This window comes from Williamsia limnetica (genome assembly GCF_003217475.1).
Taxonomy (GTDB): Bacteria; Actinomycetota; Actinomycetes; order Mycobacteriales; family Mycobacteriaceae; genus Williamsia; species Williamsia limnetica.
In genome coordinates this window covers 115,343-171,275 of record NZ_QJSP01000007.1, presented here as the reverse complement: position 1 = coordinate 171,275, position 55,933 = coordinate 115,343, and the positions used below count along the sequence as shown (strand labels likewise).

The 55,933-nt window shown below is 66.3% G+C and carries 54 protein-coding genes, 2 tRNA genes and 1 pseudogene (2 of these 57 cut by a window edge); 35 read left to right on the top strand and 22 right to left on the bottom strand.

The window, feature by feature from the left end:
- Nucleotides 1-710, bottom strand: the 5' portion of a protein-coding gene (locus tag DFR67_RS13310) for a sensor histidine kinase (protein ID WP_110470012.1). 541 nt of this gene lie to the left of the window's left edge; the window shows 710 of its 1,251 coding nt (coding positions 1-710); the start codon lies at nt 708-710; the stop codon falls past the left edge of the window.
- A gap of 109 nt (nt 711-819) precedes the next feature.
- Here DFR67_RS13310 and DFR67_RS13305 point away from each other — a divergent pair, with 109 nt between their 5' ends.
- Nucleotides 820-1,590: an ABC transporter ATP-binding protein gene (locus DFR67_RS13305; protein ID WP_110470011.1), complete on the top strand. Its 771-nt coding sequence runs from the start codon at nt 820-822 to the stop codon at nt 1,588-1,590.
- A 5-nt stretch (nt 1,591-1,595) separates the two neighbouring features.
- Nucleotides 1,596-4,100, top strand: a complete 2,505-nt coding sequence (locus tag DFR67_RS13300; RefSeq protein WP_110470124.1) for an ABC transporter permease — start codon at nt 1,596-1,598, stop codon at nt 4,098-4,100.
- 127 nt (nt 4,101-4,227) lie between these two features.
- Here DFR67_RS13300 and DFR67_RS13295 read toward each other — a convergent pair.
- Nucleotides 4,228-4,301: transfer RNA gene (locus DFR67_RS13295), tRNA-Pro, on the bottom strand.
- A gap of 66 nt (nt 4,302-4,367) precedes the next feature.
- Nucleotides 4,368-5,363: a metallophosphoesterase gene (locus DFR67_RS13290; RefSeq protein ID WP_110470010.1), complete on the bottom strand. Its 996-nt coding sequence runs from the start codon at nt 5,361-5,363 to the stop codon at nt 4,368-4,370.
- A 70-nt stretch (nt 5,364-5,433) separates the two neighbouring features.
- On the opposite strand from DFR67_RS13290, the gene DFR67_RS13285 reads away from it, so the two are divergent.
- Nucleotides 5,434-5,904 (top strand): GatB/YqeY domain-containing protein, encoded by a 471-nt coding sequence (locus tag DFR67_RS13285; RefSeq protein WP_110470009.1) that lies wholly within the window; start codon nt 5,434-5,436, stop codon nt 5,902-5,904.
- A gap of 67 nt (nt 5,905-5,971) precedes the next feature.
- On the opposite strand, the gene DFR67_RS13280 is transcribed toward DFR67_RS13285, so the two are convergent.
- Entirely contained in the window at nt 5,972-8,404 is a 2,433-nt protein-coding gene (locus DFR67_RS13280) for a penicillin-binding protein (RefSeq protein WP_110470008.1), read from the bottom strand.
- A gap of 248 nt (nt 8,405-8,652) precedes the next feature.
- Here DFR67_RS13280 and DFR67_RS13275 point away from each other — a divergent pair, with 248 nt between their 5' ends.
- The gene (locus DFR67_RS13275) at nt 8,653-8,970 is read left to right on the top strand and encodes a WhiB family transcriptional regulator (RefSeq protein WP_084839115.1); all 318 of its coding nucleotides are present in this window, start codon (nt 8,653-8,655) and stop codon (nt 8,968-8,970) included.
- Nucleotides 8,971-9,037: 67 nt separating this feature from the next.
- On the opposite strand, the gene bagB is transcribed toward DFR67_RS13275, so the two are convergent.
- Both bagB and bagA read right to left on the bottom strand, forming a co-directional pair.
- Complete coding sequence (gene bagB, locus DFR67_RS13270) at nt 9,038-10,132, bottom strand: ArsA family ATPase (RefSeq protein ID WP_110470007.1); 1,095 nt, start codon at nt 10,130-10,132, stop codon at nt 9,038-9,040.
- Nucleotides 10,132-11,154, bottom strand: a complete 1,023-nt coding sequence (gene bagA / locus DFR67_RS13265) for an ATPase BagA (protein ID WP_245937940.1) — start codon at nt 11,152-11,154, stop codon at nt 10,132-10,134. Before bagA ends, bagB begins: the two co-directional genes overlap by 1 nt.
- A gap of 88 nt (nt 11,155-11,242) precedes the next feature.
- Between bagA and sp36 the strand changes: the two genes are divergently transcribed.
- Nucleotides 11,243-11,407 carry a Sp36 family protein gene (gene sp36, locus DFR67_RS13260; RefSeq protein WP_094647762.1) on the top strand — a complete coding sequence of 55 codons (165 nt, stop codon included), beginning with the start codon at nt 11,243-11,245 and terminating at the stop codon, nt 11,405-11,407.
- Between the two features lie 7 nt (nt 11,408-11,414).
- Nucleotides 11,415-11,879, top strand: a complete 465-nt coding sequence (locus DFR67_RS13255) for a RidA family protein (RefSeq protein WP_110470005.1) — start codon at nt 11,415-11,417, stop codon at nt 11,877-11,879.
- A gap of 9 nt (nt 11,880-11,888) precedes the next feature.
- On the opposite strand, the gene hypB is transcribed toward DFR67_RS13255, so the two are convergent.
- Complete coding sequence (gene hypB / locus DFR67_RS13250; protein WP_110470004.1) at nt 11,889-12,653, bottom strand: hydrogenase nickel incorporation protein HypB; 765 nt, start codon at nt 12,651-12,653, stop codon at nt 11,889-11,891.
- Between the two features lie 89 nt (nt 12,654-12,742).
- Between hypB and DFR67_RS13245 the strand changes: the two genes are divergently transcribed.
- Together DFR67_RS13245 and DFR67_RS13240 are read left to right on the top strand one after the other, a co-directional pair.
- Nucleotides 12,743-13,915: a CoA transferase gene (locus DFR67_RS13245; protein ID WP_110470003.1), complete on the top strand. Its 1,173-nt coding sequence runs from the start codon at nt 12,743-12,745 to the stop codon at nt 13,913-13,915.
- Complete coding sequence (locus DFR67_RS13240) at nt 13,873-15,246, top strand: amidohydrolase family protein (protein ID WP_245937923.1); 1,374 nt, start codon at nt 13,873-13,875, stop codon at nt 15,244-15,246. Before DFR67_RS13245 ends, DFR67_RS13240 begins: the two co-directional genes overlap by 43 nt.
- A gap of 20 nt (nt 15,247-15,266) precedes the next feature.
- On the opposite strand, the gene DFR67_RS13235 is transcribed toward DFR67_RS13240, so the two are convergent.
- Nucleotides 15,267-16,238 carry an enoyl-CoA hydratase/isomerase family protein gene (locus tag DFR67_RS13235; protein ID WP_110470002.1) on the bottom strand — a complete coding sequence of 324 codons (972 nt, stop codon included), beginning with the start codon at nt 16,236-16,238 and terminating at the stop codon, nt 15,267-15,269.
- 24 nt (nt 16,239-16,262) lie between these two features.
- On the opposite strand from DFR67_RS13235, the gene DFR67_RS13230 reads away from it, so the two are divergent.
- Complete coding sequence (locus DFR67_RS13230; RefSeq protein WP_110470001.1) at nt 16,263-17,069, top strand: MBL fold metallo-hydrolase; 807 nt, start codon at nt 16,263-16,265, stop codon at nt 17,067-17,069.
- A gap of 88 nt (nt 17,070-17,157) precedes the next feature.
- Here DFR67_RS13230 and DFR67_RS13225 read toward each other — a convergent pair whose 3' ends face one another.
- Both DFR67_RS13225 and DFR67_RS13220 read right to left on the bottom strand, forming a co-directional pair.
- Nucleotides 17,158-17,832 carry a Crp/Fnr family transcriptional regulator gene (locus DFR67_RS13225; protein ID WP_110470000.1) on the bottom strand — a complete coding sequence of 225 codons (675 nt, stop codon included), beginning with the start codon at nt 17,830-17,832 and terminating at the stop codon, nt 17,158-17,160.
- A gap of 193 nt (nt 17,833-18,025) precedes the next feature.
- Entirely contained in the window at nt 18,026-18,274 is a 249-nt protein-coding gene (locus DFR67_RS13220; RefSeq protein WP_110469999.1) for a hypothetical protein, read from the bottom strand.
- Between the two features lie 223 nt (nt 18,275-18,497).
- Between DFR67_RS13220 and nth the strand changes: the two genes are divergently transcribed.
- Genes nth through DFR67_RS13200 form a run of 4 tightly spaced genes read left to right on the top strand, consistent with a single transcriptional unit; the run spans nt 18,498 to nt 21,843 of the window.
- A complete protein-coding gene (gene nth / locus DFR67_RS13215) occupies nt 18,498-19,178 on the top strand; it encodes an endonuclease III (protein WP_245937939.1) in 681 nt (226 codons plus the stop codon).
- 3 nt (nt 19,179-19,181) lie between these two features.
- Complete coding sequence (locus tag DFR67_RS13210; RefSeq protein WP_245937922.1) at nt 19,182-19,916, top strand: TlpA family protein disulfide reductase; 735 nt, start codon at nt 19,182-19,184, stop codon at nt 19,914-19,916.
- On the top strand, nt 19,913-20,650 hold the full coding sequence (locus tag DFR67_RS13205; RefSeq protein ID WP_110469998.1) for an NUDIX hydrolase: 738 nt from the start codon (nt 19,913-19,915) through the stop codon (nt 20,648-20,650). The genes DFR67_RS13210 and DFR67_RS13205 overlap by 4 nt, the downstream gene beginning before the upstream one ends.
- Nucleotides 20,647-21,843 (top strand): MarP family serine protease, encoded by a 1,197-nt coding sequence (locus DFR67_RS13200; RefSeq protein WP_110469997.1) that lies wholly within the window; start codon nt 20,647-20,649, stop codon nt 21,841-21,843. The genes DFR67_RS13205 and DFR67_RS13200 overlap by 4 nt, the downstream gene beginning before the upstream one ends.
- Nucleotides 21,844-21,915: 72 nt before the next feature.
- Here the strand turns inward: DFR67_RS13200 and DFR67_RS13195 are convergent, their stop codons facing one another.
- Nucleotides 21,916-22,848, bottom strand: coding sequence for an alpha/beta fold hydrolase (locus tag DFR67_RS13195; RefSeq protein ID WP_110469996.1), 933 nt, complete (start codon nt 22,846-22,848; stop codon nt 21,916-21,918).
- Nucleotides 22,849-22,852: 4 nt separating this feature from the next.
- A complete protein-coding gene (locus DFR67_RS13190; protein WP_110469995.1) occupies nt 22,853-23,371 on the bottom strand; it encodes a phage holin family protein in 519 nt (172 codons plus the stop codon).
- A gap of 190 nt (nt 23,372-23,561) precedes the next feature.
- Here DFR67_RS13190 and DFR67_RS13185 point away from each other — a divergent pair, with 190 nt between their 5' ends.
- Entirely contained in the window at nt 23,562-24,068 is a 507-nt protein-coding gene (locus DFR67_RS13185; RefSeq protein ID WP_110469994.1) for an SRPBCC family protein, read from the top strand.
- A 106-nt stretch (nt 24,069-24,174) separates the two neighbouring features.
- Here the strand turns inward: DFR67_RS13185 and acs are convergent, their stop codons facing one another.
- Nucleotides 24,175-26,118, bottom strand: a complete 1,944-nt coding sequence (acs, locus tag DFR67_RS13180) for an acetate--CoA ligase (RefSeq protein WP_110469993.1) — start codon at nt 26,116-26,118, stop codon at nt 24,175-24,177.
- A gap of 142 nt (nt 26,119-26,260) precedes the next feature.
- On the opposite strand from acs, the gene DFR67_RS13175 reads away from it, so the two are divergent.
- On the top strand, nt 26,261-27,097 hold the full coding sequence (locus DFR67_RS13175) for a helix-turn-helix transcriptional regulator (protein WP_146240439.1): 837 nt from the start codon (nt 26,261-26,263) through the stop codon (nt 27,095-27,097).
- 69 nt (nt 27,098-27,166) lie between these two features.
- The gene (locus DFR67_RS13170) at nt 27,167-27,889 is read left to right on the top strand and encodes a Fic family protein (RefSeq protein WP_110470120.1); all 723 of its coding nucleotides are present in this window, start codon (nt 27,167-27,169) and stop codon (nt 27,887-27,889) included.
- Between the two features lie 512 nt (nt 27,890-28,401).
- Here DFR67_RS13170 and DFR67_RS13165 read toward each other — a convergent pair.
- Complete coding sequence (locus tag DFR67_RS13165; protein WP_110470119.1) at nt 28,402-29,205, bottom strand: HAD-IB family hydrolase; 804 nt, start codon at nt 29,203-29,205, stop codon at nt 28,402-28,404.
- A gap of 489 nt (nt 29,206-29,694) precedes the next feature.
- On the opposite strand from DFR67_RS13165, the gene ssd reads away from it, so the two are divergent.
- The 8 genes and pseudogenes from ssd (at nt 29,695) to DFR67_RS13130 (ending at nt 34,378) form a co-directional block, all read left to right on the top strand.
- Nucleotides 29,695-30,762, top strand: coding sequence for a septum site-determining protein Ssd (gene ssd, locus DFR67_RS13160; protein ID WP_110469991.1), 1,068 nt, complete (start codon nt 29,695-29,697; stop codon nt 30,760-30,762).
- Nucleotides 30,759-31,958, top strand: coding sequence for a TadA family conjugal transfer-associated ATPase (locus DFR67_RS13155; RefSeq protein WP_110469990.1), 1,200 nt, complete (start codon nt 30,759-30,761; stop codon nt 31,956-31,958). The genes ssd and DFR67_RS13155 overlap by 4 nt, the downstream gene beginning before the upstream one ends.
- Nucleotides 31,955-32,797, top strand: a complete 843-nt coding sequence (locus DFR67_RS13150; protein WP_110469989.1) for a type II secretion system F family protein — start codon at nt 31,955-31,957, stop codon at nt 32,795-32,797. The genes DFR67_RS13155 and DFR67_RS13150 overlap by 4 nt, the downstream gene beginning before the upstream one ends.
- Nucleotides 32,794-33,396 (top strand): type II secretion system F family protein, encoded by a 603-nt coding sequence (locus DFR67_RS13145; protein WP_110469988.1) that lies wholly within the window; start codon nt 32,794-32,796, stop codon nt 33,394-33,396. Before DFR67_RS13150 ends, DFR67_RS13145 begins: the two co-directional genes overlap by 4 nt.
- A gap of 41 nt (nt 33,397-33,437) precedes the next feature.
- Entirely contained in the window at nt 33,438-33,644 is a 207-nt protein-coding gene (locus tag DFR67_RS13140; RefSeq protein WP_110469987.1) for a DUF4244 domain-containing protein, read from the top strand.
- Nucleotides 33,644-33,820, top strand: a pseudogene (locus tag DFR67_RS31600) (TadE family type IV pilus minor pilin); the annotation flags it as partial. The gene DFR67_RS13140 and the pseudogene DFR67_RS31600, both read left to right, overlap by 1 nt.
- A gap of 61 nt (nt 33,821-33,881) precedes the next feature.
- Entirely contained in the window at nt 33,882-34,004 is a 123-nt protein-coding gene (locus DFR67_RS31595) for a hypothetical protein (RefSeq protein ID WP_425451280.1), read from the top strand.
- Nucleotides 34,005-34,024: 20 nt separating this feature from the next.
- Nucleotides 34,025-34,378, top strand: coding sequence for an Rv3654c family TadE-like protein (locus tag DFR67_RS13130; RefSeq protein WP_110470118.1), 354 nt, complete (start codon nt 34,025-34,027; stop codon nt 34,376-34,378).
- A 20-nt stretch (nt 34,379-34,398) separates the two neighbouring features.
- Here the strand turns inward: DFR67_RS13130 and DFR67_RS13125 are convergent, their stop codons facing one another.
- Nucleotides 34,399-34,836, bottom strand: coding sequence for a hypothetical protein (locus tag DFR67_RS13125; RefSeq protein WP_146240438.1), 438 nt, complete (start codon nt 34,834-34,836; stop codon nt 34,399-34,401).
- Nucleotides 34,837-35,177: 341 nt separating this feature from the next.
- On the opposite strand from DFR67_RS13125, the gene DFR67_RS13120 reads away from it, so the two are divergent.
- Complete coding sequence (locus tag DFR67_RS13120) at nt 35,178-35,897, top strand: S1 family peptidase (protein ID WP_110469985.1); 720 nt, start codon at nt 35,178-35,180, stop codon at nt 35,895-35,897.
- A 24-nt stretch (nt 35,898-35,921) separates the two neighbouring features.
- Here the strand turns inward: DFR67_RS13120 and DFR67_RS30245 are convergent, their stop codons facing one another.
- Nucleotides 35,922-36,875 (bottom strand): SUR7/PalI family protein, encoded by a 954-nt coding sequence (locus DFR67_RS30245; RefSeq protein WP_146240437.1) that lies wholly within the window; start codon nt 36,873-36,875, stop codon nt 35,922-35,924.
- Between the two features lie 243 nt (nt 36,876-37,118).
- Nucleotides 37,119-39,452 carry a DEAD/DEAH box helicase gene (locus tag DFR67_RS13110; protein ID WP_110469984.1) on the bottom strand — a complete coding sequence of 778 codons (2,334 nt, stop codon included), beginning with the start codon at nt 39,450-39,452 and terminating at the stop codon, nt 37,119-37,121.
- A gap of 339 nt (nt 39,453-39,791) precedes the next feature.
- On the opposite strand from DFR67_RS13110, the gene DFR67_RS13105 reads away from it, so the two are divergent.
- From DFR67_RS13105 to topA, 3 genes are all read left to right on the top strand, one after another.
- The gene (locus DFR67_RS13105; protein ID WP_084839153.1) at nt 39,792-39,995 is read left to right on the top strand and encodes a cold-shock protein; all 204 of its coding nucleotides are present in this window, start codon (nt 39,792-39,794) and stop codon (nt 39,993-39,995) included.
- 105 nt (nt 39,996-40,100) lie between these two features.
- Nucleotides 40,101-40,679, top strand: coding sequence for a hypothetical protein (locus DFR67_RS13100; RefSeq protein WP_110469983.1), 579 nt, complete (start codon nt 40,101-40,103; stop codon nt 40,677-40,679).
- Nucleotides 40,680-40,850: 171 nt separating this feature from the next.
- The gene (topA, locus tag DFR67_RS13095; RefSeq protein WP_110470117.1) at nt 40,851-43,841 is read left to right on the top strand and encodes a type I DNA topoisomerase; all 2,991 of its coding nucleotides are present in this window, start codon (nt 40,851-40,853) and stop codon (nt 43,839-43,841) included.
- Nucleotides 43,842-43,940: 99 nt separating this feature from the next.
- Here the strand turns inward: topA and DFR67_RS13090 are convergent, their stop codons facing one another.
- Nucleotides 43,941-45,395 carry an adenylate/guanylate cyclase domain-containing protein gene (locus DFR67_RS13090; protein ID WP_425451278.1) on the bottom strand — a complete coding sequence of 485 codons (1,455 nt, stop codon included), beginning with the start codon at nt 45,393-45,395 and terminating at the stop codon, nt 43,941-43,943.
- Nucleotides 45,396-45,551: 156 nt separating this feature from the next.
- Between DFR67_RS13090 and DFR67_RS13085 the strand changes: the two genes are divergently transcribed.
- Nucleotides 45,552-46,796: a DNA polymerase III subunit delta' gene (locus tag DFR67_RS13085; RefSeq protein WP_110469982.1), complete on the top strand. Its 1,245-nt coding sequence runs from the start codon at nt 45,552-45,554 to the stop codon at nt 46,794-46,796.
- Between the two features lie 89 nt (nt 46,797-46,885).
- Here the strand turns inward: DFR67_RS13085 and DFR67_RS13080 are convergent, their stop codons facing one another.
- Together DFR67_RS13080 and DFR67_RS13075 are read right to left on the bottom strand one after the other, a co-directional pair.
- Nucleotides 46,886-47,776 (bottom strand): hypothetical protein, encoded by an 891-nt coding sequence (locus DFR67_RS13080; protein ID WP_110469981.1) that lies wholly within the window; start codon nt 47,774-47,776, stop codon nt 46,886-46,888.
- Between the two features lie 20 nt (nt 47,777-47,796).
- Nucleotides 47,797-48,225, bottom strand: a complete 429-nt coding sequence (locus DFR67_RS13075; protein ID WP_110469980.1) for a MarR family winged helix-turn-helix transcriptional regulator — start codon at nt 48,223-48,225, stop codon at nt 47,797-47,799.
- Between the two features lie 56 nt (nt 48,226-48,281).
- Between DFR67_RS13075 and DFR67_RS13070 the strand changes: the two genes are divergently transcribed.
- Entirely contained in the window at nt 48,282-49,361 is a 1,080-nt protein-coding gene (locus tag DFR67_RS13070; protein ID WP_110469979.1) for a hypothetical protein, read from the top strand.
- 59 nt (nt 49,362-49,420) lie between these two features.
- Nucleotides 49,421-49,496, top strand: a tRNA-Thr gene (locus tag DFR67_RS13065).
- Nucleotides 49,497-49,606: 110 nt separating this feature from the next.
- Here the strand turns inward: DFR67_RS13065 and DFR67_RS13060 are convergent.
- Nucleotides 49,607-50,116 carry a winged helix-turn-helix transcriptional regulator gene (locus DFR67_RS13060; protein WP_110469978.1) on the bottom strand — a complete coding sequence of 170 codons (510 nt, stop codon included), beginning with the start codon at nt 50,114-50,116 and terminating at the stop codon, nt 49,607-49,609.
- Between the two features lie 86 nt (nt 50,117-50,202).
- On the opposite strand from DFR67_RS13060, the gene DFR67_RS13055 reads away from it, so the two are divergent.
- Entirely contained in the window at nt 50,203-51,633 is a 1,431-nt protein-coding gene (locus tag DFR67_RS13055; protein WP_110469977.1) for an MFS transporter, read from the top strand.
- Nucleotides 51,634-51,685: 52 nt separating this feature from the next.
- Nucleotides 51,686-52,459 carry a PIG-L family deacetylase gene (locus tag DFR67_RS13050; RefSeq protein ID WP_110469976.1) on the top strand — a complete coding sequence of 258 codons (774 nt, stop codon included), beginning with the start codon at nt 51,686-51,688 and terminating at the stop codon, nt 52,457-52,459.
- 5 nt (nt 52,460-52,464) lie between these two features.
- Here the strand turns inward: DFR67_RS13050 and DFR67_RS13045 are convergent, their stop codons facing one another.
- Nucleotides 52,465-53,010 (bottom strand): GNAT family N-acetyltransferase, encoded by a 546-nt coding sequence (locus DFR67_RS13045; RefSeq protein WP_110469975.1) that lies wholly within the window; start codon nt 53,008-53,010, stop codon nt 52,465-52,467.
- Between the two features lie 72 nt (nt 53,011-53,082).
- On the opposite strand from DFR67_RS13045, the gene DFR67_RS13040 reads away from it, so the two are divergent.
- Nucleotides 53,083-55,110: a DUF6541 family protein gene (locus DFR67_RS13040; protein ID WP_110469974.1), complete on the top strand. Its 2,028-nt coding sequence runs from the start codon at nt 53,083-53,085 to the stop codon at nt 55,108-55,110.
- Nucleotides 55,110-55,933, top strand: partial view of an NAD-dependent epimerase/dehydratase family protein gene (locus DFR67_RS13035; protein ID WP_110469973.1) — the 5' portion only. 109 nt of this gene lie beyond the right edge of the window; only the first 824 of its 933 coding nucleotides appear in the window; it begins with the start codon at nt 55,110-55,112; its stop codon lies beyond the right edge, outside the window. The genes DFR67_RS13040 and DFR67_RS13035 overlap by 1 nt, the downstream gene beginning before the upstream one ends.

The following is a 55,933-nucleotide window of genomic DNA, read 5'->3' as shown; positions in this document are numbered from 1 at the left end:
CGGTTCTGGGCACCGTCATGCAGATCGCGCTCGATTCGCCGCAACTCCGCCGAGTGGGCATCGAGCGCGGCGGCCCGGCTCGCGGTCAGCGCCGAAACCCGCTGCGACAACTCCGTTTCACGTGTCGGAGCCAACAGCGAAGTCGCCAGGGCGGCGATGGCGCGGGCCATCGCGGGGATCAACCACCACGCGATGCCTGCGTACGCCGCAGCGATCAGCGGCATCGTCGCGGCCAGCGGCCACGACGTGACGAGGTAGATGTTGCCGACCGGCTCGTCCTCCGGCATGGCCCACCAATATGCCGGGATCAGCAACGAATTGACTGCGGCGAGCGGAAGGACGACTGCCACGAACCCCGCAACGAGGGCCGCGAATCCGTGAATGGCCACCCAGCCGAAGTCGCGGCGGACAGACCGAGACGCCAGTAACGTTCGCACGTCGGCGAATCCTGGCTGGTCGGCCATCGGCGGATAGCGGTCAGCGATCACCGCACCCGTATAGGTCCCGGTGCGTCGGCGTGCCTCGCCGGCCCAGAACCGCAGCATGCGCACATAGGGCGGGACCAGCAACCACCCGACGACCAGGATGAGCAGCGCAGCAATGATCAGCCCGGCGAAGACGAAAGCCAACGACACGAAGGCGGCTGCACCTTCGACCATCAAGAAACGGCAAGCCCGCCACCATGTCGCGACCCGCGCGCTGCGTTTCATCACACCAGGATGCCGCAACGTTGCCGCTTTGACGGTATAGCTGGCTACACCTTTGGTCCGGTGGTCAGCGGGATGGTCCGCACGGCCGGCAGTTCATAGCGTTGCTGTCATGACTTCTTTCGCTCCAGTGCATCCTCAACAAGTCCCGGTGTCGCAACCGGCGCTCCGTCTCGACAACGTCACGAAGTCCTATGGGTCGGGGAGTGCCCGGGTCACCGCGCTCGACGCCGTCAGTCTCGCCCTTCCCGCGCAGGGATTCACCGCGATCATGGGTCCCTCCGGCTCGGGAAAGAGCACCTTCCTGCACTGTGCTGCCGGGCTCGACCAGCCCACGAGCGGTTCGGTGTGGATGGGCGACACGCAGGTCAGCGCACTCAAGCCGAAGGCGCGGACGATGTTTCGGCGCGACCACGTGGGGTTTGTCTTCCAGGCCTACAACCTGATGTCGTCACTGACGGTCGAGCAGAACGTGACGTTGCCCCTGCTGCTGGCCGGGCGCACAGCCGATCGCGGTCACGTCGAGCAGATCCTCGAGTCGGTGGGCCTCTCGCGCATGAACCGGCGCCGACCCGCGGAACTCTCTGGCGGACAGCAACAACGCGTCGCCATCGCTCGGGCACTCGTCACCCGCCCCGGTGTCATCTTCGCCGATGAGCCAACCGGTGCGCTCGACAGCCGGACCGGCCAGCAGATCCTCCTTCTCCTGCGCGACGCCTCGAGGGAGCTCGGGCAAACCGTCGTGATGGTGACGCACGATCCGATCGCTGCCGCCCGGGCCGACCGCGTCTTGTTCCTCGCAAGCGGACGTTTTGCCGGTCATCTGGACGCACCCACCGCCGGGGCCATCGAGAAGTCGCTGACCGACCTCGGGCAGTGGTGAGCGCCATGAGATCTGCAATGAGCGGCATCGCTGTCGCAAACCTCCGCAGCCATCGCAACGGCTTCACAGCAGTGTTCATCACCGTGTTCTCGGCCGCTCTGCTTGTCTGCGCGCTGGGAGTGCTCTTCGAATCGGGCATCCGCGGCGGTGCCACACCCCATCGCCTCGCCGGCGCCGATGTCGTGGTCGGTGGGCCGCAGTCGCTCGCAGTACCCGAAGATCTGGATCAGCCGTACGGCGAACGAGTGCGTCTGCCCGCGTCCGCGGTCGGCGAGTTGGCTGCACTCCCGGATGTGGAGTCGGCCGTCGGCGACATCAACGTCCTGCTCAGCGACGACAGCGGACGCGTGTTCGATGCTCACGGCTGGTCGTCTGCCGCACTTGCGCCCTACCGCATCGTCGGGGGCAACGCGCCCACAAGGGCAGATGAGGTGGTGACGACCGACCCTAGGATGCTCGGTGAGCAGGTGACACTTCGGCACGGAGGCGGGGGGAGCTCGTACACCGTGGTCGGTCTGGCCTCCACCTCGTCGGCAGAGCCCATCGGGCGTCCGACCACCATCTTCATGACCGATGGACGCGCGCAAGAACTCTGGCCGCATTCGGGCACCGTGGCAGCCATCGGACTCATCGCCCGCGAGGGCGTGGACCCTGCAGCGCTGGCCTCGCAGGTCGGGACTCAGTTGCGCGACCTCGACGTCGACACCTACACGGGCGCCGCCCGCGCCGACGCCGAGTACGTGGACATCGGGGCCGCACGCGGCGAACTGGCTGCGCTGTCTGCCGCGGTCGCAGGCGTCGCCCTGATGATCGCTGTGTTCGTGGTGTCGAGCACGCTGTCGTCGTCCATCCAGCAGCGACGCCGAGATTTTGCGCTCCTGCGATCCATGGGCGCGACACCGAGGCAGGTGCACCGGCTGATCGGCGCCGAAGTGTGGGTGGTCTCGGGGATGGCCGCGCTGCTCGGGGTCGCGCCGGGCTATGCGCTGGCGTCCGTCCTGCGCCACCAATTCGCCGAAGCCGGGATATTACCCCCGGACTTCTCTCTCGCAATGGGGCCTGTTCCCGCCCTCGTCGCTGTCATCGCGGCAGTCGTGACGGCCAGGATGGCCGCTGCCATCTCCGCCCGCCGACCAGCGCGGCTCGATCCGGTCGACGCGTTGCGTGAAGCCGCAGTCGAGGCGGCGGCACTCGGCCGGACACGCATCGTGGTGGGCGTGCTCACCGGGATCGGCGGGTTGATCGCCTCCCTGCTGCCGGCTTTCGTCCCCGGACCGGCCGCCATCGCAGGGGCAGGCAGTTCGGCCATCCTGTTGATCGTCGCGGCAGCGCTTCTCGGGCCCGTCCTGGTGTCCGGTGCGATGCGCGCGTTCTCCGGGCGGATGACCCGCAGTGGTTCCGCGAGTGCGGTGCTCGCGGCAGCCAACCTCAGCGCCCACAGGCGCCGCCTGGCATCGGCGATCATGCCGTTGGCGTTGGCGATCGCCTTCGGATCGGTGCAGTTGTTCAGCCAGAGCACCCTGCTCGCTGCGGCCGAAGATCAAACGGAGCGGGGAACTCTGGCTGATCTCGTGGTGACCGGACCTGCCGGTGTCGACCCGCAACTGGCCGCCACCATCGCCTCGATGGATTCGGTGAGCGCAGCCAACCCGATCACCCGCAGCCAGGCCTTGTTCACCCGGGACATGGCCGACGCTCCCGTCACCGAGGTCTACTCGGTACAGGGCATCGAGCCCGAGACTGCGGCTTCCACCCTGGACCTCGATGTGCGCGAAGGCGATCTGGGTGAGCTCGCCGCCGGGTCGGTGGCGCTGAGCCGCGACGCCGCAGCAGCGATGAGCGCCGGCCTGGGCGACACCATCACTGTGCGACTGGGCGACGGTGCGGTGGTGTCGGCCACCGTGATCGCCACCTACAACCGCGGATTCGGATTCGGGGACATCACGCTGCCCGGCACCCAGGTACGCGAACACACCACCGCCGGACTCGTAGACCACGTACTGGTGTCGGCGGCGCCGGGACGCATGGACGACGCCCGGCGCGCCATCGAAGCGTCAGGTGGCGTAACAGCCCTGAGCAGCAACGAGTTTGCCGCTGCCGTCGATCAGGAGCAGCGAAAGCAGGATTCGGTCACCCTCGTCGTGCTGGCGGTGTTGCTCGGGTTCCTCGGTATCGCGGTGGTCAACACCATGGTGTTGATGACCACCGACCGTCGTCGCGAGTTCGCGTTGTTGCAGCTGGTCGGAGCGAGTACCCGACAGGTGCGCGCGATGATGCGCAGAGAGTCGTTGGCGGCGGTGGCCGTGGCTGCGACGATCGGCACCCTGGTCGCCTATCCGCCCTTGGCCGGAATCGCGATCGCCGTGTCGGGTGCACCCTTCCCGACCGTCTCTGTCTGGACGTACGCCGTGCTCGTCGGCGCCGCCACGCTGCTGGGGTTCGTCGCGATCACCGGCACGGCGCGACGGGTGGCCCACCGCGATCGCGATGCCCTCGGCATCGGTGCCTGACCAACGAGTCAGCGCCCGCGAGGCACAGACGAGGAGACCCCGATCCGGTAACCCGGATCGGGGTCTCACTGCTTGTGTCTCAACCAACACATCTTTGTCGGACCCGGGCTATTGCCCTTCACCGTTGTCGGGGTGGCGGGATTCGAACCCACGACCTCTTCGTCCCGAACGAAGCACGCTACCAAGCTGCGCCACACCCCGTGATCTATCAGCCTGCAGAAGCTTACCGCAGTCCGCGAAAGGTATTAAATCGCCTGGTCAGGCGGCTCAATTGGCCTCCGCATTGACCGGCGGCAACGAGTCCTCGTGGTCGTAGTCGGCGTCGCCGTTCGACACCGGAGTCAGCGTCAGCAGCGTCGCCTCGGGCCGGCAGCAGAACCGGGCTGGAGCGTACGGCGAGGTGCCCAATCCGGCGCTCACGTGCAGCTTCATCGACGCACCCCATGCCGACGGACCCTTGACCCGCGATCGGTCGAGTTGGCAGTTGGTCACCAGCGCCCCGAAGAACGGCAGACAGAGCTGCCCACCATGGGTGTGGCCGGCCATGACGAGGTCGTAGCCGTCGTCGGCGAACTTGTCGAGCACGCGCGGCTCGGGGGAGTGGGTCAGGCCGAGGCGCAGGTGGGCGAGGGGATTGGGTCGTCCCTCGATGGTCTCGTAGCGGTCGCGGCCGATGTGCGGATCGTCGACGCCTGCAGCGGCCACCCGGACCCCTGCGACCTCGAGCTCACGCACCGAATGCGTGGCGTCGAGCCAGCCGCGTTCGGTGAATGCCGCGCGCAGATCCTGCCAGGGCAGGGGCTCGCCGTGGGTGCGCTTGTGGTCCTTCTTGAAGTACTTCATCGGGTTCTTCGGCTTCGGGCCGAAGTAGTCGTTGGACCCGAACACGAACAGCCCCGGCACCGACAGCAGCCCGCCCAACGCCTGGATCACCGACGGCACGGCCTGCGGGTGGGCCAGGTTGTCCCCGGTGTTGATGACCAGATCCGGTTGCAGTCCCTCGAGTTCCTGCACCCAGGCCTGCTTGAGTCTCTGCCCCGGCATCATGTGCAGGTCGCTGATGTGCAGGACGCGCAGCGGGGTGGCGCCGGGTTCGAGGATCGACAGCGTCTGATGTCGCAGTGCAAAGGCGTTGCGCTCCACCAGGGTCGCGTACGCGATGCCGGCCACACCGGCCGCTACGACACCGGCGATCGCCTGCGACGGGGTCGGCGCCGCGATCTGATGGGTGCGCCGAGAAGCGGTTTTCCGTGCCTGAGCCATTGCAACAGAATACGCTCGCGGCAAATAAACGGGTGCGGAGTATGCCGGGGACGGGCGTAACTTTGTCTGCATGTCAACAATCAAGGAGCAGATCCGCGCCGATCTGACGACGTCCATGAAAGCCCGGGACACCGCCGTCACCGGGACCCTGCGGATGATCTTGGCCGCGATTCAGGCCGAGGAGGTCTCCGGCAAGGAGGCCCGTGAGCTCACCGACGACGACGTGATGAAAGTCCTTGCCCGCGAGACCAAGAAACGTGCGGAGGCGGCTACTGTCTTCGCCGAGAACGACCGTGAGGAACTGGCGGTCAAGGAACGATCCGAAGCAGAGATCATCGCGCGTTACCTGCCCAGCCAGCTCAGCGACGACGAACTCACCGCACTCGTCGACAAGGCCTACAAGGCGGTCGAGGAACACACCGGTGAGGCGCCGACCATGAAGCAGATGGGCCAGATCATGAATCAGGCCACCGCGTTGGCTGCCGGCCGCGCGGACGGTAAGCGCCTGTCGTCAGCCGTACGGGCCAAGCTCCAGGCGTAGCCCGGTAGTGGTGGGTTGTGGCGAGCCCCACCTGGGAAAATGCTCGCCAGAACCCACCAACATCGGGTCAGGGGACGGGGATCACGATCGGCCCGACCCCGGGCACGGTGATGGTCGTCGGCGGTGACGGGGCTCTGGTCCTGCTCGGGAGCTGGGTCTGGCCGGTACTGACGTAGATGGTGACCGTGCTGCCCGGGATGGCGGTCTCCTCGGGCGCGGTGAAGACCACCGTGCCCGCGGACTGCCCGCTGTCGGTGTCGAGCCTGGCGACCTTGAAGCCCTCGGCTTCGAGTCGATTCGTCGCCTCGTCGGCGCTCAGCCCCGAGACACTCGGCACGGATTTACCGCCGACGCCGCTGACATACGTCGGATCGTTCGGTGGCAGCGCTGTCGGCCCGAAGTTGTTGGCCACCGGCAAGATCGCGTTGAACCAGGTCCGGGCTGGTTCGTTGCCGCCGTAGAGGTTGCCGTAGCCACACTGTGTGAGCGGGCTGGAGCACAATTCCGACGGCGTTGGGGAGTCGTTGTAGACGTAGGTCGCCGCGGCCAGGTTGTTGGTGAACCCCAGGAACGCGGACGAACGGTGCGCCTCGGTGGTTCCCGTCTTGCTGGCGAGCGGCAGGCTCCATCCGGTCGAGCTGGCCGCGCCTGCGGCAGTGCCCGATCCGCGATCGTCCTGGCTCAGGGCGTTCGCGAGGGTGTCGGCGAGCCCGGGCTCCACGGCCTTCTCGCACTTGGGCCGCTCGAACGCGACCTCCTGTACGGCGGGTTTGCCGTCCGGTGCGAGGACCTGGTTGCCGTAGCTGTCGCGCTTGGGCTGGGTGATCGACGCGATCGGGTTGGGCGGGCACCAGACGCCGTGCGAGGCGAGGGTGGCCGAGACGTTGGAGAGTTCCAGCGCATTGACCGCCGTGGGCCCAAGTGTGAACGACCCCAGATTGTTCTGCTTGAAGTAGTCCGCCAGGCTGAGATCGCCCTCGCCCGACGTGCCCGGATTGGTGTACGAGCGCAGCCCGAGGCGGACCGCGATGTCCACGGCCGACGAGACGCCGACATCCTGGAGCAACTTCACGAACGCGGTGTTGGGGGACTGCGCCAGTGCTGCCGTCACCGACATCTGAGCCGGGTACTTGCCGTCGTTCTTCACGCAGTAGGTGTTGGCGGGGCAACCGTTGACGCCGCCGCTGCTACCCATGCCCTGGGCCTGGAACGTGGCCGGGACCTGCAACGACGATCCGGCGCCGAGGCCCTTCTCCATGGCTGCGGCCACGGTGAAGATCTTGAAGACCGAGCCGGCACCGTCGCCGACCATCGAGAACGGCTGGGGCTGGACGGTTTGATTCGCGTTCTGATCGAGACCGTAGACGCGGCTCGACGCCATCGACATGATGTCGTGCGACTCGGTACCGGGTTTGATGACGCTCATGACCGTGGCGACACCCTCGAGGTTGGGGTCGGTGATGTTCTGGACGCCGGTCATCGTCGCCTGCTGAACGGTGGGATCGAGCGTGGTGCGGATGGTGTACCCACCGCGCGCGATGGTGTCGCGGCTCAGCCCGTTCTCGGCAAGGAATTGCAGCGCGTAGTCACAGAAGAACCCGGCGTCATTGGCTGAGATGCAGCCGTTGGACAGCGATCCCGGCGTCGGCAGCACCCCGAGCGGGGTGTTCGCCGCTGCCTGGTACTCGGCTGCCCTGTTGGGGAAGTTGTCGACCATGGTCTCGAGCACCAGGTTGCGACGTTCGGTGACACCTTCGGGATTCGTGTACGGGTCGAGTGCCGAGCTGGACTGCACCATGCCGGCGAGCATCGCCGACTCCGGGATGGTGAGGTCTTTGGCCGACTTGTTGAAGTAGGTCCGCGCCGCCGCCTCGATGCCGTACGCGCCGTTACCGAACGGCACCACATTGAGGTAGCGGGTGATGATCTCCTTCTTCGCCTCCTGCTTGGCCTGCTCGTCGGTGAGGTTCTTGTCCCGCTTGGCCTGCTCGGTCAGGGTCTCCTCGAGCGTGAGCGCCATCCGGACCTCTTTGAGCTTGCGCGCAGGAGTGGTCTCGGTGGCGGCGCGGCGATCAGCGTCGGTGCGGGCCAGGACGAGCAGCTGGTAGTTCTTCACATACTGCTGGTCGATGGTCGAAGCGCCCTGCTGGACCTCACCGGACGACGAGTTCTTCAGGAAAGCACGGATGGTGCCCTTCCAGTCGACTCCATCGTGGTCGAGATAGCGCTTGTCCTCGATCGAGATGATCGCCCGGATCATCTCGGGGGAGATGTCGTTGTAGCCGACCTGCGTGCGCCGCTGGTCGTAGAGGAACGCGATGGGCTTCCCGTTGACGTCCGTCATGGTCGTCACCTCGGGAACGGTGCCCTCGAGCAGTTCGGAGGAGACGTTCTGCACGGTGTCGGCGGCGCGGTTGGAGACCAGCCCCAACCCGCCGGCAACCGGGAACAGCAATCCTGCGACCAGCACACCGGCGAGAATGCAGCAGCCGGCGAGCATGGACAGCGATTTCGACTTTGGCACGACCGCAAGGATACGTGCCGGACGCAAGTCGGCTGCGTATCGAGCTGCTCGCGTGATCAGTTTGAAATGGGGGTTTGCACGTAAGTGCCACTTTTTTCGGTCCAGGTCTTGACGATGGCTGACCGGGGTCCATAGATTGGGTTCTAATCGAATGTGACTCACGTAACATTCGGCCTCAAATGTGGCGGCAGACGTCAGTATTGTGCTTCAGACAGGGGATCGTAATGGCAAAAGCGGCAGCTGCGACCGTAGAGAACGAAGCAAGACTGGCTTGGGTGGCCAGGGCCAGGTGCCGGGAAGTGGATCCGGATCAGCTGTTCGTACGAGGCGCAGCGCAGCGCAAGGCGGCAACCATCTGCCGTCATTGCCCTGTTCAGCTCGAGTGCGGTGCGGATGCGCTCGACAATCGTGTGGAGTTCGGGGTCTGGGGAGGCATGACCGAACGCCAGCGTCGAGCGCTGTTGCGCCAGCATCCGGAAGTCACCTCGTGGAGTGACTTCTTCGAGACCCAACGCCGGCGGCAGACCATCAGCGTCGGCTAGACAACCAAACACAGAGAACCGCCCCCGATCTCTCGGGGGCGGTTCTCTGTGTTCGTACTGCTCTGTCTCAGCCCTTGCTGGTGATCTGCTCGGCGACGGCGCGCAGGGCCGTCATGTCGGCCACCTCGAAAGGCAGTGACGGTACGCCGACGATCGGGACCGTCGGATGCGACGAGGTGAAGCTCTGCAGCAGATGTAGCTCACGCTTGCCGGTGGTTGCCCGCTCGGAATGGATCGTCAGCACCGCCTTCGTCAGCGGATCATCGACCGCGTTGGCGGCGGCTTCGGCGGCGCTGCCGCTGATCGACGTCAGATTGGGATGCGTGCGGTTGAGGATCAGACCCGCGAGCGGCATCTTCTCCTCGGACAGGCGGTCGACGAAGAACGCGGCTTCGCGCAGTGCGTCGGGTTCGGCTGCCGACACCACGGCGAACTGGGTCCCCGGCTGCTTGAGCAACAGGTAGGTCTTGTTGGCGCGTTCGCGGAAGCTGCCGAACATCGAATCGAGTGACTGGACGAACACCGACACGTCCCGCAGCGTCTCGCCGCCGATGATGGTCGAGATGCCCTTCATCGCCAGGCCCACCACGCCGGTGACGACGCGGCCCACGCCGCGACCGCCGCCGACCAGCATCTTCATCAGCCGGCCTTCGAGGAACGACCCCAGTCGTTGCGGGGCATCCAAGAAGTCCAGGGCATTGCGCGAGGGCGGGGTGTCGACGACTACGAGATCCCAATCATCCTGTGCCAGAAGTTGGCCCAGCTTCTCCATGGCCATGTACTCCTGAGTTCCGGAGAACGAGGAGGCGACGGTCTGATAGAAGGAGTTGTTCATGATGGCCTCGGCCCGATCGGGCGGCGAGTACTGCGTCACCATCTCGTCGAAGGTGCGTCGCATGTCGAGCATCATGGCGTCGAGGGAGCCGTCACCGTCGATCTTCACCGGCTGCGGACTGTTCGTGAGTTCGCTCATCCCGAGTGACTGCGCGAGACGTTTGGCCGGGTCGATGGTCAGCACCACCACCTTGCGGCCGCGCTCCGCCGCATAGACGGCCATCGCGGCAGCAGTGGTGGTCTTGCCGACCCCACCGGCGCCGCAACAGATCACGACCTTGGTGCCCCTGTCGTCGAGGATCTTGCCCATTTTCAGATCGATGGGCATCAGGCACCTGCCTTCTGGAGGGTCTCCGAGAGCTCGTAGAGCCCGCCGAGGTCGACGCCGTCATCGAAGTTCGGCAACACCAGCTTGTCCTTGTGCATCGAGTCCAGGTCGGCGCCCGCCTCGAGCTGCGCCTGTACCCGGCTCGCATGCTCGATGGTCTCGGCGAGCAGACCCTCGAAGTCGGCCTCGGTGATGGTGAGCCCGGAGGTGTCGAGGTGTTTCCGCAGCTGCGCGGCGTCGATGACGCCGTCGGCGATGTCCGCGATCGAATCAGCAGGCAGGTGCTGCGGCGAAACACGGTTGATGATGAGCGATCCGATGGTCAGGTCCTTGCTCTCCAACTCTGCCACCGCCTCGATGGTCTCCTGGATCGGCATCGCCTCGAGCAGGGTCACCAGGTGGACGACGGTATCGGGGGAGTGCAGCAGCTTCACGACGCCGTCACTCTGATTGCGGAGCGGACCGGTCTTGGTCAGGTCGGCCATGGCCTTGGTGACGTCGAGGAAGTTGCCGATCCTCCCGGTCGGCGGTGCGTCGACGACCACCGCGTCGTAGACGCGCTTGCCCTTCTTGTCGACGCGGACCACGGTTTCCTTGATCTTGCCCGTCACCAGAACATCGCGAAGCCCCGGCGCGACGGTCGTGACGAAGTCGATCGCACCGATGCGGCGCATGGCCCGCCCGGCGAATCCGAGGTTGTAGAACATGTCGAGGTACTCCAGCAGAGCGTGCTCGATGTCGATGGCGAGCGCCGACACCTGACCGCCACCCTCGGCGGTGGCCACCTTGGTCTCCGTCGGTGCCAGCGGCGGGACGTCGAAGATCTGGGCGATCCCCTGGCGACCTTCGCACTCGATGAGGAGGACTTTCTTACCGTCGGCGGCGAGCGCAAGCGCCAGCGCGGCAGCGACCGTGGTCTTCCCGGTCCCGCCCTTGCCGGACACAAAATGCAAGCGTGCTTTCTTCGCGACGTCTGGCCAGTTGTAGCCCGGAGGCTCGTCTTGGGTCACAACGATCACCATATCCACCGGATCGGAGCCATAAGCCTCAGACGGCATTGTTGGCTCGGTCACCTCTGGCGTGCGGATACCCAGCGGTTAGGCTACTGACATGAGTGAGACAACCGCTTGGGAGTACGTCACCGTTCCGCTGCTTACACACGCCACGAAACAGATCCTCGATCAGTGGGGTGCCGACGGCTGGGAGCTGGTGAGCGTACTGCCGGGCCCCACCGGCGAACAGCATGTCGCCTACCTCAAACGCGCAAAGGGCTGATCGAACCATGACCTGGTCGGAGCGACTGACCGAACTGAACATCGTGCTCCCCAAGGTGGTGGCACCGCTGGCGTCGTATGTGCCGGCCGTCCAGACCGGCAATCTGGTCTACACCTCGGGACAGCTGCCCATCCTCGGTGGCGAACTGACCGTCCACGGCAAGGTCTCCGAAGGCGCCGAAGGTGTGGTTCGGCCAGGCGAGGCCACCGAAGCGGCGCGGATCGCCGCGCTGAACGCGCTGGCCGCGATCGATGGGCTGGTCGGGATCGACTCGATCAAGCGCATCGTCAAGGTCGTCGGGTACGTGGCCTCGGCACCGGGGTTCACGGGCCAGCCACAGGTGATCAACGGTGCGTCGAACCTGCTCGGCGAGATATTCGGCGAAGCGGGTAGCCATGCGCGAGCAGCGGTCGGCGTTGCGGAACTGCCGCTGGGCGCGCCGGTCGAGGTCGAACTGATAGTCGAGGTCTAGTCCCGGGACTCAGCGGGCGAGGAGCCCGCTGAGCCACCGGTACCACTGGTCGAGACCCTCCCCGGTCTTCGCGCTGACCGGGATCACCCGCGTCGCCGGATTGGTCTCGGCGATGTTGTCGAGGAAGTCCTGCATCTCGACATCCAGATGCGGTAACAGGTCGATCTTGTTCAGCAACACCACGTGTACCCGGCCGAACATCAGCGGATACTTGAGAGGTTTGTCCTCACCCTCGGTCACCGAATAGACCATCACCCGGGCGTGCTCGCCCACATCGAACTCCGCGGGACACACCAGATTCCCGACGTTCTCGATGATCACCAGGTCGAGTTCGGACAGGTCCAGCCCTTGCATCGCCCGGTTCACCATCGGTGCATCGAGATGGCACTCGCCGCCGAAACCTTGATCGGTGTTGATCAGCGAAACCTGAGCGCCCTTGTCCGCCAACCGGACTGCGTCCAGATCAGTGGCGATGTCACCTTCGATGACCCCGACGCGCACCGACTCCCGTAAGGCATCGAGGGTCTTCGCGAGGATCGCCGTCTTGCCTGATCCGGGTGAGCTCATCAGGTTCACCGCCTGCACCCCGGCGCCGGCGAACGCAGTGCGGTTGAGGTCGGCCCGTGCGTCGTTCTCGGTGAAGATCGCCTCCAGCACGTCGACCCGCTCGGCGCCGGTCTCGTAACCGCTGTGGTCGCCGTGATCGTGGGAATGAGCGTGCGTCGTTCCGTCGGCGTGGAGGTGCGGTTCGTCGTGACGATGAAATCGGCCCATACCTGATGGTAAGCACTGGTTGCATAGGGTGGAGCGACGATGAACGTTCGAGGAGGAGTCGTGAGCCGATCGGCCCTGCAGGCGGCGCGATGACCGCGCCGACGAGGCGATGGGCCGAGAGCGGACTTGCCCACCTGACGGGTGAACCCGACGACCCACCCGACTTCTCACGGTCTCGGATCCTGGAGAGGGCCGACCGGCGTGCCGCTCCGTTCGGGGTGGATGCGGCGCTGCTGCTCGCCGGCCGGGCGGGACTGACGGGGACCTCACGCGCAGGCCGGACCTCGGTCGGTGGCAGCACCCGGTTGATCCGCTGCCGTGACACCTGGTGTGTGTTCACGCTCGCCCGGCCGAGTGATCTCGACGTCCTCGGAGCGTTGCTCGAGACGGGTGAACCGATCGCCGATCCGTGGCAGGTGCTCGCCGACGCAGCCTCGGATCGCAGGGCCGACGACCTCGTCGAACGGGGACGTCTGCTGGGGATGCCGTGCGCTGCCCTGGGCTCTCATACCGGAGAACCTGTTGTGGCGCAACAGCTGTGGGCTGCTTGCGAGCGTCCGATCGATCCGGGTCTGCTGGTGGTCGACCTGTCCGCGATGTGGGCGGGTCCGCTGTGCGGGCAGCTGCTGCGCGGGCTGGGCGCCACGGTCATCAAGGTCGAGAGCCCGGATCGGCCCGATGGCGCCCGCTACGGTAATGCGGATTTCTTCGACTGGATGAACGGTGGCAAGCTGCAGTTCTCGGCGCGGGTGTCCGGCGAATCCCCGCTGCTCGCAGCGTTACTCGATGTCGCGGATGTGGTGATCGAGGCATCGCGACCTCGCGCGCTCGAGCAGGCCGGACTCTCCGCGGGCACCCGGGCTCCTCGGCCGGGCCGGGTCTGGGTCCGGATCACCGGTTACGGCGCAGGGCAGGACGAGCGCGACCGGGTCGCGTTCGGAGACGACGCTGCGGTGGCCGGTGGTCTGGTGGGCAGCGGTATCCACGGTCCGGTCTTCTGCGGTGACGCGATCGCGGATCCGTTGACCGGGCTCGAGGCCGCTCACGCCGTCCTCGAATCGCTGAGCCGAGGTGGCGGTGAAGTCCTCGATGTCGCGATGGCAGGCGTGGCCGCCCGCTATGCGGCATGTCCACTTGTGCCGTCACGGTCGGAGGCTGTGGTCAGCCCGCCTCCGGTGCCGGCGATCGTCAGGCGTCCGGTGAAAATAGTTGATGAGCAATGGGTTCGGCAGCTGGCAGACGAACGGTCCGGCAGGTGTTGATCGTCAACGCCCAGGCGATCACGGGCGAGGCCCTCTCGATACGTACTGAGGGCGACATCATCCTGGACGTCGGGCCCCACGTGCGAACTCGCACCGGTGAAGAGGTCGTCGATCTCGCCGGCGGCACCGTGATCCCCGGTTTGCACGATCACCATGTACACCTGCGGGCGGTGGCCGCCGCCGGTGCGTCGGTGTCGGTCGGCCCCCCGGAGGTCGCCGACGCCGAGGCGTTGCGGCGCGTGCTGCGGGCCACCGAACCCCGCCAGGACGGCTGGATCAGAGCAGTCGGTTATCACGACAGTGTGGCCGGCGAACTCGACCGGCGTCAGCTGGACGACGTGATATCGACTGTTCCAGTGCGTGTTCAACACCGCAGCGGCGCGATGTGGATCCTGAACTCGGCCGGGCTCGCCGCGCTCGGCCGGTCGGACCACCCGACGGGCCGGCTGTTCCGTGAAGACGCGGAAGTTGCCGCGTCGACAGTGCACGCACCGGTTGATTTCGCACCTGTCAGTGCCCGGCTGAGCGCCTACGGCGTGGTGGGGGTGACCGAGGCGACGCCGAATCTTACTGCGGATGAACTGGATTCCTTCGACGCTGCCGTGGGCGACGGCCGACTGCGGCAACGGGTGCTGGTGCTCTCGCACGACACCGGCCATACCCACCTGGGCTTCGGTCCGATCAAGCGCATTCTCGACGACGACACCCTCGACCTCGACGACCTCACGCAGTGGGTCGAACGCAACCACCGCAAAGGGGTCGCGGTAGCGATGCACTGCGTGACGGTGGTCCAGCTGGTGGTGGCGGTGGCGGCACTGCGCGCCGCAGGGTCCATGGTGGGGGACCGGATCGAGCACGCTGCCATGGTTCCCGAGGAGATGATCGACGATCTGGTGGACCTCGGCGTCACCGTGGTCACACAACCCAACTTCGTCGCAGAACGCGGCGAGCAGTATCTGCAGGACATCCCGGCCGCCGATCTCCCGCAGCTGTGGCGCCTCGCGAGTCTGCTGCGTGCCGGGGTCGCGGTGGCCGCAGGCACCGATGCCCCCTTCGGAGACCTCGACCCCTGGGCCTGTATGCGGGCGGCCCGCGATCGACTCTGCGCGTCCGGGGCGGTGCTGTCTGTGCCGGAACGGGTCTCGGCCCACACTGCCCTGAGGCTTTTTCTCGGTGAACCCCTCGCACCCGCTCAAGCTCGGGTGTTGGCTCCGGGGGCCCGCGCCGACCTCACGCTGCTGTCCGAGCCGTCGGACGTCGTCCTCGACGAGCTGACCGCAGAGCTGGTGGCAGGCACTGTGATCGGTGGCGTGCTCTACCGAAACCGGTGAACTCTCGCTTGTTGAGCCGTCTAGACGTCGATGGCGTCGATCAAGCCCCAGTCGAGCGCAGTGGTGGCGTCGATCCGCCGCCCGCTCAGCACAAGGAACGCGGTGCGCCACCGCCCGATTCGGCGCGGGATGCTGACGGTGCCGCCCGCACCGGGGAGCAGCCCCAACTGGAGTTCGGGCAGTCCGAAGATGGTGCTGGGGTGGGCGCTCACGTGAGGGCAGAACGACGCCATCTCCAGTCCGCTGCCGAGTACGGCGCCGTGCACGCGGGCCCGGAAGTGCGGCCCGAGTCCTTCTGCGACGGCATCGAGCAGCAGCCCCAGGCTGTACCTGGTCCGGGCGAGGTGCGAGTTCGCGGGATCGGTGAACATACCGAACTCGGTCAGATCCCCACCGCTGCAAAACGACCGGCCTTGCCCACTCAATGTGACGGAGTCGACGGTGAGGTCGGCGAGCACGACGGTCAGGGCATCGATCAACCCTGCGCGCAAGGCATTGCTGAACGCGTTGTGCCTGGTCGGTCGGTTGAAGCTGATCTCGAGCGACGAACCGTCGCGATCGAGCAGCACCGGGTCGTCTTGCCGGTGCGTCTGACGGGGACCCTGGTCGGCGAGCCAGCGTGCGAACTCTGGCCCGGCCTGCAGCGTCGAATAGGCCAGTGACTCGGTGATCAGGCCGCTCAGGGTCCCGGCCCGGGCGGCGTCGGCACGCAACACGTCGTCGCAGACCGCGGCGGCCACCGGACGGAGGCCGACGTTCTCGGTGATCGCCGTGACGGCAGAGTCGATCGACTCGACCTGAACCATCCGGCGATCGGCGGTGGAGTCCTCGGTCAGGGTGAAGGTCGCGTGGTCGAGCCACGGCGCCGCGGATTCCGGTGGCAGGCCCCGGCAGTAGGCCACGACAACCCCGGGGAGCGCATCCCGGGGGCACGCTGCGAGCGTGGGGTCTGCAAGATCGACGAACAATGGTGTCGCCGGGGAACCTGACATGCTGCTCACGCTAGCCTGAGGGGCATGAATGCACCGCAGCATCCTGCCTATGGCGTCGTTCGACCGGTCACCGATTTCGCGTCCGTGCTGCTGTGTCACAACCCGGGGATGATGACCCTCGATGGCACCAACACCTGGATCCTGCGGGCCCCGGGCCAGGACGATTGTGTGGTCGTCGACCCCGGCCCCAAAGGTAAGAAGAAGCACGTCAAAGCCGTTGCGGCGCAGGGAAACGTGGTCTTGGGTCTCATCACCCACCGGCACTACGACCACACCGGCGCGATCAAGTACTTCCGGGAGCAGACCGGAGCCCCGATCCGGGCGCGGGCCGAGAAGTACACCAAAGGTGCCGCCACCTTGAGAGACCGCGAGGTCATCGACGCTGCCGGTCTGAGGATCACCGTGCTCCACACCCCCGGTCACACGGGCGACTCGGTGAGCTTTCTCGTCGAACACGATGGTCGCAAAGTGATGCTGACCGGGGATACGATCCTCGGCGGCGGGACGACGGTGCTCGATCCGCAGGACGGCACACTCCGCGACTACATGAACTCGCTCAACCGGCTGATCGTCGAGGGTGAAGGTGCAGCGCTGCTGCCCGGCCACGGCCCGGACCATCCGGATCTGATCCCGCTGGCCCGGTTCTACAAGAAGCACCGGGAAGACCGCATCGACCAGGTGCGTGCGGCACTCGACGAACTCGGGGAGTCGCCGGCGACGGTCAAGCCCCTCGCAGTGGTCAAGAAGGTGTACGCGGACGTCGACAAGAAGCTGTGGCCCGCTGCCAAGATGTCGGTGAAGACCCAGCTGGCCTACCTGGCCGACGAGTAGCTCTCCACACAAAACCACCCGTTCTGGTCATACCCAGGGGTTCACACCTGGATGGTTTGACCGAAACGGGTGGTTCTGTGGAAAAAACTCAGCGAGCTCGGCGAGCCAGACGCTCGGAGTCCGCGATCAGTACGCTCTTGCCTTCGAGTCGCAACCAGCCGCGCTGGGCGAAATCGGCCAGCGCCTTGTTGACGGTTTCACGTGAAGCACCGACGAGCTGAGCGATTTCTTCCTGCGTCAGGTCGTGGGTGACGCGGAGCGCGCCTGCTTCTTGCGTTCCGAACCGCTGCGCCAGTTGCAAGAGCTGCTTGGCCACACGTCCGGGCACGTCGGTGAAGATCAGGTCGGCGAGGTTGTTGTTGGTGCGGCGCAGGCGACGAGCCAACACGCGCAGCAGCTGCTCGGCGATCTCGGGACGGTCGGCGATCCAGGACCGGAGTGCTTCACGGTCCATCGACACCGCGCGAACCTCGGTGACCGTGGTCGCCGACGAGGTACGGGGGCCGGGATCGAAGATGGACAACTCGCCGAACATGTCGGACGGGCCCATGATCGTCAGCAGATTTTCGCGGCCGTCAACGGACTTGCGGCCGACTTTCACCTTGCCCGAGAGGATGATGTAGAGCCGATCTCCGGGCTCGCCCTCATTGAAGATGATGTGTCCGCGTGGAAAATCAACCGGCTGAAGCTGATTGGTCAGTGCCGCGACGGCGGTGGGCTCAACTCCTTGAAATATGCCCGCCCGCGCCAGTACTTCTTCCACTTACGCCCCTTTCTAAGGGTCCAGCCAGACCGCGTTCACTCGCGGGTGTACGAACGATCAAAGTGTTGTGTTTGTCACCCGCAGGCAAGTCTACGGGTATTCATTCCGAAAGATTGTGTTTACCCCCATCGGCGCGGGAGACGGAGCTCCACCAGATGGCGGGAGACGGCTCGATGGGTGAGTCCTTCGATCGTCAGCTGGCGCGGATCGATTCGCCTGGTTCGACGGGGGTGGGCATCCTGCGGTCGCGGAACTCGTCGAGCGCTGCGGGGAAGCCCTGCCTGGCCAGGGTGTCCATCTGCTCCGGCTCGGCGGACTCCAAGAACTCCTCGACGTGGTCGACCCGCACGTTGAGGCGTTCGAGCTGGTTCTCCACACGCTCCATCGCCAGAGCGAAGAGCATGAGAACCGCGGGGAACAGGAGTACGGCGAGTCCGTGCATGGGGAGTAGTAAACACAACCCAGGTCTCAGAAGAGACACGATCGCCGCACCGAAGGCGTCACGCCGCTGCCTGTGAGGCGAGCGGATGACAGCCGATACGCCTGTCGGTGACAGCTCGCCGTACTCTGAATTGGTGAGTTCGAAGGCAGGTGCCAAGCGCGCCAGGACTGCGGCGCAGCGCGGTGTCGAGACCCGGACCGGCCTTGTCCGCCGGGCGCGGCGGATGGACCGCTCCCTACAGACCGCTTTTCCCCACGTCTACTGCGAACTCGACTTCACGAATCCGTTGGAGTTGTCGGTGGCCACGATCCTGTCGGCCCAGTGCACAGACGTGCGGGTGAACCTGACCACCCCGGCTTTGTTCCGGCGGTACCGCACTGCGGAGGACTACGCGGGTGCCGATCGGACCGAGCTCGAGGAGATGATCCGGTCGACCGGCTTCTACCGGAACAAGGCCAACTCGATCATGGGATTGGGTCAGGCGTTGGTGGAGCGATTCGATGGCGAGGTGCCAAACAATCTGAGCGATCTGGTGTCGCTGCCGGGCTTCGGCCGCAAGACCGCCAACGTCGTGCTCGGCAATGCCTTCGGTGTGCCCGGAATCACCGTCGACACCCATTTCGGTCGGCTGGCGGCGCGCTGGAAATGGACGGACGAGACCGACCCGGTGAAGATCGAGCATGCCGTGGGTGAGCTGATCGAGCGCAAGAACTGGACTGACCTCTCGCACCGCGTGATCTTCCACGGGCGTCGGGTGTGCCATTCGCGCAAGCCGGCCTGCGGGGTCTGTGTGCTGGCGGCCGACTGCCCCTCCTACGGGCTGGGCCCGGTCGAGAAGGCGGAGGCCGCGAAGCTGGTGAAGGGTCCCGAGACCGATCATCTGCTGGCATTGGCGGGGATGTAGGCCGTGCCCGATCTGGAAGAGATGAATCGACCCGCGACGAACCCACCCGGGCGCCCGCGGTTTCACCTGTCGGTGTCAGCGCGGTGGACGATCGCTGTGCTCGTGGTCGTGATCGCCCTGATCGTCGCCATCTGGCCGCGGCAGGCGCAGAGCCCGGCGCCGGCGCCGAACGGGATATCGCAGAGCGGGAGCACCGCCGTGCCGGGCTTGCAGGCGAACGTATCGGACGAGGACATGGCCAACGCCCGGCTGCAGGCGGCCCTGGAGCCGTGTCCCGTGCCGGTCGGTCCCGCGCCTGTCGGGTCAAAGCTGGCCGGGGTGAGCGTGCCGTGTCTGGCCGACGGATCGCAGGTGGATCTCGGTGCGGCGACCGCGGGGACGCCGATGCTGGTGAACATCTGGGCGCATTGGTGCGGACCGTGCCGTGCCGAGCTGCCCGTGATCGACGAATACGCCAAGCAGGTCGGTGACCGGGTGCGGGTGCTGACCGTCCAGGGCAAGGAAGGGTCGGAGAATCCGTTCCTGTCGCTGAACCTGCTCTCCGAGATCGGGGTCCGGCTCCCCACCGTCGTCGACACCGAATCGAAGATCGCAGCAGCGCTCGGGGTGCCGCGCGTCTACCCGGCGACGGTGCTCGTCCGCGCCGATGGCACGGTCGCGGCCGTATTGCCCACCGTGTTCGACTCCACCGACGAGGTGGCCGAAGTCGTCGACAAGTACTTGGGCGTCGCCGCATGACCCAGGTCCTGGTGCCGGCCACGTCGGTGCCGCCGTGGATGCGCGGGCTGATCGCCAATCTCGACGGGGTGACCCGTTCGGTCGAAGACCGGGGCGGCATGACCGAGCGGCTGATGCGGGCGATGATGCGCAGCCCCCGGCCCGCGGCGGTACTCGTATTGTTCAGCGGCGACTGGAACGGCGACGCGACCCACCACGGTGGCGTCCCCGCCGACGCAGAGGTGTTGTTGACCCAGCGTGCGGCGACCCTGCGCAATCACAGCGGACAGGTCGCGTTTCCCGGCGGTGCTCGGGATCCGGAGGACGATTTCCCGGTGGGCACGGCGATGCGAGAGGCGGTCGAGGAGACCGGTCTCGATCCGGCAGGTGTCAGCGAGCTGGCCATCCTCGACATGTTCCCCGTCCCGCCATCGGGCTTCGAGGTGTCGCCGGTGCTGGCGTACTGGCCCCAACCGTCCGAGGTCGGTGTCGTCGACGTGGGGGAGACCGCGCGGGTGACACGGGTGTCGGTGCGCGATCTGGTGAACCCGCACAACAGGTTCCAGGTGCAGCGCACCATCGGCGGGGGCCGGGTCTATCAGGGGCCGGCGTTTGCGGTCGATGACATGCTGGTCTGGGGTTTCACCGGAGGCATGCTCGCGGCGATCATCGAAGCCGCGGGCTGGGAGATCCCCTGGGACAAATCCGACAGCCGCGACCTCGCCGGTGAACTCGAGAAGGTGGGCCAGGAGTGAGCGGGGCCGCCTGGGTCGACATCCTGGTGATCGGTATCGCGCTGCTCGCCGCTGCCTCCGGATACCGTCAGGGCGCGGTGTCGTCCGCGATGGCGTTCATCGGGGTGCTGCTCGGCGCGGCTGCCGGAGTGTTGTTGGCTCCGCACCTGATCCGCAACATCGAGGACCAGCGCTGGCGGCTCGTCGCCGGGGTGCTGTTGCTGGTCGCGCTGGTGATCGTGGGTGAGATCTCCGGCATGGTCCTGGGCCGCGCCGCTCGTAGCGGCATCCGGACGTTGTCGGTGCGTCGCGCGGACTCGGTGGTCGGCTCGCTGTTGCAGGCCGTCGCGGTCCTGCTCGCGGCCTGGGTGCTCGCCACTCCCATCAGCACGTCGGCGCAACCGGAGATCGCGAGCGCTGTCCGGGAGTCGAGGGTGATCGAGGAGATCAACTCGGTTGCCCCGCAGTGGATGCAACGACTTCCGCGTGAGTTCTGGGACATGTTCGACAGCTCCGGGCTCAAAGAGGCGATCGGACCGTTCGGGCGCACTCCCATCACCAGTGTCGAACCACCGAATCAGGAACTGCTCGACCAGCCGATCGTCGACCAGGTACGCCCCAGCGTCGTCAAGATCGAGGGCATCGCGCCCAGCTGCAACCAGGCTCTCGAGGGCAGCGGCTTCGTCGTCTCGCCCGAACGGGTCATGACCAACGCCCACGTCGTCGCCGGGACGACCACTCTGCATGTGGTGGCCTCCGATGACCAATTCGACGCCACCGTCGTCTATTTCGATCCGGCGACCGACATCGCCGTGCTCGACGTCCCCGGCCTGCAGGCGCCCGCAATGCGATTCGCGGACAAGCTGGCCAAGACCGGCGAGGACGCGATCGCGCTCGGCTATCCCGAGGCGGGTCCGTTCAACGCCAGCGCGGAGCGGATCCGCGAAGTCATCCAGCTCAGAGGTCCGGGTATCTACCCGAACACGTCCGTCACCCGCGAGGTCTACACCGTGCGCGGGTCGATCCGGCAGGGCAACTCGGGCGGGCCGTTGATCAACTCGCGCGGGGAGGTGCTCGGCGTCGTGTTCGGTGCCGCCGAGGACCCGACCAGCGAAACCGGATTCGTGCTCACCGCCGATCAGGTGAAGCCGGGGTTGGCCGAATCCGAACGGCTCAGCACCGCGGTGAACACCCAATCCTGCGTCCATTCCTGACCCGATTTTGGTGGGTTCCCGCGACTGTTTGAAGAGGTCGGCGTCACCAAAAGCCACCAAGATCGGGCTCGGTCAGCGGCCTGCGAACTCGATCAGCTGGCGGTTGACCTCATCGGGCGCCTCTTGGTGGGCATAGTGGCCACTGCCCGCGATCTCGGTGAGGTCGAGGTGGGCAGCCCACTTCGCACTGGCCGCGAGGGTCGGGCGGCGGATGTAGTTGTCGAGCTCGCCGCGGATCGCCAGCACCGGGATCTGCAGGCGCTTGTCCATCAGTTCCAGGAAGCGGCTGCCGTCCGGTCGGAACTGCGACCGGAACGCCCACCGCCGATACTCCAGGCTGCAGTGCGCGACGCCGGCGATCTGGATCGCCGAGCGGTTGCGGGCCGCGGCGTCGGCGAAGTCGTCGGTCATCGGCCAGCGCAGCCCAGAATTGCTGCGCATCATCTCTTCGATCATGGCTCCGTCGTCGCGGACCAGGTCGCGTTCGGCCGTCCGCGGGATCTGGGCGCGTAAGAACCCGGCGAGAAACGCCTTGCGCTGAGCGCGGTCGCGCAGGCTGGCGTCCTTCAAGGCCTGGGGGTGGGGCGAGGCGATGACGGCCATCGAGCGCACCGACCGCGGATGCAGGGTCGCCGTCGCCCAGCACACGAGCCCACCGTCGGCGTGGCCGACGATGGTGGCGTCGGCGTGGCCGAGCGCCCGGATCAGCCCGTCGGTGTCACCGGCGAGGGTCCAGCCGTCGTAGCCGCGTGGCGGTTTGTCACTGTCGCCGTAGCCCCGCAGGTCCACCGCGACCGCCCGGTAGCCGGCCGCGGTCAGCGCCGGGAGCTGGTGCCGCCAACTCCACCAGAACTCGCCGAAACCATGCATGAGCAGGACCAGCGGCCGATCAGAGCTCGGCTGATCGGCGCACTCGACCGCGTGCAACCGAACCCCGTTCGCCCGCACGTCATGATGCCGCCACGGGCCCGTGAAACGAACGGTCGACGGGTCCGGGGATACCAAATCCTCAGCCCTTGAACGCCTTGGCGGTGTTCGGCTTGCTCAGGTCGGCGGCAGGATGAACCGAACCGTCGTGTCCCGACGGCAGTACATCGGACAGGTGTTGCACGGACGCGATGGTCTTCTTCGGTCCGGTCATCTTCTTGAAGACTATGTAGCCGACGAGCCCGGTGATGATGGCCGCGACGAGAAGGATCAAGAAGACGATGCCGAAGGCAGCCCACCGGGGCAGCCACTCGGACAGCAACTCGCCCAGGAACCAGAAGAAGAACAGGCTGGCGTACAGCGCCACGGTGAGCGCGACGATGATCAGCCCTGAGCCGATCGCCGCCTTCTTCGCCTCGCCTGTCAGCTCCGCCTTGGCCAGCGCCAATTCGGCACGGAACAGGGTCGACAGGTGCGTCGTCGCTTCTTTGACCAGGGCCCCGACACTCGGATCGCCGCCGGGGCGCACGTTCGGGTCGGACAACGGGATCGACGAGACGTTCGGCGGAACATCTCCCGATGGGCGGTCGTCCAGCGTCACTACTACTCCTCCATCCTCGGATACGACATCCGAGACCACCCGGACGTTCGACTTTCGCAGCGCCGGGGTTTGTAGCCTTATGTTGCCATGCCAGGATTGATTGCAGGCTCATCGGACCTTTTACGCGGGTAGGCGGACTCCAAAAGCAGGTGGTCGCCGGCGTGAGAGCACATGCACACGAAAGGCGACAATGCCCACGTACGCGCTCGAATCCTTCGATCTGGACTTTTTCGACACGGCACCCGTCACGCACAAGTTCTCGGTGAACCTCCCGGTGTCACCGGAACGCGCGTGGGCTGAACTGACCAGGCAGAACACCCTGGATTGGTGCCGCCTGATCAAGGCCATCAACTTCACCTCACCGGCGCCGTACGGCGTCGGGACCACCCGTTCGGCGCAGCTCGCGCCCGGTTATGCGCGACTGTCGGAGAGGTTCTTCTGCTGGGACGAGGATCCGCAGACCCAGCGGTACCGCAACGCCTTCTATGTCGAGCAGGCCAACGTTCCCGGTCTGCGCAGATTCGGCGAGCTGAGCGAGATCGAACCCGCAGAACGTGGATGCCGGTTCACCTGGTCCTTCGCCATCGAACTCGGTGGGCCGATGGCTCGGACGTCGAAGTTTGCGCTGCCCGTCTCGGCCAAGGCGTTCGGGACGCTCGAGACGGACACCGTGAAGCACTTCGCGACACTTCGCTGAAGACTTCGCACCCAGATCGGCCCCCTGAGCGGGGTTCGAGGGCAGTATGCCCTCGCCCCCATCAGCTGGGGCCGATCTCGGTGCGTGGAGCAGTCAGCGCGCTCGGTCAGCCCTTGCGCTGCTGACGAATCGCGTCGAACACTGAGGGGTCGACCAGGGTCGAGGTGTCACCGAGTTCGCGACCCTCGGCGACATCCTTGAGCAGACGGCGCATGATCTTGCCGGACCGCGTCTTGGGCAACTCCGGGACGATGTAGATCTCCCGCGGCTTCGCGATCGGTGAGATGTCCTTTGACACGTGGTCTTTCAGCTCCTTGATGAGCTGATCGCCGGTGTCCTCGCGACCCTGACGCAGGATCACGAACGCCACGATGCCCTGTCCCGTGGTGGCGTCGGTGGCACCGATCACCGCCGACTCGGCAACGCTGGGGTGCCCGACGAGGGCCGACTCGACCTCTGAGGTGGAGATCCGGTGACCCGAGACGTTCATGACGTCGTCGATGCGGCCGAGGACCCACAGCGCGTGATCGTCGTCGTAGCGTGCGCCGTCACCTGCGAAGTACCAGCCCTGCTCGGCGAACCGCGACCAGTACGTGTCCTTGAATCGCTCCTCGTCGCCCCAGATCCCGCGCAACATCGACGGCCACGGCTTGTCGAGCACCAGGAATCCCTGCTCGCCGGCGCCGACGGACTCGCCCTTCTCGTTCACGATGTTGGCGCTGATGCCCGGGAGTGTCGCCATCGCCGAACCGGGTTTGGTGGCGGTGATGCCGGGCAACGGCGAGATCATGATCGCCCCGGTTTCGGTTTGCCACCAGGTGTCGACAATCGGGCAGCGCTCTCCGCCGATGACCTCGTGATACCAACGCCAGGCCTCTGGGTTGATGGGCTCGCCGACACTGCCGAGCAGTCGCAGCGAGGTCAGGTCGTGGGCATCGGGGATCTCGCGTCCCCACTTCATGAAGGTCCGGATCAGGGTCGGCGCGATGTAGTAGATGCCGACCTTGTACTTCTCGATGACCTCGAAGTGGCGATGTTCGTTGGGGGAGTTGGGCGTTCCTTCGTAGACCACCTCGGTGGCGCCGTTCGACAACGGTCCGTACACGAGGTAGCTGTGCCCGGTGACCCAGCCGATGTCGGCGCCACACCAGAAGACGTCTTTGCCCGGCTTGTGGTCGAAGACGTTGTGGAAGGTGTAGCTGACCTGGGTCAGGTAACCGCCGGAGCTGTGGACGATGCCCTTGGGCTTTCCCGTGGTCCCCGAGGTGTAGAGCAGGAACAGTGGGTGCTCGGCGTCGAAGGCCTCGGGCTCGTGCTTGGTGTCGGCCTTGGCGACGGTTTCGTGCCACCAGAGGTCGCGACCGTCGACCCAATCGATGTCGGAGTCGGTGCGGTTGACGACCAAGACGTGCTCGATCGACTTGGCCGCGTCGTCGCCGGTGCCCAGCGCCTCGTCGACACCCGCCTTGAGTGGTGCCGGCTTACCGCGCCGATACTGGCCGTCCGTGGTCACCACGAGCTTCGCCTCGGCGTCGTCGACCCGCGACCGCAACGCGGCGGCGGAGAATCCCGCGAACACCACCGAGTGGGTCAGACCCAGGCGGGCACAGGCGAGCATGGTGACGATCGCCTCGGGGACCATCGGCATGTAGATCGCGACGCGGTCGCCGGAGACCAGGCCGATCTCGGTGAAGTAGTTCGCCGCCTGCGAGACCTCCGCGAGCAGGTCGCTGTAGGTGACGTCGCGGCTGTCGCCGGGTTCGCCGACCCAGTGGATCGCGACGCGGTCGCCGTTGCCTTCCTCGACGTGGCGGTCGACGCAGTTGTAGGCGACATTGAGTTTGCCGCCGACGAACCACTTCGCGAAGGGGGCATTCGACCAGTCGAGGACGTCGCCGAAGTCGGTCTCCCAGTGCAGGCGGCGGGCCTGCTCGGCCCAGAACGCCAATCGGTCGGCCTCGGCGGCCTGCTCCAGTTCGGGTCCGGCGTTCGCCTGCTCCACGAATGCGGTCGGCGGGGCGTACGTCACGGGTGCGGTGCCATCACTCATCGGTTCCCTTTCAGCTTCTCGGCCGCCCGGAATCGGTGTCGATCGAGCCGGCCTGTGACCCGTGTGAGGGGTCACTGTGTTGTGCACCACATGATGTCTGCGGCATCATCAATGGCAATAGCCCCGAAAGTGGATAGTGCTGATGAGTGTCGACAACACCGTGCTCCGCCCCAGCGATCGCGAGCTGGTGCGCGCAACGAGCGTGCGACTGCGGCGTGTGACGGGCATTCCTGTCGTCTTCGCAGGTCTGCGTGAGCAGGGCGCCATTGCGGTAACCGAATCGGTCGGCCATCAGACCGCGGCGCTGCGCACGATCACGGTGACCCCGCAGCGAGGACTCGGTGGGCTGATCTGGTTGAACAAGCGCACCACGCTCATCCGCGACTACGGGTCGGCCAGCGAGATCACCCACGACTTCGACGACCAGATCCTCGGCGAAGGCATCACCGACCTCGCTGCAGCGCCGATCGTCGTCGACGGCTCGGTGCGCGGTCTGATCTACGCGGGCTGGCGTGGTGGGGGACACCTCGACGACGAGGCCGTCGCGGCGCTGTCGGTGGAAGCCGGCCGGGTCGCCGCCGAACTGCGAACCCGAGACGAGGTCGACCGCCGCCTCGGTGCGATGGCCACGTTGCAGCAGTCGCAGGTCCAGGCCGCCGAGTGGTTGGACGAGATCCGCGACATCGCGGCGGTCTCCGGTGACGCCGAGACCCGGCGCCGACTGCTCGACCTCGTCGATCAGATGGGTGGCGCGAGCCCGACCGGTGAACCGTCAGTGCCTCTCACTCCCCGCCAGCTCGAGGTGCTCACGCTGGTCGCGATGGGTTTCGGCAACCGCGTGGTGGCGGACCGCCTCGGTCTGACCGTCGACACCGTCAAGACCTACCTCCGTGCCGCGATGGTCCGGCTGGGAGCACACAATCGGCACGAGGCCGTGGTCAAGGCACGGGCCGCAGGCCACGTTCTCGATCTGCTCTGACTCAGGACGGTCGAGGAGTGCGCAGTACGCTGGCTTCCCGTGACTGATCCTTTGGCGCCGTTGCTCGAGATGCCCGGCGTACTCGAGGCGGCAGACCGGGCGCGTGACGCACTGGCGGCCGCCCACCGGCACCCCGCGAATCTTCGGGGCTGGGACAAGACTGCCACCGAGGCGTCGTGGCGGGCCGGTCGGTCGTCCGCCGCCATCGACGGTGGCAGCATCGAGCTGGTCCGGGACGGGGACTTCGACGAACCGATCCTGTCGGGGGCGATGCGGGTGGCGCAGGCGCTGGACGGGGAGTCGTTGCCGCAGTTGCTGGCCGTGTGGACCAGGGCGCCCCTGCAGGCGCTGGCCCGGTTACACGTGCTGGCGGCCAACGAATTGACCGATGACCCTGAACTGCTGGGTCGACCGCGAGCCGATCGCGAACTCGACCAACGCCTGGCCCTGCTCGCGCAACTCGTCACCGGCGCGACGAAGGCGCCCGCGCCGGTTCTGGCCGCTGTGGTGCACGCGGAACTGCTCGCACTCGAGCCCTTCGTCCATGCAAATGGGGTGGTGGCCCGCGCGGCCTCGCGGCTGGTGTGCGCGAGTACCGGACTCGATCCACACAACCTCGGCGTACCCGAGGTGACCTGGTTCAAGCGGGTGCAGCAATACCGCGAGCTGTCGACGGCTTTCGGGACCGGCGATCCCGAGGGCATCCGCGGTTGGTTGGTGCTGAGCAGTGAGGCATTGGAAGCCGGTGCGGCCGAGGCGAGATCCATCGCGGAAGCCGCCCGAGCTCGGTAAGTCCCGAGCTCCGTAGGTCCTCGAGCTCGGTAGGTCACCGAGAAGCGAAACCTGCTGTGGCAGGTATACATAGGGGGCGGACAACGCACTGCGGGCGGCCTCCGGGTCGCTGTGCGATTCCCGTCGGCCGCCCGCTAGCACGGATCCGAGTTACCAAGCGTGCTGTGGTGGTTGTGTGGGGTGACCTAGGCAGAGTTGTCCGCCGCCGCCTCAAAAGCGTTCCCACCCAAAGGAACTCATCTGAATACGACGCCGAATCTCGCAGGCCCACAACCTGGTGCCTCCCGCGGCGTGCTGCGCGTGGGTGCTCGATATCCGTGCTGGGAGTGCGTGGTCAGGAGTCCGTATCTTCTCTTCCGATCCGAACTTGGCTTCCCGCGCGTTCCGTAACTACTTTCTACACCGTGACCACGGTCACATCAAGGGGTCAACGGTCTCAAATTTGAATCGGCCCTTTTCCATTGGGCGAAAACGTTTTTCGCGTCGACGTCCGCGTGGCTGATCGAAGGTGGTCAGCGCCGCCGGCGGTGCAATGCCGTGTAGGTCAAGGCGCCCGCGATGACTGCGCCCACACCCACTGCGGCCGAGGCCGTCACGGTCGCGGGCGTTGCCGCAGGCAGCCGGCTGCGTAGTGATATCGGCTTGGTGAACGAGAGCATGGGCCACCCCTGCGTGGACGCTTCTTTGCGCAGGGCACGATCGGGGTTGATCACGGTCGGATGCCCGACGGCGCGCAGCATGGGCAGATCGGTGATCGAGTCGGAGTAGGCGAAGCACTTCGTGAGGTCGTAGCCGACCGACGCCGCGATCTCGTTCATCGCGACCACCTTCTCCTCGCCGTAGCAGTAGAACTCCACCTCGCCCGCGTACTTTCCGTCGACGACCTTCATCCGGCTGGCCATCGAATAGTCGGCCCCGAGCATCTTGCCGATCGGTTCGACGATTTCCGTGCCCGACGCCGACACGATGACCACGTCGTGCCCGCGCGCCTTGTGGCCGGCGATCAGGTCCGCGGCTTCGGCGAACACCAGGGGATCGACGATGTCGTGGAGCGTTTCGTGCACGATCGACGACACCTGCTCGACGTCCCAACCCGTACACATCTCGGTCACGTGTTTGCGCATGCGCTCGACCTGGTCATGGTCGGCCGCCGACAGCAGGAACATGAACTGCGCATACGACGATTTGAGGACGGAGCGACGATTGATCAGCCCCTGATCGAAGAATGGTCGCGAGAATGCGAGGGAGCTCGATTTGGCGATGATGGTCTTGTCGAGATCGAAGAACGCGGCGATTCGCGTCGAACCTGAGGGCATCGTTCCACCGTCTGCCGACGTGAATGCGGTCACCAGTCGAGGGTACGTCGGGCCACCGTGTGGGGCACCGGTTCGGGCTGTGGCGAGCTGGATAACTTCACCTACGATCGCAGCGTTTGGGTGAAGAGAATCAAATGGTTGAAGTTGCAATCAATCCCAGAAACTTGTGTATAGTCATAGTTACCCGGACTTGATCCGGGGCTTTCAGCCCGACCCCCCGGGGCTGAACGCGACGACCCTGGCCTCCTCCCCCCCCTGGCCAGGGTCGTCCCCATTTCCAGACCTTTTCGGCCGTGTGAACTACGCGGTCACTTCTGCATCTTTTGTACTTCTCACCTGCATGTTCCGGCTTTTCCGCCTACTCCACGAGCGCACGTCCGCTGACTGCCACGCAGGATTTGTCCACAGATCCGCAGACTCTCCACAGGTCGATGCTCGGTGGCCGACAGACGGCCGCCTCGGCGCAGATGGCACGCCACGATCACTCCCATGACCGAAACGTCGAGTGTGCTCGTGATGGTGTCCTCGGACCTCGCGGATGACGTTGCGCGTGTCGCCGCAGCCGCCGGATATCAAATCGTTCGTGCGCTTCCCGAACGATGCCGCAGGGAGTGGGCCGAGTGCACCGCGGTGCTCGTGGACGCCAGCACCGTGGAGGCCACCCTCGCGTCGGGATTACCGCGTCGAGGAGGTCTGCTCGTCGTCGGTCTCGCCGGCGATGGACCACAGATGTGGCGCACCGCCCTCACGCTTGGCGCCGGCGACGGGTTCGTGCTCCCCGACGACGAGCACGCGGTGGTACAGGCGCTCTCCCGGATCGCGAAGCCGAACGGGCCCTCCGGCGTGGCCATCGCCCTGATCTCCGGACACGGAGGCGCTGGGGCCTCGACATTGGCCGCCGGAGTGGGGTTGGTGGCCTGCGAGAGGGGGCTGGGTGGACTCGTTCTCGACCTCGATGACCTCGGTGGTGGCCAGGATCTCCTACTCGGGGTCGAGGACCAGCCCGGGCTGCGCTGGCAAGAACTCACGTTGGAGAGCGGGCAGGTCGTCGCGGCCTCGTTGCACACAGCTCTTCCGCATGCCCGGGGTGGACTGGCGATTCTCACCGGCAGGCGCGGCGGGTGCACACCCGTCCGACCCGAGGCCGCGCTCGCCGCGATCGATGCCGCACGCAGCAACGGTGACGTGGTGGTGGCGGATCTACCCCGGCGTGAGGGTGACCTGGTGGAGGCAGTGGTGGAGGTTGCCGACCTGGTGGTGCTCGTGACCGCGGCAACGATCCGGGGCTGCGCCGCCGGACGCGAGATGGCCGCACGCCTGCGGGCCCGCACCGGAAGGGTCGAGGTCGTCGTCCGCGGCCCGGCCCCCGGCGGGTTGCGGGCGGTCGAGGTGGCCGACGTCGTCGGTCTGCCGCTGCTGACCGCGGCTCGGCCTGATGTGCGGCTCGATCGCCACCTCGAATCCGGCGGACTCGCTCTCAGCGGGCGCTCACCGCTGCGCCGGTCCGCGGCGACGGTACTCGATCGTGCGGTCGCGCTGCGGCGGGTCCTGCGATGACCGCCGGTGGCGGTGCCGGAACGGATCCCGGCCGTGCACAGCTTCTGACCAGGGTGCGCGAGAAGCTGGCGGCCACGGCGCAGGAACCCACGCCCGAAGTCATGGCGGCGGTCGTGCGCGCCGAGGCAGGCGGCGTCCTCGGCGACACCGATCTGCTTGACGCCCTGCGATTTCTGCAGACCGAACTGGTCGGGGCCGGGCGGCTGGAGGTCCTGCTCGCCGGCCCGGCGGTCAACGACATCCTGGTCGTGGGACCCAAGCAGGTCTGGACCGATCAGGGGCGCGGGCTCGAGCGCTCCGACGTCGAGTTCGAAGACGACGATGCGGTGCGCCGCCTGGCGATGCGGTTGGCCTTGGCTGCAGGCAAGCGGCTCGACGATGCGCAACCGTGGGTCGATGGCCAGCTGACCGGACTCGGTCGACGCGGCTACAGCGTGCGGTTGCACGCCGTCATCCCGCCGATCGCGGTCGACGGGACGTGCCTGTCGCTGCGGGTCCTGCGACCGGCTACGCAGAACCTCGACGCCCTCGCGCGGTCGGGGGCGATCGATCCGGAGGCCCTCGCGCTACTGGAGGCCATCGTCGACGCCCGGTTGGCCTTCCTGGTCGTGGGCGGGACAGGTGCCGGAAAGACAACTCTGTTGTCTGCGCTGCTCGGACGGGTGGACCCGGCCGAGCGAATTCTGTGCGTCGAGGACGCGGTGGAACTCGCGCCGCAGCATCCCCACGTCGTGCGACTCGTCGCCAGGACACCGAATGTCGAAGGGGCCGGCGAGGTTCCGGTGCGGGCACTGGTCCGGCAGGCGCTGCGGATGCGTCCCGATCGGATCGTCGTGGGCGAGGTCCGCGGCGCCGAGGTCGTGGATTTGCTGACCGCGATGAACACCGGGCACGACGGCGGCGCCGGCACCCTGCATGCGAACTCGACGGCGGAGGTTCCCGCACGGATGGAGGCCCTCGCGGCTCTGGGCGGCATGGACCGGCCGGCATTGCACAGCCAGTTGGCGGCAGCGATTTCCGTGGTGATCGGGGTGTTCAGGGATTCGGCGGGCAGCAGGGGTGTCTCGGAAATCGGCATGCTCCGCCGCGACGACGACGGCCTCGTCTGTGTCGATGCCGTCTGGACTCGAGCGGGTGGCTTCACCAGCGCTGCAACAGCGTTGGCCGCGGTACTGGACGGCAGGTTGGCGAGGTGAGCGCGGTGTTGGCGGCGCTGGGTCTGGCCATCTTGTTGTGGGTCAGACCGCGGGCGCAGGGACGGGCGCACGAGCTGATCCCTGCCGAACGTGTGAGACCCACTCTGCGTGCCGATCGACTCGGCGTGGGTCTTGCTCTGGGTCCGGTGCTCGCGTTGGTGTTCGCCGGAGCCAGTGCTGCCCTGGCTGCGGCCATGGCCGCCGGGATGGCTCAGGTCATGCTGGTTTCGCAGCGACGCGAGCGGGCCGGCGCCGCAGAGATGGCGCGACTGCTCGCAGCGCTGGAGGTGATGGTCGCCGAGTTGAGGGTGGGGGCGCACCCCGCACACGCGTGCAGGCAAGCTGCCGACGATTGCAGCGGTGCGGCAGGCGCCGGGACGGCCGAGATGTTGCAGATGATGGCGGGTCGAGCCGCACTCGGTGGTGATGTCGCGGCAGGGATCGAGCAGGCGAGGGGGCATGTCGGTGACTCCGCTGCCGGGTCGGGAAGCGCTGCCGGCTTTGCCGCGTGGCAGCGGGTGGCCGTCGCGTGGCGAACCGCCGAGCGGTACGGCCTGCCGATGGCCGAGCTGCTCACCTCGGTGCGCGCAGACCTACTGGCACGGCATCGTTTTAAGGCACGAACCACCGCTGCGCTCGCCGGTGCCAAAGCCACTGCGCTGGTTCTCGCCCTGCTGCCGATACTCGGGATCGTGCTCGGTCAGGCGATGGGCGCCGCGCCGTTGTCGGTGTTGCTCGGCGGTGGGCTCGGTGGCGTTCTGCTGGTGATCGGGGTGGGCTTGGTCTGCGCCGGATTGCTGTGGTCGCGGCGCATCGTCGGCAAGGTGACCGACCGATGACGGGCGTGGTGCTCGCCGTGCTCGCCGGGGCGACTGGTCTGCTGCTCGTCCCCGGCCCGGTCTGGACGACCTACCGGATCGTTCCGCCACCCCCGACACGCGCTCGGAGTCGGGAACCGCGCTGGCTGGGAAAGAAGAAACCGGTTGACGATCCCTTCGCCGCGGCAGCGAGTTATGACCTCTTCGCTGTATGCCTGCGATCCGGGCTACCGGTCGCCACGTCCGCGAAGGTGGTGTCCCGCTCGGCTCCGCCGGCCCTCGCACAGATACTCGCCCACGCCTCCGATTTGTTGTCCTTGGGCGCGGATCCATTGCAGGCGTGGTCGGTATCGGCAGATGCCGATCAGTCCGCGGCGACGTTGGCGGCGGTGGCACGACGTTCTGCGCGAGCAGGGTCGTCGCCGGTGCGTGGGTTGGAGGAGTTGGCCGACAGCCGACGCGGCGAGGCCCAGGACCAGGCGGCAGCCGCCGCTGAACGTGCAGGGGTTGCGATCAGCGGACCACTCGGACTGTGTTTCCTGCCGGCATTCGTCTGCCTGGGCATCGTGCCCGTGGTGATGGGGCTGGCGGGGAAGGTGTTCGGCGGAGGTCTGCTCTGAGATCTGCCGTGGACTGGCCACGGCACGAAAAGGGGGAAGCAATGGTAGGCAGAATGTTTCGAAAGACGCAGGCGCGTGTTGCGGTGCTCATGATCGACGACGACGGGATGTCGACTGCGGAGTACGCGATCGGCACGATTGCCGCTGCGGCGTTCGGTGCGGTTCTCTACACAGTGGTCACCGGTGATTCGATTGTGTCGGCGTTGACGGGGATCATCGACAAGGCGTTGCAGACCACGGTCGGCTGATGGTGCGGCGCGTTCGTCGACCTCTGTCGGCCGATGATCGAGGCATGGTGACGGTGGAGGCGGCGATCGCGCTGGCCTCGCTGGTGGCCATGGTGGTGATCGGGGTGGTGGCGGTGGTCGCTGTGGCTGCTCACGTGCGGTGTATCGATGCGGCGCGGGAGGCGGCGAGGATTGCGGCGCAGGGTGATTCGGGGCTGGCGCGGCAGGTAGCTGCGCGGGTCGGTCCTGATGGCGTCGGTGAGTATTCGCACCGAGGGGGAGTTGATCGTCGCTCGGGTGCGGGTCGATGTGCCGTTGCTGCCCGGCGTGGAGGTGGGTGCGCAGGCGGTGGCGGCGATCGAACCGGGCGGTGATGAGTGAGAATCGCACGCGATGGGCGAGTGAGAGTTGCGGGCGACGAGCGTGGTTCGGCGACGGTTGCGGGGGCGTGTGCGATCGCCGCGCTGGCGGGTCTGGTGGTGCTGGTTCTGTTTGTGGGTGCTGCGGTCGCTGCGCGCCATCATGCGCAGTCGGCTGCTGATCTCGCGGCCTTGGCGGCTGCGTCTGCTCTGGTGCTCGGTGAGGCCGATCCGTGTGCGCAGGCCGACGTCATCGCTGGACGGGCGGGTGCTGTGGTCGCGTCTTGCGCTCCCGAGGACGGAGATGTGGTGGTGTCGGTCGATGTGTACGTCGAGTTGGGCCTGCTGGGTCACCGCCCTGCCCGTGCCACCGCACGGGCAGGGCCGGTGCCCTGAAGCCGGCAATCGCCGGTGCGTCAGCAGTATGCGGTGGCGTAACGACCTTCGGCGTATTCGAACGCCGTCTGGACACCGTTGACAAACGTGGAGCAACGCACGTAGTTGTTGCCACTGCCGTCGTTCTGGTAGTCGGCCGAAATATAGCCCCCGACAAGCTGGTACGTCGATCGGGAGGTGAACGTACGGCTGGTCGACCAGTAGGTGTGCCCATCGGTGCCGACGAACGTGTTGTTGAACCGGACCCGCTGGGACGGGTCTTCGGGGAACGACTGACCATCGCCATAGGCGTCGTACCAGTAGATCGAGTCGTTGATCGGCTTGTTCGACACGAACACGTACTTGATCACGTCTCCCGAAGTCGGGAATTCCACGTCCGCTGAGGCCGGGGAGACCCCGGAGATCAAGCCCAGGGCGACCACAGTGGACGTCAACGTAACCAGAACGCGCTTCAACACTTTTCAATTCTCCTTCAGACACCCCGCGCAGATTGCCGGGAAAGTGGGAGAACCATAACACGACCTACACATGCAATCCGAACGTAAACTGTTGGGAGTCAGCGCATTTCGTAGTCTGTTCGGACTACACTTACCCGCTCGCCGGCTGGTCACGACGCTCTGGTGCCCGGCCGCGGTCGGCCTCCGCGGGTGACGCTGAGGGCGTCAGTGCGGTAGACAAGGGGGGGTCGGTGCGGCAGCAGGGTGTGGCTTGCTTCACAATGGTGCGAAATCGGCGCGGAATCAGCCAGACGTATGATCTGCACGACTGTATTAACTGAAGTGAATGGTGGGGGCTTTCTTTGACGAAACGTTTGTTGGCGATCATGACCGGGATCATCGCGGTGATCGGCTTGTCGGGGATGGTGGCCGCTTCGGCGAACGCTGCGCCCCGGATCGGCCTGGGCGGTGGTGCGGGCATCATCATCAACAACAGCTCGCTGTGCACGTTGACCGCGATCGGTCACGACTCCGCCGGCCGTCTCGTCGGGTTGACGGCGGCGCACTGCGCCGAGACCGGCGACGCCATCCGTGCCGAGAAGGCCGCAGGGTCCGGCGTGATCGGTCAGGTCGCCTCGTCCAACAAGTACTGGGACTACGCGGTGATCCGCTTTGATCCGGCGAAGGTCGAGCCACAGCGCAACTACCGGGGATTGACGCTCGGCGGATTCGGCCCACAGCCGACCTTCGGTCAGAACGCGTGCAAGGCGGGCCGCACCACCGGCACCAACTGCGGCATCGTCTGGGGCACCGATCCCGAGAGTCCGACCTTCACCTTGAACCAGAGCTGCTCCAACCATGGTGACTCGGGTGCACCCGTCGTCGTGGACAACAAACTCGTCGGTCTGCTCAATGGCGGTCGTATCTTCAAGAACATCGGCGGCACCGGGCTGAGCTTCGACATCGAGTGCAACGACCCGGGCAACCCGGTCCACGTGCCGACGCTGAGCACCGGGATCGGCTACATCCTCAAAGACCTGAACGGGCGCAACACGATCGGCAGTGGCTTCCGCCTGATCTGACCGGTCGCGCCCGGCCGGGCTGTGTCACTTGCGCTTGATGATCCCTGCGATGCCGGCGATGACCAGGCCGATGCCACCGACGAGGGTGAGCCACAGCCCGATGCCGACGTCGACCGTGATGCCGAGCACCTCACCGGTGTCCTTGGCGTCCATGACATCGGCGATGTCGATGATCGCGATGAGCGCCACCAGCAGCCCTGTCACCACTGCCACGATGCCGGCCGTCAGGTGCAGCGCGGACCGTTTGTTGATCAGAACGCTGACGACGCCGAAGATCCCCGCGATCACTGCGAGAACCAGGGTCAGCACACCGTCGTTCGATCCGTCGCCGTCACCGCCGAGACCGCTCTCGCTGATCGTTCCGGAGATCCAGGGCAGGAACGCCGCGATCGCGACCAGTACCGCGAACACCCCGATCACCAATCCGATGATCTTGACGGCCTGCGAGACCGGCTCGGTCGAGGTTGCCGGCGCTGCACCGAATGCGCTGCCATAGGGCTGCTGACCCTGATTGGATTGCGGGGCCCCATAAGGATTCTGGCCAGCTTGATACGGCTGCTGCCCACCCTGTTGGTAGGGCGCCTGGCCACCGTAGTGCGGCTGCCCCTGCGGTGCGCCGTACTGCGGCTGACCTTGCGGCGCGCCGTACTGCGGCTGATTCGAAGGTGATCCGTACTGCTGTGGCGGTTGCTGGCCGCCGTACTGGCCCGGCTGCGCAGCCCCGGGTTGCCACTGCCCATACTGCCCTTGCCCGTACTGGCCCTGCCCGTACTGTTCTTGCCCGTACTGGCCCTGGGGAGGCCCACCATGCTGCGGTGGACGCGTCGGCTCCGCACCTGCCGCCGAATGGTCGATACCCGCGGGCGGGGATTCCTCCGGGCGGGGGGTGCCCGGGATCGGATTCACCGGAGGTGGGTTGCTGGACGTGATGCGGGTCTGGTCATACGGGTCAGGTTGCCCCGGTGTCTGCTGCGTCATGGTTGTGGCCTCTTCGCTGATCGGATTCCTCACGGTAAACCCGACGACCTCAAGGAGAGTGACTTTCGCGGCTCCATGAGTGAAACAGAGCATCCATTTCATGCAGATGATCGACAGTGTCTATGGTTCGCTCCGTCGTGGGCCTCATGCGCGTTCTTCGCTCGTCACGTGAGCGCTGCGCGCTCGCGTTCCTCACTGCATCACGCGCGGCCCACCCCTGCGCTCACGGGCCCACCCCTGCGCTCACGGGCCCACCCCTGCGCTCACGGGCAGCTCGTGCAGGATCAGGTTCAGCACCCTGATGGCTCCGTCTTTGTCGAGCGGTTCGTTGCCGTTGCCGCATTTCGGGGACTGCACGCACGACGGGCAACCGGTTTCACACCCGCACCCGGACAACGCATCTCGGGTGGCGCGGATCCAGATGTCGAATGCCTCATGCCCACGGTCGGCGAAGCCGGCACCGCCGGGGTACCCGTCGTAGACGAACACCGTGGGCAGGTCGGTATCGGGATGCAGATTGGTGGACAGGCCCCCGATGTCCCAGCGGTCGCAGGTCGCCACCAAGGGCAACAATCCGATCGCGGCGTGCTCAGCAGCGTGCAGCGCTCCCGGGAACCGGATCGGGTCCACCCCGGCGGCCTCGAGGGCCTCCGGGGCGATCGTGTACATCACGGCCCGCGTCGACAAGGTCTGCGGCGGCAGGTCGAGTTCCACCGAGTCCAGCACCTCGCCGGAGATCAATTTCCGCAGGTAACCGACCACCTGATGCGTCACGTCCACCCGCACCAGCGCCACGGTCAGAGGCCCGTGGGTGGCCGTCTCGATGATGCCCGTGATGTCGACGACGGTGGTCTCGCGAGCACTGGTTGTCCAGTCGGGTTCCTCCGGATGCACCAGTGCCAGACCGTCGTCGAGGTCCAGTTCATCGACCACATAGCTCTCGCCGCGGTGGATGTGGACGGCGCCCTGATGCACAGTGGACATCGCCCGGCCGGTGTCGACGGTACCGAGCAACTGCGCGGTGGTCTCGTCGACGATCATCACCTGTCCGCCGATGCCGCCGCGGATATCGACCGCGCCGTGGGGATCGACTCCGGCGGCCACGTACCAGCCCGCCTTGCGGTGCCGGATGAGTCCCTGGCGGGCGAGATCCTCCAGCAGTTCCCGCGCCCCGAAGGCGTCGACCTCGGCGTCTTTGAGGGGCAACTCCGCTGCTGCGCAGAGCAATTGCGGTCCCAGCACATAGGGGTTGGTGGGGTCTGTGACGGTGGCCTCGACCGGCTTGTTCAGCAGTGCCTCGGGATGGTTGACCAGATAGGTGTCGAGGGGATCGTCGCGGGCGACCAACACCACCAGCGACCCCTCGCCCCGTCGGCCCGCGCGGCCGGCCTGTTGCCAGAACGACGCGACGGTGCCCGGAAATCCCGCCACCACAATGGCATCGAGGCCACTGATGTCGACGCCGAGCTCCAGCGCGTTGGTGGTGGCGACCCCCAGCAACTTTCCGTCGGCGATGTCGCGCTCGAGGGTGCGGCGGTCGTCCGCGAGGTATCCCGCGCGGTAGGCGGCGACCCGTGAAGACAGGTCCGGATCGACGTCGTCGAGGATGCGTTTGGCCGACAGTGCCGTCAGTTCGACGCCGCGGCGGCTGCGAACGAAACACAGTGTGCGCGCGCCCTCGAGCACGAGATCGGCGAGGATGCGCGCCGCCTCCGCCCCGGCCTGTCGTCGCACAGGGGCGCCGTGTTCGCCGGTGATCTCGGGGACGAAACCGGGTTCCCACAGTGCGACCGTGCGGGCGCCGTGGGGCGATCCGTCCTCGGTGATCTCCACGCACTCGGCGCCGATCATCCGGCTCATGGCCGCGCCGGGACTCCCGGCGGTGGCGCTGGCCCCGATCACCACCGGGTCGGCGCCCGCGGCCCGGGCAATGCGGAGCAGCCGCCGGAGCACCAGGGCGGTGTGCGACCCGAATACGCCGCGATAGTGGTGGCATTCATCGACGACGATGAATTGCAGTCCGCGCATGAACTGGCGCCATCGGCCGTGCGACCCGAGTATCCCGATGTGCAGCATGTCCGGGTTGGTGAAGATCCACCGGGAATGTTCGCGCGCCCATTGCCGAACGGCCGGTTCGGTGTCACCGTCGTAGGCGCAGGGCTGCAGATGCATGAACTCCTTGCGCCCGGCCAACAGTGACGACACCGATCGAAGCTGATCGGAGCCGAGTGCCTTGGTGGGTGCGAGATACAGCGCGGTCGCCCGCGGATCGTCGAGCAACCGCGACAGGATGGGCACCTGGTAGGCGAGGGATTTCCCGGACGCCGTTCCGGTCGAGAGCACCACATGCTCTCCCGCCCAGGCGTGTTCGGCCGCGGTGACCTGATGCGTCCACGGCTGCCTCACGCCGGATTCCACGAGCGCGTCGCGAACCGGACCGGCGACCCATTTTGGCCAATCGGCGAAAGAAGCTGTCCGGGAGGGAATTACTGACTTGTGTGTCAGCGGTGAGTCGTCTGGATCGATGCCCGCAAGCGTCCGGGCGAGCAGCTCGGTACCGAAGTCTGCGTTATTCATCAGTCCAGTTCATCACGCTGTAATACTAGGCCTGCGAAATGTGACAAAGCGAAGTTCGGCCGGCATTCACGACCCACAATCAGGCTCTGGGCGACGTTTTGAATCAACTTGAACTCTCCACTGTTGTGCACGCCGAGAACATGATTGACTGAATATGGTCGCAGTTCTCGGGGGTGGGTTCAAGCATGTGGTCTCGGCTCTCGCAGATCGTGTTGCGAGCGTGGTACTGACGGTTGGTGTGCGGGCGTGCTCGCAAGCGGCGCCAGTAGGTATGGCGGTCGGAACCGGCCCGGCGTGGGTAACTCTCCGCCGTTACCGGTGATAGAAAAGGAACAAGGCATGGCTCAGGGGACTGTGAAGTGGTTCAACGCGGAAAAGGGGTTCGGTTTCATCGCGCCCGACGATGGACCGGATGACGTGTTCGTCCACTACTCCGAAATCCAGGGAAACGGTTTCCGGACCCTCGAGGAGAACCAGCGGGTTGAGTTCGAGGTCGGCCAAGGCACGAAAGGCCCGCAGGCCACCGGCGTTCGTGGGCTGTAGGACTCGTCCTCCACACCACACGCGAAACTCCGGATTCACCCCCGGCGCCGAGCCACGGTGCCGGGGGTGAGTCTTTTTCGGCCCTCGATACCGTACGGTTTCAACGTGGGTCAGCTGTCCATGTTCTCCGCGGAGACCGACGAGCCGTCCTTGGACGATCTCGCCGGGATCTTGGCGTCCGCGGGGCAGGTGGCCATCGGGCCGCGGGGCGCGCGGCTGTCGGTCGTGGTGGCAGACGATTGGCGTGCCCGGGCACTCGCCGACGAGATCGAGCGGTCCGGGGTGGCCGCCGAGGTATCGCTGTCGTCGGAGGGCTCGCCTCTGGTCGGCACCGTGTCGACACCGGTGCTCGACAATCTCTACCGCCAGTGGACCAAGGGCGCGGTCAAGTCGATGCCCGCCGCCTGGGTGCCGAGTCCGCGCGCGCTGCGACTGTGGGTGATGGCGGCCGGACAGCGTGACGCCGACCGCTATCTGCTCGGGCTCGACGCCCACGCTCCGGATTCGCATGGTTCGCTCGCGACCGCGGTGATGCGGGCGGGTATTGCACCCACTCTGGTGGGCACCAGGAGTGCGAACCCTGCCCTGCGCATCGCGGGGAAGCGGCGCATGACCCGACTGATCGAATCGGTCGGGGAGGCGCCGGACATTCCCGGGGCAGCCCTGCAGTGGCCATTTATTTGACAGTGTGATCGATAACGTGTCTGAACTGCACTGACAACCTGTCCAAATGGGCGGTTCGCACCCCGCTGCGGCGGTGTTCACGGGTGGCAGATCAGGTGCGGGGATGTCGTTAGCGCTATACATAAGGTACAAACGGGCCATAAGACCCATGGAAAGGTGCAGGCAAAGACGGTGGCGGATTCAGGTACTACAGCCGGCAAGACAGGTGGTGTCGTGCGCCGGCTCGTGATCGTGGAGTCCCCGACCAAGGCCCGCAAGATCTCCACATATCTCGGTCCCAACTACATCGTGGAGTCATCGCGCGGTCACATCCGTGACCTGCCGCGCGGCGCCGCGGACGTGCCCGCCAAATACAAGGGGCAGGCGTGGGCGAGACTCGGCGTCAACGTCGACGAGAACTTCGAACCGCTCTACGTGGTGTCGCCGGACAAGAAGTCCACGGTGACCGAGCTCAAGGCGCTGCTCAAAGACGTCGACGAGCTCTACCTGGCGACAGACGGTGACCGCGAGGGTGAAGCCATCGCGTGGCACCTGCTCGACACCCTCAAACCCAAGATCCCGGTCAAGCGGATGGTGTTCCACGAGATCACCGAATCGGCGATCCGGGCAGCGGCAGAAGACCCCCGGGACCTCGACGAAGACCTCGTCGACGCCCAGGAGACGCGCCGCATCCTCGACCGCTTGTACGGGTACGAGGTGTCGCCCGTCCTGTGGAAAAAGGTCATGCCGAAGCTGTCGGCCGGCCGTGTGCAGTCGGTGGCCACCCGCATCATCGTCGAGCGCGAACGCGAGCGGATGGCGTTCCGGTCGGCGAGCTACTGGGACATCGCAGCAACACTGGACGCCGGCGCAGAGGCGACACCGCGCAGCTTCGGTGCCCGCCTGGTCAGCGTCGACGGCGACCGCGTGGCCAGTGGCCGCGACTTCGACTCGGTCGGCGGCCTGAAGAAGGCCGACGGCGTGGTCATCCTCGACGAGAACCGCGCGGTCGCCCTGGCCGGAGGCCTGCAAGGCGCTTCCATGTCGGTGTCCTCGGTCGAAGAAAAGCCGTACACCCGCAAGCCGTATGCCCCATTCATGACCTCCACGCTGCAGCAGGAGGCAGGCCGCAAATTGCGGTTCACCTCTGACCGGACGATGAGGGTCGCGCAGCGGCTGTACGAAAACGGTTACATCACCTACATGCGTACCGACTCGACGACGCTGTCGGAGTCGGCCATCACGGCGGCCCGTAACCAGGCCCGTGATCTCTATGGCGCGAACTTCGTCCATCCGACGCCGCGGCAGTACACCCGCAAGGTCAAGAACGCTCAGGAGGCCCACGAGGCCATCCGGCCGGCCGGTGAGTCGTTCCGGACCCCGGGTGAGGTCGCGTCTGCACTGCAGACCGACGAGTTCCGGCTCTATGAGCTGATCTGGCAGCGGACCGTCGCCTCGCAGATGGCCGACGCCCGGGGCACCACGATGAGTTTGCGGATCACCGGAAACGCACGGACGGGGGAGACCTGCACCTTCGCCGCCTCCGGTCGTACCATCACGTTCCCCGGATTTTTGTCCGCGTACGTCGAGACCGTCGACGAGCAGGCCGGTGGCACCGCCGACGACGCCGAGAGTCGCCTCCCGAACCTCGTCCAGGGCCAGGCACTCACGGCCACCGAACTACGTCCTGACGGGCACACCACCAACCCGCCTGCCCGGTACACCGAGGCATCGCTGGTCAAGACGCTGGAGGAGCTGGGGATCGGACGCCCGTCGACGTACGCGTCGATCATCGGCACCATCCAAGACCGCGGATACGTGCACAAGAAGGGGTCGGCGCTCGTGCCGTCCTGGATCGCGTTCGCCGTCGTCGGCCTGCTCGAGGCCTACTTCAAACGGCTCGTCGACTACGACTTCACCGCGTCGCTGGAAGACGATCTCGACCAGATCGCCAGCGGTGCGGAGAATCGCACCAACTGGCTGACGCAGTTCTACTTCGGGCAAGAAGGTGCCGAGGGGCAGGCCGCGACCGGTCTGAAGAAGCTGGTCGGCATCAATCTCGAAGAGATCGACGCGCGCACGGTCAACTCGATCCGCCTGTTCGACGACGATCAGGGCAGGCCCGTGTACGTACGCGTCGGCCGGTTCGGGCCGTACCTCGAACGCACCGTCACCCCTGAGGGCGGCGGCGAGCCCGAGTCGCAACGCGCCAATCTGCCCGACGACATCACCCCGGACGAGCTGACGCTCGAACTCGCCGAGAAGCTCTTCAGCACCCCGCAGGAAGGCCGAACCCTCGGTGTCGACCCGCTCTCGGGCAACGAGATCGTGGCCAAGGAAGGCCGTTTCGGTCCGTACGTGACCGAAATCCTGCCTGATCCCGAAGACGATGGTGACGACGACGCGTCGTCGCCAGCACTCGCCCCGCCTCCGGCGCCCACCCCGCTCGACGACGGTGCGACCCCGCTGGACGCTCCCTCCGGCGGCGGTGGAACCGCGACGGCGACCAAGAAGGCAACGGCCAAGAAGACCGCGAAGAAGGCTGCCAAGAAGGCAGGACCGAAGCCGCGCACGGGGTCGTTGTTCAAGTCGATGGAGATCGGTTCGGTCACCCTCGAGGATGCGCTGAAGCTGCTGTCGCTGCCCCGGATCGTCGGCCAGGACGCCGAGGGCCAGGAGATCACCGCCCAGAACGGCCGGTACGGTCCGTACCTCAAGCGCGGCACCGACTCCCGGTCGCTGACCAGCGAGGATCAGATCTTCGACATCACCCTCGAAGAAGCGCTCAAGATCTACTCCGAGCCCAAGCGTCGCGGTCGCGCGGCCGCTGCACCGCCGCTGCGGGAGCTGGGCAAGGACCCGGTCTCGGAAGCGCCGATGGTCATCAAGGACGGCCGCTTCGGTCCGTACGTCACCGACGGCGAGACCAACGCCAGCCTCCGCAAGGATGACGACGTCGCGTCGATCACCGACGAACGTGCGTCGGAGTTGCTCGCGGACCGGCGTGCTCGTGGTCCCGCCAAGAAGTCGGCGAAGAAGGCAGCGAAGAAGGCTCCGGCGAAGAAAGCGGCTGCCAAGAAGACCGCGGCCAAGAAGGCTCCTGCGAAGAAGGCCGCCGCCAAGAAGACGACTGCCAAGAAGACGGCCGCGAGGAAGAGCCCGCCGAAGAAGTCGACCGACTAGGTCACCGGCGGTCTACAAACCCAGCCCGAGCAGGCAGAACCAGGTGCAGCAACACGCGGTTTTGCCTGCAACGACTGGGTGTGCGACGGGGTCCGCCCGTCAGACCTCGACCTCGTAGTTCGGTCTGGCCAGTCGGGTCTCGATGCCCCGGCCCCGTAGCTCGATGCCTTCACCGATGTCCCAGTGCGCAGCTTCTTCGGATGATGCCAGGTACACCGCGCGGGCCGATCCGAGCACGCGGCTCGGCTCGAACTTGGCCAGGTCGGTCAGCCGGGCCGCCTCGTTGACCGGGTCGCCGATGACGGTGTATTCGAGGCGCTGTTGCGACCCGATATGGCCGGCGATGGCCTTGCCCGCCGATACCCCGATGCCGACGTCGGTGTCGCCGAGTGCGGCGTCGAGTTCTTGACGCAGCGTTCGCGCGGCGGCGAGGGCCTGCCCCGCGAAGTCCTTCTGGTCGAGTGGGGCACCGAAGATGGCGAGCGCCGCGTCGCCCTGGAACTTGTTGACGAAGCCGCCGTGCCTGCCGACCACGTCGACGATCACCCGGAAGAACTCGTTGAGCAGGTTCACCACGTCGCGCGGCGGTCGGTTGACGGCGAGGCGTGTCGAGCCGACGATGTCGACGAACAGCACCCCGACGTAGCGTTCCTCACCGCCGAGTTCGGTGCCGATCTCGATGGCTCGACGGGCCACGTCCTCACCCACATAGCGGCCGAACAGGTTGCGCAGCTGTTGACGTTCGCGCACGTCGGCGACCATCTCGTTGAACCCGGCCTGCAGCAGGCCCAGATCACTGCCGTCGTAGATGCGGACGGAGGTGTCGAGGTTGCCCTCGCGCACCTCGTGCTGCGCCAGCCGGAGTTGTTTGATGGGATCGGCGATGGCCGAGACCAACCGGATCAGCCCGATCGATCCGAACGCCAACGCAGCACCCGCCATCCACAGGATGGGGCGCTGTAGTCCGGCGGCATCTGTGTCGATGACGCCGATCTGCTGCCCGACGACCAGGGCGATGATCACGGCCAGCGGCGCGGCCACGCTGATCACCCAGAACAGGATGATGCGTTGGGTGACGCTGGGTGCGGTCGCGTCCTCCGGATTGTTGGCCATCGCCGCCACCGTGATCGGCCGCAGCACCTTCTCGGACTGCATGTACCCGAGGACGGACGTCACGAGCGCGCCGACGAACGATCCCAGCGCGACGACCAGGGCGGTACGGCCCGACTGGGACAGGCTCAACAGCGAGAACACTGCGCCGCCGACCAGCCAGAGGGCGCCGTGGACGATCATCAGCAGCAGCGGCAATCTCAGGGCCCGGCGCCGCGCGCTCTCGTTGTCCAGGCGTGATCGTCGGCGATGCCAGACCAGCACCGGTAGCGAGAGCCGGATGGTGGCGTAAGCGCTCACGATGCCTGCGATGATCAGGTACAGCACGAAGATGAGCTGTCCGACCCCGCTGATCTCCGACAGGCTGACCGAAGTCTGCGCGGGCAGGCCGAAACGGAGGAAGGCGAAGGTGAAGAGCGCCCCGGCCACGTTCGCGCGGAGCATGTCCAGAGCCAGTACCGGCCATGGAGTGCGCACCAGCCAGCGCAACAAGTGCCATGCGCGCTGTAGTTGCGACTGTCTCTCGACCACGTGAATACGGTAGCTGCCTGCTTGCAAGAGTTAAACACGGCTGTCCGAGCGTGCAGATAGGCTTGACCTGTGACAACAGTGTTCGATCGACTGGTCGGCCAGCCGGATGTGGTGGGAGAACTCACAGTCGCGTCCGTCGCCGCAGCTCATTTGGCCGCCTCGCGTGATCTGGAGGCTCACGGCGGGCCGCCCGACGACGGCCCCAGGCACGGCTCCTCGGCGATGACGCACGCCTGGCTGTTCACCGGCCCGCCCGGCTCGGGGCGTTCGGTGGCGGCCCAGTGTTTCGCGGCAGCCCTGCAGTGCGAGGTGGCAGATACTCCCGGATGCGGCCGCTGCCACGCCTGCACCACGGTGATGGCCGGCACGCACTCCGATGTACGACGAATCGTGCCGCAAGGGCTGTCCATCTCGGTCAAGGAGATGCGCGCAGTCGTACAGACGGCCGCCCGCCGCCCCAGCGTGGGGCGTTGGCAGGTCGTGGTCATCGAAGATGCCGACCGGCTGACCGAGGGCGCGGCCAACGCTTTGCTCAAGGCGGTCGAGGAGCCACCTCCACGGACCGTGTTCCTCTTGTGTGCGCCGAGTGTGGACCCCGAGGACATCGCGGTGACCCTGCGGTCGCGATGCCGCCATGTGGCACTGACGATGCCCTCGGTCTCTGCGATCGCCGACGTCCTGGTCGGCAATGACGGCATCGACCCTGAGATGGCCCGTTGGGCGGCCTCGGTCTGCGGCGGCCATGTCGGCCGCGCGCGACGCCTGGCCACGGATGAGGAATCGCGGGAGCAACGTAAGCAGGCCCTGGGGATCGCGCGAGCCGCCACCCGGGATGCCACGGCATACGCGGCCGCCGAGGCGTTGGTCAAGACCGCCACCGATGCGGCGAAGGCGATCAGCGCACGACTCGACGAAGCCGAGACCGAGGAGATGCGGACCTCCCTGGGTGCCGGAGGTACCGGCAAGGGTGCGGCCGGGGCGCTCCGTGGGTCGGCGGGCATCCTCAAAGAACTCGAGCGGCGTCAGAAATCCAGGGAGACGCGGACAGGTCGCGACCTGCTCGATCGGGCTCTGGTCGACCTCGCCGCGCTGTTCCGCGACGCGCTGGCGGCGTCCTTCGGATCACCGGTGGCCGCGATGCACCCGGACATGTCGGAGCAGACCGTCGCCATGGCCGGCTACGCACGCCCCGAGGAGCTGCTGGCGTGCGTGGAGGCGGTCCTGCAGTGTCGAGAGGCGCTGGGTTTCAACGTCAAGCCCAAGTTCGCGGTCGACGCGATGGTGGCCGAGATCGGCCTGGCGCTGCGCCACTGACGGCTCGCGCATCGTCTGGTGCGTCGCGCACTTGATCAAACCGATGCGCGAGGCACCAACGCGTGCGCGGGTTGGGAAGTCGGGCCGGGTCAGCTGAACAGGGCGAGGGCGTCGCCGAACATGCCCTGGCTCTCGATGACGATCGCGTTCTCATCGGGGTCGAGGTGGGTGATCTGCTGGACTCGATCGCCGTACCAGAAGTAGGTGTGCGGGCTGATGTTGCCGCCAGGGGCCTCGGCGACCTGTCCGAGCGTGAAGCCGACCATTTCCTTCACCGCGAGGGTGGACTGGAGGTTGGTGACGGGATGGACCATGAGCAGGTGCCGGTGCGGGACGCTGAACACGACGCCGTGCTCGGCCTCTCCGAGCTCGGTGCCGATGATCCGCCGCATGTTCCGCGCTTTGGTGGCGATGAAGAACGAATCGCCGACCAGGGCGGTGATCCCTCGCGTGCCGTCGATCGGGATGTCTTGAGTGGCATAGGGTTCGGCGTCTGTGTTGCGTTGACCGGCCTGATAGAGCAGGTCGAGGTCGCGACCCTGCAGGCTGGTATCGGTGAGGGTCTCGACGGTGGTCGGCAGATCGCGGCACAGATGGGTGACCAGGTCGTCGGTGAACCGGCGTGCGTAGGCCATCGGCAGTTCCGGGTCGACGGCCACGTCGACCGGCTGCAGCCGGGTGCGCACTTCGGTCAGTAGATCGGGTTCGGACAGTTCGGCGACGTCCGGGGCGGCGCGTCCCTCCAGTTGACTGGCGAAGTGCGCCCCGATGTGGGCCGACCACTCACTCTCGGGAAGCTTTCGGCAGGCGGCGACGAGGTTCTGCAGGAAGTAGCGCTCGTCGTCGGGACCGACCAGGAATACGTCTCCGTGCTCGGGGTCATCGATGGCTGTGACCTCGATCCCGAGGTCACGGAGCGCGGTCGTCGAGAGCGCCACGACCGCATGCTCGACGTCGTCGAGTGCCGGGCGTTTGGTCATCCGATCTCCATACGGCAACCCTACTGATCGGCGGTCGTCAGCTCTTTCAGGCAGGTTGTGAACTCCTTGTAGCGATCGCGGCCGAGTCGCTGCTGCCACCGCGCCTGAACGTCGGACATCGCGGTGGCCGTGCGGGACTTCATCGCCGCACCTGCAGCGGTGGGGGTGACGAGTGTGGCGCGGCGATCCGCGGGGTCTCGAATCGAGTGGACGAAACCGTGGTCCTCGAGATGAGCGAGCAGCTGGGATACGCCCTGTCGGGTGATCCGGCTTCGTTCGGCTATCGCGCTGGGGCGTGTGCCCTGGTCGTCGATCGAGTCGAGTAAGCGCAGATGGGAGACCCGTAGTGGGTCGATCGATCCCATCTGGGACTGCAGGTCGATCCGAAATCGTTCGAACGCGCCGCTCATCAGTTCTGCGAGATGCGGGCTTGCTGCCTCTTGTGACATTCGTCAACTACCTTTATTATCAAGTGACTTTATCATTATCGTACAAGAGGCCCGCCATGATCGACATGCCACCACCGGACGATCAGACTCTGCAGATGGTTGCAGCCCGACTCGGGATCGGCGACTGCTCGAACCTCGAAGGGCGACCGCTCGATTTCGATGTGCAGGCACCGGGGACTGCGGGGTTGTGGCGGGTGCGTGTGACCGGGGATCGCGGGCAGGGCACCGCGGTGGTGAAGTTGCTCCGGCATCCGCGGGATTGGCCGGTTCTCGCTCAGCTCCCGCCCGATGCCCAGGCCATGTTCATCGACCACTTCCCGTGGTCGGATGACCCCGAGGTGTTGCGCGAGGTGTCGGCGGTGTGCCCATCGGGTCTTCGCACCGTCGAACTCCTGGCGTCGCAGTGGCATGGCACGGATCGGCGGTCGATGTGGCTGGAAGACCTCGGAAACGTCCAGACCTTGCGCGGCGCAGAGGAATTCGTCAATGCGGCTCGGTTGCTGGGGGCGTTGGCCGCGCGCAGGGACATTCTGGGGTCACCGTTGTCGGCGCGGTTCGACGACTCATTCGCTCTGACGATGATCGCCCGCAACCGGGTGCAGTGTGGTGATCTGCCGCTTCTGTGCGGACCGCTGCGTGACGTCGCGGATGACGTGATGCCGACTGATCTGGGCGATGACCTGCGTTGGGTCGGCGAGCATCTGGACGATGTGCTCGGCAAGGTCCTCCAGGTGCGTCACACGCCGGTGCACGGGGACGCCGCGCCCGACAATGTCGTCACCGACCCTCGTGATCGGGCGGCGGTGGTCCTCATCGATCTCGCATTGACTCCACGGCACGCACTCGGATATGACCTGGGCCAGTTGGTCTTCGGACGCCACAGTCCGGTGCTGGGGATGGGCGTCGATGTGGTCGACGCGGTCGTGGATGCCTATTGCCGTGGTCTCCGGGGCGAGGGGATGACGGTGGAAGTCTCCGAGGTGTGGTCGGGGTTCATCGGGTCGGCACTGATCCGCAACGCGTTCGAGGTGACCACCGCGACGACAGATCGTCCGGCCAAGATCGTCGCCGCCTGGTACCTCGTCCGCAGGGCCGTCGACCTGGGCTTGGTGCCGGCTCGGAGCCCCGTCGGGTGAGCCGGTTTGGTGCTCGGGTTGGTGCTCGATAGACTGGCGGGCGCTGCCTCGCGCAGCACGCCGCCTTAGCTCAGTCGGTAGAGCGCTTCACTCGTAATGAAAAGGTCGCGAGTTCGATTCTCGCAGGCGGCTCCACGAAGGCCCTCCATGGTGAGGGCCTTTTTTGGTACTCGCGCAAAAGCACACCGTTCAGTCATATGCACACGTCGCAACGTGTGCATATGACCGAAGCGTGTGCATCTGTGTCAGAACGGGGTGAGCAACGGGCGCTCGGATCGTAGGGCCATGGAGATGGGATCCGTGCGGGTTGCCGGTCCGAGCCCTGGTCCGGGACGCACGAGCAACTCGGGCGCACCGGGCACCGCGGCGCACCGCGGGCAGCGGCCGTACTCGTCGATGTCGGTGCCGCAGACACTGTGAGAGAAAATTCGACGGCGCCGCGTCGGATCGGACCGACCGTCGCCCCAGCGGATCAGCGCGTGCAACGACGGCCACAGCTGCAGGCCTGCCTCGGTCAATACATAGTCGGTGCGGCCTCCCCGGGGCGCCCGCTCGAGTACGCCAGCGTCGATGAGGTCGGAAAGACGCTGGGTCAGAACCGCTTTGGAGATGTCGAGGCGCTGCTGGAAGTCGGTGAAACGGCGGACCCCGAAAAAGCACTCGCGCAGGATCAGCATCGTCCAGCGTTCGCCGACGATTTCCAGGGCCCGCGCAAGCGAGCAGTCCTGCGTGTCGTAATCGGTGCCGAGTGCCATGACCGGCAAGTCTACACCGATGGTCTGTTCACCAGACCATGTGCTAGATTTCCTGGATAGTTCGGTGATCAGACCAAAGGGCGGCCATGACCAGTTCGGATGTTCAGGACATCGCGGTGCAGGCACGACGCTCACTTGTCGTCTCAGCGCTCGGCACTCTGCTGGTCCTGGTCGCGTTCACCACGCCCCTGTCGACGATCAACGCCACTGCGGCATCCCTGGACGCGGGGGTATCGGGCACCACCTGGATCTTGAGTTCCATGAGCATCGGCCTTACTGCGGCGCTGCTGTCGACAGGGACGATCGCAGACGACTACGGGCGCCGTCGAACATTGGTGATCGGGCTGCTCGTCGTCGCAGCCGGATCGATCGTGGGGGTTCTGATCCCCGACGTGGTCGCCTTCGTGCTGACGCGGATTGTCGTCGGGATCGGTGGTGCGGCGGTGATCGCATCCAGCCTCGGCATCATCGCCCACAGTTACGCGCCCGGACCGGCGCGTGCGGCCGCGAGCGGCATCTGGGGAGCCAGCGTCGGCGCGGGTATCGCGATCGGACCCCTGCTGTCCGCGCTGCTCGAACGGGTACACAGCTGGCACGATGCCTACTGGGTGCTGGCCGCCGCCGCGGTGGCCCTCGCCGTCACCGCGGAGATGCTGGTGCCCGAGTCGCGTTCGGAGCACCGCCGAGGCCTCGATCTGCCGGGAGCGGTGTTGTTCGCCGGCGGGATCAGCGCTTTGCTCGCCGCGCTGGTCGAGGGCAGACAGGGATGGTCCGAGCCGACGGTCATCGTGTTGTTCGTGGTCGCGGGTGTGGTGTTGGCGTTGTTCTGGTTCGTCGAATACCGGAGTGCGACCTCGATGCTGGAGTTGTCGTTGCTTCGCTCACCGGCGTTCGCGGCGGCAACGGTGGCGGCCTTCGTCACCGGCGCCGGCGTCGTCGCGTTGATGTCGTTCATGTCGGGTTTCTTGGGGTCAGCTCTGGGGATCTCTGCTGTCGGCGCTGCGTTGTTGCTGTTCGCGTGGTCGGCAACCAGCGTCGTGACCGCCATCGCGGCGCGACGCATCTCACCGCGGGTATCCGGGCGGGTCCAATTGTCTCTGGGCCTCATCGGGGTTGCGGTGGGTCTGCTGGGACTGGCCGGAATCAACGAGGGTTCGGGCTGGGTTCGCTTTCTGCCGGGGCTGGTCGTCGCGGGAATCGCGTCCGGTGTGGTCAACGCCGCGCTCGGACGAGAAGCGGTGGCGAGCGTTCCTGCGGGTCGCGGCGGAATGGGCAGCGGCGCCAACAACACCGCCCGCTATGTCGGGTCGGCGATCGGGGTCACCGTCGTCGCGGTGATAGCCACCCATCCGCGGACCGGATCCGCCGCACGCGGCCTGATCGAGGGCTGGAATGTCGCAGCCGTGGTGGCAGCGGTCATTTCCCTCATCGGCGGGGTGGCAGTCCTCGCGCTGCATACCCGGGTTGTGTCGGTCGAGAGCGCCGCCGCGCAGAAGAATCCGATGACCACTGGGTAGGCTTGGGATCTTCGTCCGTGGTCGCGACGCAACAATCGGTGGGAGTTCGGTCATGAGCGTTCTGGTGAGTTTTCATGCGCATCCGGACGATGAGGTGTTCAGCACCGGTGGCGTGATGCGCGCGGCGGCCGATGCCGGTCATCGGGTGGTGTTGGTGACCGCGACCGACGGCGCGGTGGGGGAGTTCCCCGAAGGGATACTCGACGAGGGTGAGGCGCTGGCGGATCGTCGTCGAACCGAACTCGAGGAGTCGGCGAAAATCCTTGGCGTACATCGCCTGGTGATGTTGGGGTACGCAGACTCTGGGATGGCAGGGACAGCGGAGAACGCAAATCCGCTCGCCTTCACGAACATCGATGTCGAAGAGGCTGCGCGGCGTCTGGCCGACGTACTCCTCGAGGAGCGCGCCGATGTGGTGACGATCTACGACAGCAACGGCGGCTACGGACATCCCGATCACATCCAGGTACACCACGTCGGGCGTCGTGCAGCCGAGATCGCCGACACTCCTTACGTTTACGAAAGTGTGGTCAATCGCGACCACATGCAGAAGTTGATCCGGTCCAACCCGAAGTGGACCGAGGAGGACGCGTCTCTGGATCTGTCGACCATCGGGTTACCGGACGCCGACATCACCACCGAGGTCGACGTCAGCGACTACATGACCGCCAAGCGTGCGGCGATGGTGGCTCACGCGACCCAGATCGGTGACTTCGGTCCTTTCTTGGGTATGACGCAGGACGAACTGCGCGCGGCGTTCGGTCTCGAATGGTTCAGGCGGGTCCGGGGCGTCGACGGACCCCGGGAGCGCTCACTGCCACTGTGAGCGTGCTAGATCGCCCCGGGATCGGTACGTAATAGACCGTGGACCACCAGGTCGTGGCGCTTGCCGTTCTTGCCCACGGCAGCCGATCGCAGCACCCCTTCCTCGGTGAAGCCGCATCGGAGGGCAACCGCCCGCGACGCGGTGTTCGTGGAATACGCATCGAGACCGACGCGGACGGCCCCGATCTGCCACGAGTACCCGATCAATAGCCGCGTCGCGCGGGTCGCCACACCCCTACCCCGGGCCTGCGGCGCGACCGAGTAACCGACCTTGGTCACCGCGTCGTCGTCTTCGGCGCGCAACCCACACAGTCCGAGGAACTGGTCGTCGCGATCGACGATGGCGAGATCGAACCCCGGCCACACCCTCGTCGACCGGCTCTCGACGAAATCGCGGGCATCCGCCTCGGTGTAGGGCTGCGGTACGACGGTGAACTCAGCGGTGGCGGGATCCCGGCTGGCTGCCAAGACCGGCAAGACGTCGCCGGTGTCGAGTGGTCGCAGCGTGATGACGTCATCGGTCAACGTCGGAATACTGCGCGGCCAGTCCATGTGCCCACGGTAGTGCCGCGGCGCTCTCGTTTAAGGTTCATCGTGAACCTGTAGACGACGAATGGGAATTGCATGCTGTTGGCCGCGTGGGTCACGGTGGTCACCGCTGTGATCTTGATCGTGCCCGGTGCACTCGTCGGTCGGCGGATGGCCCTGCCGTGGCCGGTCGCGGTGGCGGCCGCAGCGCCGTTGACCTTCGGCATGGTCGGGGTGTTCACCGTTCTCTACGGCATCGTCGGCATTCCGTGGAATCTGCTCACGGCGCTGCTGATGGTGCTCGTGTGCTGGCTGATCGCGTGGGTGTGGGACATCGTCGGCCGCAGGGTCGGGGCGCTCGCCCCCACTCCTCCGGCCGAGGACGCACAGCCGCTCGGCAGGCCGGCCCTGCTGATGGTGGTCGCGGGTGTGCTGCTCGGCGCGGTCATCATCGTGCTCACCTCGATACGCCGGCTGATGGGCACCACGTTCCTGGGTCTGAACAACATCTCACAGGTGTGGGACGCCCTCTGGCACGCCGACGCCCTGCAGTGGATCCATCAGACGGGTGACGCGTCCGCCCTGCACATGGGTGAGCTGATGAACTACGACACCCACGGCTTCAACTATTACCCCAACACGTGGCATGCGCTCGGGTCGCTGCTGTACCCGGTGACAGGTGCGGACACGGTCGAGCTCTACAACGTGTATTCGCCGGCGGTGCTGGCGTTCACCCTGCCGATCAGCGTCGGCGCCATGGCGTACTGGCTGGGCCGGAGCAGACTGGCACCGGACCAGGCGGCCGTCTTCGCCGCCGTGGGCGCTGCGATCACCGCGGTGTTCCCGTCGTTGCCGTATGTCGAACTCGCCTTCACCTCGGTCCCCAACGCCGTCGGGGTCTCGCTGGCCCCGGTGACGGCGGTGCTCGTCGCGACGGCGATCAGTGATCGACGACGGATCCTGCCCGCCGCGCTGGCGATCGCGGGTACTGCCGCGACCCACCCGTCCGGACTGGTGGTGGTGGCGGTCATCGTCGGGCTGTGGTGGCTGCTACAGCGACTTCCGAGCCCCGTCCGTGGACGCGTGGCGGACGCCGCGACCCTGGCTGTCACCGGAGCGATCGCGCTGGTGCTGATCAGTCCGGTCATCGTCGGCACCCTCAAGATCTCCGAGAACAACGAACTCGCCGGATTCGAGTTCCGCGACGACCAGGCGAATCTGGCGACAGCACTGACCCGGGCGACATTCCAGGGAACGGAACTGCTCGAGCACCAGTACCCACTGCTCTACCTCCTGATCCCTGCTGCAATCGGGTTCGGGTGGCTCATCTGGTCGCGGAGTTGGGGTATCGCCGCAGCATGGCTGGTGTTCATCGTGACCACCACGAACGCCATCTACGAGATCGGTGGTCCGGTCTCCCGGGTCCTCGGAACCCTCGGCGGCTACTTCTACAACTCCCCGCACCGGCTGACGTTCGTCGTCTCGATCTTCACCGCGATCGCCGCGGGCATCGGCGTCGGGGTGTTGGTGCTCGGGGCGGTCCGGCTACTCGACCGCACCGACCGGCTGCGCAGTCCGCTCGTGCTCCCCGCCGCGACGCTGGTGGCGTTGCTGCTCGTCATGGGCGCAGGTGCCGTCCGGTACGCCGGCAACAGCTCGATCGCGACGCAATACCGGAGTGAGGCCCGGATCGGGCTCGAGGACGTTGCCGCCTACAAGTGGCTGGCGCGGCAGCCGGGGGCACGAGAGACCGTGATCCTCAACAACCTCGACCAGGGCAGCGGCTGGATGTATCCGGTGGCCGATCTGACGCCGCTCTTCCCCTTCTACCGGGCCAACGATTTCAGCCAACGCCAGGCCGACCTCTACTGGAACGTCGGAAAGATCGGTGCCGACCCCGCCATCGATCAGACCGTGCGCGACCTCGGGATCCGCTACGTCTTCGACAGTCCGCCGAGTTACTGGTGGTTCCAGAACGGTCCGCAGAATCTGGCCGAGGGCATCTTCGGGGACCCGTTCTTGACGCTGCGCGCGGCCGGTGCCCCGGGGCTGCGTGAGATCTACCGGCAAGGAGACGTGACCATCTTCGAGGTCACAGAGGAAGTACGGAACGGAAGCAACTGATGCGCACCATGGTCACCGGCGGTGCCGGGTTCATCGGATCGACACTGGTCGACCGCCTACTCGCCGACGGCCACGAGGTCGTTGCGCTGGACGACTTCTCGCGAGGGAATAGGCAGAACCTCGCTGCTGCCATCGCCGCGGGTGCCGAGGTGGTCGAGGGCGATCTGACCGCACTCGACCTCGAAGCGGTGGTGGCGCAGGCGAAACCCGAGGTCGTCTTTCATCTCGCGGCCCAGATCGACGTGCGGGCATCAGTGGACGATCCGGTCTTCGACGCCCAGGTCAACGTCCTGGGTACGGTGCGTCTCGCGGAGGCCGCACGGCTGGCAGGTGTCCGCAAGATCGTGTTCACGTCGTCCGGTGGGTCGATCTACGGTTCGCCGGAACACCTTCCGGTCACCGAGTCGGCTCCGGTTGCGCCGATGAGTCCCTACGCTGCGGCGAAGGTGAGCGGCGAGGTCTACCTCAACATGTACCGCTCGCTCTACGGGCTCGACTGCTCCCATATCGCGCCGGCGAATGTCTATGGGCCACGCCAGGATCCGCATGGAGAAGCCGGCGTGGTCGCCATCTTCGCCCGTAGATTGCTGGCGGGTGCACCGACCACACTGTTCGGGGACGGCGGCAATACTCGCGACTACGTGTTCGTCGACGACGTCGTCGCCGCGTTCGTGCTGGCGGCCGGTGAGGTCGGCGGCGGCACCCGGTTCAATGTCGGAACCGGTGTACAGACCTCCGATCGCGAATTGCACACTCTGGTTGCCGAATCTGCCGGAGCTGCAGACGATCCGACGTTCGAGCCGGCGCGACTCGGCGACGTGCG

Excerpts from the sequence above, each read along its gene's own strand:
- DFR67_RS13090 (WP_425451278.1), bottom strand. The coding sequence starts at position 45,395 with ATGCTCCGCGCGAACGTGGCCGGGGCGCTCTTCACCTTCGCCTTCCTC.
- sp36 (WP_094647762.1), top strand. The coding sequence starts at position 11,243 with ATGAGTGAGACAACCGCTTGGGAGTACGTCACCGTTCCGCTGCTTACA.
- DFR67_RS13080 (WP_110469981.1), bottom strand. The coding sequence starts at position 47,776 with ATGACCAAACGCCCGGCACTCGACGACGTCGAGCATGCGGTCGTGGCG.
- DFR67_RS13165 (WP_110470119.1), bottom strand. The coding sequence starts at position 29,205 with ATGCCCTCAGGTTCGACGCGAATCGCCGCGTTCTTCGATCTCGACAAG.
- DFR67_RS13235 (WP_110470002.1), bottom strand. The coding sequence starts at position 16,238 with ATGTCAGGTTCCCCGGCGACACCATTGTTCGTCGATCTTGCAGACCCC.
- DFR67_RS13305 (WP_110470011.1), top strand. The coding sequence starts at position 820 with ATGACTTCTTTCGCTCCAGTGCATCCTCAACAAGTCCCGGTGTCGCAA.
- ssd (WP_110469991.1), top strand. The coding sequence starts at position 29,695 with ATGACCGAAACGTCGAGTGTGCTCGTGATGGTGTCCTCGGACCTCGCG.
- DFR67_RS13205 (WP_110469998.1), top strand. The coding sequence starts at position 19,913 with ATGACCCAGGTCCTGGTGCCGGCCACGTCGGTGCCGCCGTGGATGCGC.
- DFR67_RS30245 (WP_146240437.1), bottom strand. The coding sequence starts at position 36,875 with ATGACGCAGCAGACACCGGGGCAACCTGACCCGTATGACCAGACCCGC.
- DFR67_RS13255 (WP_110470005.1), top strand. The coding sequence starts at position 11,415 with ATGACCTGGTCGGAGCGACTGACCGAACTGAACATCGTGCTCCCCAAG.
- DFR67_RS13155 (WP_110469990.1), top strand. The coding sequence starts at position 30,759 with ATGACCGCCGGTGGCGGTGCCGGAACGGATCCCGGCCGTGCACAGCTT.
- DFR67_RS13275 (WP_084839115.1), top strand. The coding sequence starts at position 8,653 with ATGGCAAAAGCGGCAGCTGCGACCGTAGAGAACGAAGCAAGACTGGCT.
- DFR67_RS13185 (WP_110469994.1), top strand. The coding sequence starts at position 23,562 with ATGCCCACGTACGCGCTCGAATCCTTCGATCTGGACTTTTTCGACACG.
- DFR67_RS13175 (WP_146240439.1), top strand. The coding sequence starts at position 26,261 with ATGAGTGTCGACAACACCGTGCTCCGCCCCAGCGATCGCGAGCTGGTG.
- DFR67_RS13055 (WP_110469977.1), top strand. The coding sequence starts at position 50,203 with ATGACCAGTTCGGATGTTCAGGACATCGCGGTGCAGGCACGACGCTCA.
- DFR67_RS13280 (WP_110470008.1), bottom strand. The coding sequence starts at position 8,404 with ATGCTCGCCGGCTGCTGCATTCTCGCCGGTGTGCTGGTCGCAGGATTG.
- DFR67_RS13050 (WP_110469976.1), top strand. The coding sequence starts at position 51,686 with ATGAGCGTTCTGGTGAGTTTTCATGCGCATCCGGACGATGAGGTGTTC.
- DFR67_RS13240 (WP_245937923.1), top strand. The coding sequence starts at position 13,873 with ATGGGTTCGGCAGCTGGCAGACGAACGGTCCGGCAGGTGTTGATCGTC.
- DFR67_RS13040 (WP_110469974.1), top strand. The coding sequence starts at position 53,083 with ATGCTGTTGGCCGCGTGGGTCACGGTGGTCACCGCTGTGATCTTGATC.
- nth (WP_245937939.1), top strand. The coding sequence starts at position 18,498 with ATGGACCGCTCCCTACAGACCGCTTTTCCCCACGTCTACTGCGAACTC.
- DFR67_RS13145 (WP_110469988.1), top strand. The coding sequence starts at position 32,794 with ATGACGGGCGTGGTGCTCGCCGTGCTCGCCGGGGCGACTGGTCTGCTG.
- DFR67_RS13110 (WP_110469984.1), bottom strand. The coding sequence starts at position 39,452 with ATGAATAACGCAGACTTCGGTACCGAGCTGCTCGCCCGGACGCTTGCG.
- DFR67_RS13170 (WP_110470120.1), top strand. The coding sequence starts at position 27,167 with ATGCCCGGCGTACTCGAGGCGGCAGACCGGGCGCGTGACGCACTGGCG.
- DFR67_RS13105 (WP_084839153.1), top strand. The coding sequence starts at position 39,792 with ATGGCTCAGGGGACTGTGAAGTGGTTCAACGCGGAAAAGGGGTTCGGT.
- DFR67_RS13045 (WP_110469975.1), bottom strand. The coding sequence starts at position 53,010 with ATGGACTGGCCGCGCAGTATTCCGACGTTGACCGATGACGTCATCACG.
- DFR67_RS13060 (WP_110469978.1), bottom strand. The coding sequence starts at position 50,116 with ATGGCACTCGGCACCGATTACGACACGCAGGACTGCTCGCTTGCGCGG.
- DFR67_RS13285 (WP_110470009.1), top strand. The coding sequence starts at position 5,434 with ATGTCAACAATCAAGGAGCAGATCCGCGCCGATCTGACGACGTCCATG.
- acs (WP_110469993.1), bottom strand. The coding sequence starts at position 26,118 with ATGAGTGATGGCACCGCACCCGTGACGTACGCCCCGCCGACCGCATTC.
- DFR67_RS13230 (WP_110470001.1), top strand. The coding sequence starts at position 16,263 with ATGAATGCACCGCAGCATCCTGCCTATGGCGTCGTTCGACCGGTCACC.
- DFR67_RS13140 (WP_110469987.1), top strand. The coding sequence starts at position 33,438 with ATGGTAGGCAGAATGTTTCGAAAGACGCAGGCGCGTGTTGCGGTGCTC.
- DFR67_RS13220 (WP_110469999.1), bottom strand. The coding sequence starts at position 18,274 with ATGCACGGACTCGCCGTACTCCTGTTCCCCGCGGTTCTCATGCTCTTC.
- DFR67_RS13245 (WP_110470003.1), top strand. The coding sequence starts at position 12,743 with ATGACCGCGCCGACGAGGCGATGGGCCGAGAGCGGACTTGCCCACCTG.
- DFR67_RS13070 (WP_110469979.1), top strand. The coding sequence starts at position 48,282 with ATGATCGACATGCCACCACCGGACGATCAGACTCTGCAGATGGTTGCA.
- DFR67_RS13075 (WP_110469980.1), bottom strand. The coding sequence starts at position 48,225 with ATGTCACAAGAGGCAGCAAGCCCGCATCTCGCAGAACTGATGAGCGGC.
- bagB (WP_110470007.1), bottom strand. The coding sequence starts at position 10,132 with ATGCCCATCGATCTGAAAATGGGCAAGATCCTCGACGACAGGGGCACC.
- hypB (WP_110470004.1), bottom strand. The coding sequence starts at position 12,653 with ATGGGCCGATTTCATCGTCACGACGAACCGCACCTCCACGCCGACGGA.
- DFR67_RS13300 (WP_110470124.1), top strand. The coding sequence starts at position 1,596 with ATGAGATCTGCAATGAGCGGCATCGCTGTCGCAAACCTCCGCAGCCAT.
- DFR67_RS13290 (WP_110470010.1), bottom strand. The coding sequence starts at position 5,363 with ATGGCTCAGGCACGGAAAACCGCTTCTCGGCGCACCCATCAGATCGCG.
- bagA (WP_245937940.1), bottom strand. The coding sequence starts at position 11,154 with ATGGTGATCGTTGTGACCCAAGACGAGCCTCCGGGCTACAACTGGCCA.